This is a genomic window from Mesorhizobium sp. CNPSo 4688 (assembly GCF_057784295.1).
In genome coordinates this window covers 1-57671 of the sequence record NZ_JBWLUY010000016.1, presented here as the reverse complement: position 1 = coordinate 57671, position 57671 = coordinate 1, and the positions used below count along the sequence as shown (strand labels likewise).

At 60.7% G+C, this 57671-nt stretch carries 47 protein-coding genes and 1 pseudogene (1 of these 48 running past the window's edge); 34 read left to right on the top strand and 14 right to left on the bottom strand.

All coding sequences use genetic code 11. From position 1 onward, the window contains the following. From AC04SH_RS26690 to AC04SH_RS26675, 4 genes are all read left to right on the top strand, one after another. Positions 1–461 carry the 3' portion of a PaaI family thioesterase gene (locus AC04SH_RS26690; RefSeq protein ID WP_477237627.1) on the top strand. 1 nt of this gene lie to the left of the window's left edge, so only the last 461 of its 462 coding nucleotides appear in the window; its start codon straddles the left edge of the window (only 2 of its three bases are visible, at positions 1–2); it ends in the stop codon at positions 459–461. Then, positions 461–1126 carry a 5'-methylthioadenosine/S-adenosylhomocysteine nucleosidase gene (locus AC04SH_RS26685; protein WP_488577220.1) on the top strand — a complete coding sequence of 222 codons (666 nt, stop codon included), beginning with the start codon at positions 461–463 and terminating at the stop codon, positions 1124–1126. The genes AC04SH_RS26690 and AC04SH_RS26685 overlap by 1 nt, the downstream gene beginning before the upstream one ends. Before the next feature lie 55 nt (positions 1127–1181). Beyond that, positions 1182–2744 carry a glutamine-hydrolyzing GMP synthase gene (gene guaA, locus AC04SH_RS26680; RefSeq protein WP_488577219.1) on the top strand — a complete coding sequence of 521 codons (1563 nt, stop codon included), beginning with the start codon at positions 1182–1184 and terminating at the stop codon, positions 2742–2744. A 294-nt stretch (positions 2745–3038) separates the two neighbouring features. Then, positions 3039–4295, top strand: coding sequence for a tyrosine-type recombinase/integrase (locus AC04SH_RS26675; RefSeq protein ID WP_488577218.1), 1257 nt, complete (start codon positions 3039–3041; stop codon positions 4293–4295). Positions 4296–4591: 296 nt separating this feature from the next. On the opposite strand, the gene AC04SH_RS26670 is transcribed toward AC04SH_RS26675, so the two are convergent. Then, positions 4592–4861, bottom strand: a complete 270-nt coding sequence (locus tag AC04SH_RS26670; protein WP_477337813.1) for a helix-turn-helix domain-containing protein — start codon at positions 4859–4861, stop codon at positions 4592–4594. A gap of 54 nt (positions 4862–4915) precedes the next feature. Between AC04SH_RS26670 and AC04SH_RS26665 the strand changes: the two genes are divergently transcribed. Then, complete coding sequence (locus AC04SH_RS26665) at positions 4916–5047, top strand: hypothetical protein (protein WP_488577217.1); 132 nt, start codon at positions 4916–4918, stop codon at positions 5045–5047. Positions 5048–5279: 232 nt separating this feature from the next. Here the strand turns inward: AC04SH_RS26665 and AC04SH_RS26660 are convergent, their stop codons facing one another. The 4 genes from AC04SH_RS26660 to AC04SH_RS26645 form a co-directional block, all read right to left on the bottom strand. Beyond that, positions 5280–5561 carry a helix-turn-helix transcriptional regulator gene (locus AC04SH_RS26660; RefSeq protein ID WP_477337809.1) on the bottom strand — a complete coding sequence of 94 codons (282 nt, stop codon included), beginning with the start codon at positions 5559–5561 and terminating at the stop codon, positions 5280–5282. A gap of 799 nt (positions 5562–6360) precedes the next feature. Next, positions 6361–7614 (bottom strand): adenylate/guanylate cyclase domain-containing protein, encoded by a 1254-nt coding sequence (locus tag AC04SH_RS26655; protein ID WP_488577216.1) that lies wholly within the window; start codon positions 7612–7614, stop codon positions 6361–6363. Further along, positions 7611–8000 (bottom strand): response regulator, encoded by a 390-nt coding sequence (locus AC04SH_RS26650; protein WP_488577215.1) that lies wholly within the window; start codon positions 7998–8000, stop codon positions 7611–7613. Before AC04SH_RS26650 ends, AC04SH_RS26655 begins: the two co-directional genes overlap by 4 nt. Further along, a complete protein-coding gene (locus AC04SH_RS26645) occupies positions 7997–13735 on the bottom strand; it encodes a GAF domain-containing protein (protein ID WP_488577214.1) in 5739 nt (1912 codons plus the stop codon). The genes AC04SH_RS26650 and AC04SH_RS26645 overlap by 4 nt, the downstream gene beginning before the upstream one ends. A 515-nt stretch (positions 13736–14250) precedes the next feature. Here AC04SH_RS26645 and AC04SH_RS26640 point away from each other — a divergent pair. From AC04SH_RS26640 to AC04SH_RS26625, 4 genes are all read left to right on the top strand, one after another. After that, complete coding sequence (locus AC04SH_RS26640; protein WP_477337803.1) at positions 14251–18093, top strand: GAF domain-containing protein; 3843 nt, start codon at positions 14251–14253, stop codon at positions 18091–18093. 16 nt (positions 18094–18109) lie between these two features. Then, positions 18110–18505 carry an Hpt domain-containing protein gene (locus AC04SH_RS26635; protein WP_477337801.1) on the top strand — a complete coding sequence of 132 codons (396 nt, stop codon included), beginning with the start codon at positions 18110–18112 and terminating at the stop codon, positions 18503–18505. Next, complete coding sequence (locus AC04SH_RS26630) at positions 18474–20033, top strand: response regulator (protein ID WP_477337799.1); 1560 nt, start codon at positions 18474–18476, stop codon at positions 20031–20033. The genes AC04SH_RS26635 and AC04SH_RS26630 overlap by 32 nt, the downstream gene beginning before the upstream one ends. A 146-nt stretch (positions 20034–20179) precedes the next feature. Further along, positions 20180–21205 (top strand): hydroxyacid dehydrogenase, encoded by a 1026-nt coding sequence (locus AC04SH_RS26625; RefSeq protein WP_488577213.1) that lies wholly within the window; start codon positions 20180–20182, stop codon positions 21203–21205. 104 nt (positions 21206–21309) lie between these two features. Here AC04SH_RS26625 and AC04SH_RS26620 read toward each other — a convergent pair whose 3' ends face one another. The 3 genes from AC04SH_RS26620 to AC04SH_RS26610 form a co-directional block, all read right to left on the bottom strand. Next, positions 21310–22368 carry an alpha-hydroxy acid oxidase gene (locus tag AC04SH_RS26620; RefSeq protein ID WP_488577212.1) on the bottom strand — a complete coding sequence of 353 codons (1059 nt, stop codon included), beginning with the start codon at positions 22366–22368 and terminating at the stop codon, positions 21310–21312. Positions 22369–23072: 704 nt separating this feature from the next. Next, the gene (locus AC04SH_RS26615) at positions 23073–23342 is read right to left on the bottom strand and encodes a hypothetical protein (RefSeq protein ID WP_488577211.1); all 270 of its coding nucleotides are present in this window, start codon (positions 23340–23342) and stop codon (positions 23073–23075) included. A 380-nt stretch (positions 23343–23722) separates the two neighbouring features. Further along, a complete protein-coding gene (locus tag AC04SH_RS26610; RefSeq protein WP_488577210.1) occupies positions 23723–23965 on the bottom strand; it encodes a hypothetical protein in 243 nt (80 codons plus the stop codon). A gap of 265 nt (positions 23966–24230) precedes the next feature. On the opposite strand from AC04SH_RS26610, the gene AC04SH_RS26605 reads away from it, so the two are divergent. The 14 genes from AC04SH_RS26605 to AC04SH_RS26540 all read left to right on the top strand — a co-directional run bounded on the left by AC04SH_RS26605 (position 24231) and on the right by AC04SH_RS26540 (position 36300). Then, positions 24231–25139 (top strand): LysR family transcriptional regulator, encoded by a 909-nt coding sequence (locus AC04SH_RS26605; protein WP_488577209.1) that lies wholly within the window; start codon positions 24231–24233, stop codon positions 25137–25139. A 394-nt stretch (positions 25140–25533) separates the two neighbouring features. Then, entirely contained in the window at positions 25534–26238 is a 705-nt protein-coding gene (locus tag AC04SH_RS26600; protein WP_488577208.1) for a hypothetical protein, read from the top strand. Between the two features lie 104 nt (positions 26239–26342). After that, entirely contained in the window at positions 26343–26552 is a 210-nt protein-coding gene (locus AC04SH_RS26595) for a transcriptional regulator domain-containing protein (RefSeq protein WP_488577207.1), read from the top strand. A gap of 40 nt (positions 26553–26592) precedes the next feature. After that, a complete protein-coding gene (locus AC04SH_RS26590; protein WP_488577206.1) occupies positions 26593–27093 on the top strand; it encodes a DUF2285 domain-containing protein in 501 nt (166 codons plus the stop codon). 504 nt (positions 27094–27597) lie between these two features. Continuing rightward, positions 27598–27924, top strand: coding sequence for a DUF736 domain-containing protein (locus AC04SH_RS26585; protein WP_135906813.1), 327 nt, complete (start codon positions 27598–27600; stop codon positions 27922–27924). A gap of 301 nt (positions 27925–28225) precedes the next feature. Then, positions 28226–28507, top strand: coding sequence for a helix-turn-helix transcriptional regulator (locus tag AC04SH_RS26580; protein ID WP_027042654.1), 282 nt, complete (start codon positions 28226–28228; stop codon positions 28505–28507). An 18-nt stretch (positions 28508–28525) separates the two neighbouring features. Further along, complete coding sequence (locus AC04SH_RS26575; RefSeq protein ID WP_488577205.1) at positions 28526–29581, top strand: replication initiator protein A; 1056 nt, start codon at positions 28526–28528, stop codon at positions 29579–29581. Beyond that, a complete protein-coding gene (locus AC04SH_RS26570; RefSeq protein ID WP_488577262.1) occupies positions 29578–30069 on the top strand; it encodes a DUF2840 domain-containing protein in 492 nt (163 codons plus the stop codon). The genes AC04SH_RS26575 and AC04SH_RS26570 overlap by 4 nt, the downstream gene beginning before the upstream one ends. Then, positions 30066–30611: a S26 family signal peptidase gene (locus AC04SH_RS26565; protein WP_488577204.1), complete on the top strand. Its 546-nt coding sequence runs from the start codon at positions 30066–30068 to the stop codon at positions 30609–30611. The genes AC04SH_RS26570 and AC04SH_RS26565 overlap by 4 nt, the downstream gene beginning before the upstream one ends. A 36-nt stretch (positions 30612–30647) precedes the next feature. Then, the gene (locus AC04SH_RS26560) at positions 30648–30977 is read left to right on the top strand and encodes a DUF736 domain-containing protein (RefSeq protein WP_488577203.1); all 330 of its coding nucleotides are present in this window, start codon (positions 30648–30650) and stop codon (positions 30975–30977) included. Continuing rightward, positions 30974–31846, top strand: a complete 873-nt coding sequence (locus AC04SH_RS26555) for a lytic transglycosylase domain-containing protein (protein ID WP_488577202.1) — start codon at positions 30974–30976, stop codon at positions 31844–31846. Before AC04SH_RS26560 ends, AC04SH_RS26555 begins: the two co-directional genes overlap by 4 nt. Positions 31847–31992: 146 nt before the next feature. Beyond that, a complete protein-coding gene (locus tag AC04SH_RS26550) occupies positions 31993–33732 on the top strand; it encodes a relaxase/mobilization nuclease domain-containing protein (protein WP_488577201.1) in 1740 nt (579 codons plus the stop codon). Positions 33733–33874: 142 nt separating this feature from the next. Continuing rightward, complete coding sequence (locus tag AC04SH_RS26545) at positions 33875–35854, top strand: conjugal transfer protein TraG (RefSeq protein ID WP_488577200.1); 1980 nt, start codon at positions 33875–33877, stop codon at positions 35852–35854. Positions 35855–35859: 5 nt separating this feature from the next. Beyond that, positions 35860–36300 carry a CopG family transcriptional regulator gene (locus AC04SH_RS26540; RefSeq protein ID WP_488577199.1) on the top strand — a complete coding sequence of 147 codons (441 nt, stop codon included), beginning with the start codon at positions 35860–35862 and terminating at the stop codon, positions 36298–36300. A gap of 95 nt (positions 36301–36395) precedes the next feature. Here AC04SH_RS26540 and ehuB read toward each other — a convergent pair whose 3' ends face one another. The 3 genes from ehuB to AC04SH_RS26525 form a co-directional block, all read right to left on the bottom strand. After that, positions 36396–37268: an ectoine/hydroxyectoine ABC transporter substrate-binding protein EhuB gene (gene ehuB / locus AC04SH_RS26535; RefSeq protein ID WP_477345242.1), complete on the bottom strand. Its 873-nt coding sequence runs from the start codon at positions 37266–37268 to the stop codon at positions 36396–36398. A gap of 588 nt (positions 37269–37856) precedes the next feature. After that, positions 37857–39389: a Fic family protein gene (locus AC04SH_RS26530; protein ID WP_488577198.1), complete on the bottom strand. Its 1533-nt coding sequence runs from the start codon at positions 39387–39389 to the stop codon at positions 37857–37859. Positions 39390–39846: 457 nt separating this feature from the next. After that, positions 39847–40314 (bottom strand): Lrp/AsnC family transcriptional regulator, encoded by a 468-nt coding sequence (locus AC04SH_RS26525; protein ID WP_477345238.1) that lies wholly within the window; start codon positions 40312–40314, stop codon positions 39847–39849. 126 nt (positions 40315–40440) lie between these two features. Between AC04SH_RS26525 and AC04SH_RS26520 the strand changes: the two genes are divergently transcribed. From AC04SH_RS26520 to AC04SH_RS26510, 3 genes are all read left to right on the top strand, one after another. Beyond that, positions 40441–42858 carry a transketolase gene (locus tag AC04SH_RS26520; protein ID WP_488577197.1) on the top strand — a complete coding sequence of 806 codons (2418 nt, stop codon included), beginning with the start codon at positions 40441–40443 and terminating at the stop codon, positions 42856–42858. 147 nt (positions 42859–43005) lie between these two features. Then, positions 43006–43884 (top strand): GHMP family kinase ATP-binding protein, encoded by an 879-nt coding sequence (locus tag AC04SH_RS26515; RefSeq protein WP_488577196.1) that lies wholly within the window; start codon positions 43006–43008, stop codon positions 43882–43884. Next, positions 43878–44951: a PLP-dependent cysteine synthase family protein gene (locus AC04SH_RS26510; RefSeq protein WP_488577195.1), complete on the top strand. Its 1074-nt coding sequence runs from the start codon at positions 43878–43880 to the stop codon at positions 44949–44951. Before AC04SH_RS26515 ends, AC04SH_RS26510 begins: the two co-directional genes overlap by 7 nt. On the opposite strand, the gene AC04SH_RS26505 is transcribed toward AC04SH_RS26510, so the two are convergent. After that, complete coding sequence (locus AC04SH_RS26505; RefSeq protein WP_488577261.1) at positions 44946–46208, bottom strand: threonine synthase; 1263 nt, start codon at positions 46206–46208, stop codon at positions 44946–44948. The genes AC04SH_RS26510 and AC04SH_RS26505 overlap by 6 nt on opposite strands. Before the next feature lie 202 nt (positions 46209–46410). On the opposite strand from AC04SH_RS26505, the gene AC04SH_RS26500 reads away from it, so the two are divergent. From AC04SH_RS26500 to AC04SH_RS26485, 4 genes are all read left to right on the top strand, one after another. After that, positions 46411–46677, top strand: coding sequence for a helix-turn-helix domain-containing protein (locus tag AC04SH_RS26500; RefSeq protein ID WP_477345231.1), 267 nt, complete (start codon positions 46411–46413; stop codon positions 46675–46677). A 168-nt stretch (positions 46678–46845) separates the two neighbouring features. Next, a complete protein-coding gene (locus AC04SH_RS26495) occupies positions 46846–47574 on the top strand; it encodes a LuxR family transcriptional regulator (RefSeq protein WP_477345229.1) in 729 nt (242 codons plus the stop codon). Between the two features lie 66 nt (positions 47575–47640). Then, positions 47641–48255, top strand: a complete 615-nt coding sequence (locus AC04SH_RS26490; RefSeq protein WP_477345227.1) for an acyl-homoserine-lactone synthase — start codon at positions 47641–47643, stop codon at positions 48253–48255. 265 nt (positions 48256–48520) lie between these two features. Further along, entirely contained in the window at positions 48521–49342 is an 822-nt protein-coding gene (locus AC04SH_RS26485; protein ID WP_488577194.1) for a recombinase zinc beta ribbon domain-containing protein, read from the top strand. Here the strand turns inward: AC04SH_RS26485 and AC04SH_RS26480 are convergent. After that, entirely contained in the window at positions 49339–49671 is a 333-nt protein-coding gene (locus AC04SH_RS26480) for a hypothetical protein (RefSeq protein ID WP_488577193.1), read from the bottom strand. The two genes, AC04SH_RS26485 and AC04SH_RS26480, sit on opposite strands and share 4 nt — an antisense overlap. 896 nt (positions 49672–50567) lie before the next feature. On the opposite strand from AC04SH_RS26480, the gene AC04SH_RS26475 reads away from it, so the two are divergent. Both AC04SH_RS26475 and AC04SH_RS26470 read left to right on the top strand, forming a co-directional pair. Further along, positions 50568–51938, top strand: a complete 1371-nt coding sequence (locus AC04SH_RS26475) for an HlyD family secretion protein (RefSeq protein WP_488577192.1) — start codon at positions 50568–50570, stop codon at positions 51936–51938. A gap of 24 nt (positions 51939–51962) precedes the next feature. Continuing rightward, positions 51963–53921, top strand: coding sequence for a glycosyltransferase (locus AC04SH_RS26470; RefSeq protein WP_488577191.1), 1959 nt, complete (start codon positions 51963–51965; stop codon positions 53919–53921). Positions 53922–54287: 366 nt separating this feature from the next. On the opposite strand, the gene AC04SH_RS26465 is transcribed toward AC04SH_RS26470, so the two are convergent. Continuing rightward, on the bottom strand, positions 54288–55436 hold the full coding sequence (locus AC04SH_RS26465) for an acyl-CoA dehydrogenase family protein (protein WP_488577190.1): 1149 nt from the start codon (positions 55434–55436) through the stop codon (positions 54288–54290). A gap of 104 nt (positions 55437–55540) precedes the next feature. Here AC04SH_RS26465 and AC04SH_RS26460 point away from each other — a divergent pair, with 104 nt between their 5' ends. Next, complete coding sequence (locus AC04SH_RS26460; protein ID WP_488577189.1) at positions 55541–56452, top strand: LysR substrate-binding domain-containing protein; 912 nt, start codon at positions 55541–55543, stop codon at positions 56450–56452. Positions 56453–57402: 950 nt separating this feature from the next. Then, positions 57403–57671: pseudogene (locus AC04SH_RS26455) on the top strand (amidohydrolase family protein); the annotation flags it as partial.

The window sequence follows — 57671 nt, the reverse complement described above, 5'->3', positions numbered from 1 at the left end:
TGACAGCAGCAAAGATCGTACCGGCTCCCGACTACGAGGATCGCGTCAGGGCGTCCTTCGCGCGCCAGCAGGCCATGGCGACGATCGGCGCCGAGCTGACGCTGGTAACGCCTGGCATCATCGAGATCGAGATGCCCTATTCGGCGGCACTCACCCAGCAGCATGGTTTCCTGCATGCCGGCGTGATTTCGACGGCGTTGGACTCGGCCTGCGGCTATGCTGCGTTTTCGCTGATGCCGGAAAATTCCGGTGTGTTGACCATCGAGTTCAAGGTCAACCTCCTGGCGCCGGGCCGGGGCGAGCGTTTCCTGTTTCGCGGCTCGGTAACCAAACCCGGCCGCACCATCATCGTCGCAGACGGCCAGGCCTATGCCTTTGCCGTCGACGGCGAGGCCAAGCTGATCGCCACCATGACCGGGACGATGATGACGGTGGTCGGGCGTGACGGGATTGCAGGCTGATGGCCAAAATTACGCGCATTGGCGGCAAAAATGTCCTCTTCGTCATGGCCGCGCAGGCCGAGTACGGTCCGCATCTGCAGAAACTGTTCACGCCGCTGATGACGGGCGTCGGCCCGGTCGAGGCAGGCGTGCGCCTCGGCGCCGAACTGTCCTGGCTGAAATCCGAGAAGACGCTGCCCGATCTCGTCGTCTCGCTCGGCTCCGCCGGCAGCCGCACGCTTGAGCAGACGGAAATCTACCAGGCCGTCTCGGTTAGCTATCGCGACATCGACGCCTCGCCCTTAGGGTTCGAGAAGGGCGCAACGCCGTTTCTCGATTTGCCGGCAACCGTGCCGCTGCCGTTTCGGATTCCCGACATCAAGGAGGCCAGCCTGTCGACCGGCGGCGCCATCATCACCGGCGGCGCCTATGACGCAATCGCCGCCGATATGGTCGACATGGAGACCTTCGCTTGCCTGCGCGCCTGCCAACTGTTCGATATCCCGCTGATCGGCCTGCGCGGCATTTCCGACGGCGCGGCTGACCTGCGGCATGTCGGTGGCTGGACTGAATATCTGCATGTCATCGACGAGAAGCTGGCGGATGCTGTCATGCGCCTCGAACAGGCCATCGGGTCCGGCCTGCTGCGCAAGGAACAGCCTGGGGACGAGCCGTCGCCGCTCTGAAAGTCGGGTTACACAACCCATTGCGCCGACTCGTTTCTTTCTCTAAAGGCTCGCCATGACGACAGCCAATCATCCCGATACAGTCCTGATTGTCGATTTCGGCAGCCAGTTTACGCAGCTCATCGCCCGCCGCATCCGCGAGGCTGGCGTGTTTTCCGAGATCGTGCCGTTCCAATCGGCCGAAGCTGCCTTCAAGCGCATAAATCCCAAAGCCGTGATCCTGTCTGGCGGTCCCGCCTCGACATCGGACATAGGCAGCCCGCGCGCGCCGCAGATCGTCTTCGATGCCGGCGTGCCGGTGCTCGGCATCTGTTACGGCCAGATGGCGCTGTGCGTGCAGATGGGCGGCGTTGCCGAAAGCTCAAACCATCGCGAATTCGGCCGCGCCTTCGTCGAGATCGAGAAGGATAGCCCGCTGTTCGAAGGCCTGTGGGCGCCCGGCCAGCGCCACCAGGTGTGGATGAGCCATGGCGACCGCGTCATCTCGCTGCCGAAGGGGTTCGAAGTCTTCGGCAAGTCTGAAGGCTCGCCCTTCGCCATCTTCGGCAATGTCGCGCGCAAGATGTACGGCATCATGTTCCACCCCGAAGTGGTGCACACGCCGGATGGCGCCAGGCTGCTCAGGAACTTCGTCCACAACATTGCCGGCATCGAAGGCGACTGGACCATGCGCGCCTATCGCGAGCATGCCGTCGAGACCATCCGCAAGCAGGTCGGCAAGGGCAAGGTGATCTGCGCGCTGTCGGGCGGCGTGGATTCTTCCGTCGCCGCGCTGTTGATCCATGAGGCGGTCGGCGACCAGCTCACCTGCATCCTCGTCGACCATGGCCTGATGCGCAAGGACGAGGCCGCGGGCGTGGTGGCGATGTTCCGCCAGCACTACAATTTGCCGCTCATTCTGGTCGACGCTTCGGAAAAATTCATCTCGGCGCTGGAAAGCGAGTCCGACCCTGAGAAAAAGCGCAAGACCATCGGCCGGCTCTTCATCGAAGTCTTCGAGGAAGAGGCCAAGAAATTAGGCGGTGCCGATTTCCTAGCGCAGGGCACACTCTATCCCGACGTCATCGAAAGCGTCTCCTTCACCGGCGGCCCGTCGGTGACCATCAAGTCGCACCACAATGTCGGCGGCCTGCCGGCGCGCATGAACATGCAGCTGGTCGAGCCGCTGCGCGAACTGTTCAAGGATGAGGTGAGGGCGCTCGGCAAGGAGCTCGGCCTGCCCGAAAGCTTTATCGGCCGCCATCCGTTCCCGGGCCCTGGCCTCGCCATCCGCTGCCCCGGCGGCATCACCCGCGAAAAGCTCGAAATTCTGCGCGAGGCCGACGCCATCTATCTCGACGAGATCCGCAAGGCCGGCCTCTACGACGCCATCTGGCAGGCTTTCGCCGTGCTTTTGCCGGTGCAGACCGTCGGCGTCATGGGCGACGGCCGCACCTACGAATTCGTCTGCGCGCTGCGCGCCGTCACCTCGGTCGACGGCATGACCGCCGACTTCTACCACTACGACATGGCCTTCCTGAGCGCCGCCGCCACCCGCATCATCAACGAGGTGAAGGGCATCAACCGTGTTGTTTACGACGTGACCTCGAAACCGCCAGGAACGATCGAGTGGGAATGATTCAGGCCCACTCAAACGCCGCCGAACCTACGCCAATCTGCGACGTAACATACTGAAAATAAAGATAAATCCTTTCAGAGACAATCAGCGACAATCGGCACGCAGAGATTGGTTGTGACAGACCGACTGACGGGTCTCGTACATATTGCCCACCCGAAATTTTCTGAGTACCGTCACAGTCAATGAGGCTAGTGACGGTACTTTTTTGCCCCATAAGGCATTGAAGAAAAAAGGAATTTTCTGCCGAGAAGCCTCAAAATTGTACTGACGGTACTTTTTCAGGAGGCAGTAGGCATGCTGACGGATGCCGCCCTTAAGGCGCTGAAACCAAAACAGAAAATCTACAAGATTGCAGACCGTGACGGCATGTACATCCGCGTCATGCCCAATGGCGCGATCTCGTTTCGGCTGGACTACAGGCTGAATGGACGCCGTGAAACGGTCTATCTAGGCAGATACGGCAGAGACGGCATCTCGCTCGCGTTGGCCCGGGAGAAGTGCCTCGACGCGAAGCGCGCTGTTCGCGAGGGACGATCGCCGGCCATCGAGAAGCAGCGAGAGAAGCGCCGCTTGAAAGAGGCCAAGAGTTTTGGCGAGTTCGGGCAGAAGTGGCTCACCGCCGCGCCGATGGCCGACAGTACGCGCGCGATGCGGCGCTCCATCTTCGAGCGAGAGCTGCTTCCGGCCTGGCGCAATCGACTCCTGACGGAGATCACGCCGGACGATCTAAGAGCCCACTGCGGCAGCATCGTCGAACGTGGTGCTCCGGCGACCGCTATCCACGTTAGAGATATCTTAAAGCAGATCTACGGCTTCGCCATCCTGCACGGGGAGAAGGTGTCCAATCCGGCTGATGAAGTCGGGCCGGCGTCGATTGCCACGTTCGTGCCAAAGGATCGCTCGCTCTCGCCCTCGGAAATCCGAGTGATGCTGAAGCAGCTTGAGCACGTCGCCACCCTTCCCACGATCCGCTTGGGAATGCGGCTTTACCTGCTCACGATGGTGCGAAAGAGCGAGCTGCAGGACGCGGTTTGGGACGAGGTCGATTTCGAGAATGCGGTCTGGACGATCCCGAAAGAACGCATGAAGCGATCGAAGGCGCATAACGTCTACCTGTCACGCCAAGTGCTCGACATCATGATTGCCCTGAAGACCTGTGCAGGGAATTCCAGATACCTTCTTCCATCGCGGTACGATGCGGATGCTCCGATGTCGCGTGCTACCTTTAACCGCGTCACCTACGCGGTCGTCGAGCAGGCGAAGTCCGAGGGGCTGCCTCTGGAGCCGTTTACGGTTCATGACCTGCGGCGAACGGGCTCGACGCTGTTGAATGAACTTGGTTTCAACAGCGATTGGATCGAGAAATGCTTGGCACACGAAGACGGGCGCTCGTCGCGTGGTGTCTACAACAAGGCCGAATATGAGGTGCAACGCCGCCACATGATGCAGGAATGGTCGGATATCGTCGATGCCTGGGTCGGTGGCAAGAAACATGTGCCGACACTGATCCCGCCGTCGATGCCGATCTTGGAGCCTGATCCGGCCCTTTAATTCCATACACGGGTTGTACGGCGCATCACGCCTGTTTGGCCCGAGGTTCGCCGAGTCCGTTTTTCCTGCTACGCATTAATATGAAACTTTGTGGCGCCGGTATTATAGCTGGACGATAATATGGTGAGGCGGTTCGGGACTCACTACTGCCAGGCATTAGCAAACCACTTTTGTGATTCCTGTTAACGGTTCCCTGGCTCGCACCAGGACCTTCGGCTGCACTCCGGCGACCCCACATCGTACACGAAAGTCGAACCACGTTTTCCGGATCTGTCCAGGCCGCCGACTGGCTTCTGCTACCTGTCTAAACGCGCAGAATCATCTTCCTCAATGATGTCTTCGAGTGTCCGGCGCTTGTTGTTGAAGGTCGTCAGCCGGAAATCGAGCCCTACAATGTTCATGAGCGTGAGCACGCGTTTGAAACCCATGTCGGATACCCTGCCATTCTCAAGCGCCTCGATCCTCGCCCGGCTGAGCCCGGAAAGTTCGGCGAGCTTTTCCCGGGTCAGCTTGCGCTGCTTCCTTGCATTCTTGATCTCATTGCCAATATCGTTCAGGTCGATCATTTTCGCCTCACAAATTAGCTGTTTCGAGCTTTTGTGAGGAAAATAGCTTATATAATGGCTGTTTTCGAGGCTCTGATAACCGTGACATCAGACGGCATCATGCCGATCATAAGCAGCAAGCGCCGCACGCTCTTTGCCCCTGATCATCATCGCCATCATGCCGCCGGCGCGATTGTGCCGACGTGACCATCAGCGATCTTCGGCGGGGTGGATGGTTATCACAGATGTCCCGATTCTCGGGTTAGCAGCTTCGACGTTCGCGACCGCTCAATCTGGTTTCATGGACGCCCACCTGAAGCCTTCACTAGGGCGTCGGATTTGCCAGTGGACTTTGCGGCTCCATGGCATCCGCCGCCGCGGCAGATATGCCGGAACGGATTGATCATCGACACCAAACCGTGGCGATCATCCCCGGTGCTTACGATATTTGTGCCCGATCTCGCGCTCTGACCGGAGAGGTTTTCCGTAGACGCACATCAGGAGGACTCGCTCGGGGGATCGGAACTGCCCTGCGAGCCTGCAGCCAGGCTTCTACTTCGGCCAGATTCCAAACTACGCACCGAGGGGTGAGAGCGAAGCGTCGAGGAAATTGCCCGCGTTGTTCCATTTCATAGATTGTGGTGTCGGCCAGAGGTACGATTTCGCGCAGCTCCTTGCGGCGGATCGTCCGCTTTGTTGCACTTTTCCCGGGACCAGTCATGGCGCCATTCCTCCTTCGCTAAGCAGACGATTGAAGCAGATGGTCTTCAGGGAAGGAAATGGCGAAAGCCGGCAAGCGTATGCAGGGCGGTCATTTCGTAAATATCGGCCGGTGAGGGTTAGCTGTGGCCCGGATCGACCATATGCGTCATGCGCGGCGGATCGCTTCCTGCTCTGCGGTCACGTTAGCGAGCAAAGTTTCATATGGCGCCCTTCGCCGGGGGCAGTCGGTCCCGCATCCCGCCTCACGGCGGCGCTATGCTGATGCTCCTTCGGCCGCCCTGTTGAACCGGTCTCAGGGCCACGAACCTGCTCCAGCACCGAACTGACTTATTCCCGCTGACGGAGATTTCGGTGCTTCCGCCTTGTACGCCCTTTTTTTCACATTGGTCGGGAGATCAGGGCTCTCCCGACGGAGAGTCAGAGGAGGAGCGGGTTTTTCGCGACGGGTTGAAAGCGGGAGGAGAGGCCTTCGGCGCCAGTCGCGGAGAACCGCAATGTCTGTCCGGACCAATCGAACTCATCCTGTCGCTGACCGGTCAAACCTATACGACGAGATCACCGCCAGATTAGGCGGCACAAGCTGTCCCTCTGTCCCGCTCTCTAGACGGTGGGACACTGCGACAGCCGCGCGTCAATGCTGCGGGCTATAAAGGAGGGACCGGCTCATGCAACCCTGCTGTTTTGTGGATGGCGGCTCTGCGCCTCTTGTCGGCCGTTGAGGGCACCTTTGCCACCTCGTGAAATCAGACATTGCCGGCGACGAGGCTTGACGGTCGCGGTCGCGACTGGCGCAAAGATCAGTCGAGGCTGATCCGTGTTCCCTTGGCGCCGTTGAGCAGCCGCTTGAGATGGAAGCTGGCGAGCTGGTCGTCCGGACATTTGCCGATCTGCGCGGCGAAAGCCGTAAGCGCGTTTGCGTCGCCGGCCTCCAATCTGCCAAAGGCTTCAAGATAGCTGGCCGTCGAAGGATCATCATACTGCTTTGACGACAAAGGCTCGAACGCGCGCAGCGCCTCGGCTCTGCCGCGCAGCATCAGATCGCCGACCGGCCGTCCGCGGAAGCCGTCGACCCTTGCAGCGGCGCTCGCGCTGACGCAGATACGCGTGCCCAGCTGCTTGTTGGCGCTTTCCAGCCGCGCCGCTATATTGATGGTGTCGCCATAGGCCGTGTAGTCGAAGAAGCGGCCTCCGCCGAAATTCCCGACCAGCGCCGGACCTGCATGGACGCCGATGCGGGTCGTTCCGACCGCGACGCCCTTGTCGCGCCAGCTATCGCGGAACGATTGCGACAGCGCGTCGAGCTCGAGCGCGCAGGCAACCGCGCGCGCCGCATGGTCCTGCTGCTCGCCAGGCGCGCCGAATAGCACATGCAGCGCATCGCCGACGATCTTGGCGACGGTGCCTTCATGCGCGAACACGACGTCGGTCATGCCGGCCAAATAGTCGTTGAGGAGCGCGCCTAGCGTGGCAGGGTCGATCGTTTCCACCAGCGTGGTGAAGCTGGTAATGTCGGTGAACAGCGAGGCGACCTCGCGCCACTGCCCGGCTAGCGCCAGCCCGTCGGCGTCGCCGGCCAGCCGCTCGGCCAGATTGGGCGAGAAATAGCGCGACAGCGATGCATGCGCGCGCTCGGCGACTGCTTGCCGCCGATGCGCCTCGTGCAGCACCTCCCGATGCTTCAAGGTCTTGGCGATCGTGGTCTCCAGGTCGGCAAAGTCGATCGGCTTAGTGATGAAGTCGAAGGCGCCGCGGTTCATCGCCGTACGGATGTTGGCCATGTCACCGTAAGCGGAGACGATGACCGTCGAAAGCTGCTGACCCTCGGCCTGCTGCAGCTTCTCCAGCAGCGACAGGCCGTCCATACGGGGCATGTTGATGTCGCACAGCACCATGTCGATGTCGCTGTTGCCGTCGATGACGGAGAGGGCGTCCACACCATCGCTGGCAAACAGGAAAATGACCGCGCCGTCGCGGATCTGACGCCGGAACTTCTGGACGATCAAGACCTCAAGATCGGGCTCGTCGTCGACCACGAGGATGCGCGCCGTCACGCCACCATTCCCAGCCGGGTTTCGATCTGTTGCCTGAGCGCCGAAAAGTCAATCGGCTTGGTCAGCAGCGCTTCGGCACCGTTCTCCAACGCCTTGCGCTTGGTTTCGGCGTCGCCATAGGCGGTGATCATGATGACCGGGACGTCGGGCCTCAGCACCTTGATCTTCGGCAGCAGCTCGAGCCCGCTTATGCCGGGCATGTTGATGTCGGATAGCACCAGAATCAGTGTCACCCCTTCGGCGTGGTCGATCTGCTCCAACGCATCGACCGCCGATTGCGCGAACTCCATGGTGAAGCGGCTGGCTCGGATGTCGCGGCGGAACTGCTGGCGAAATAACGGCTCGACGTCGGGCTCGTCGTCGACGACCAGGATGAGGAGGCTCATGCTTCACCTCCCGATTTTGCGAGCGAGGCCGCAGCGCGCGGCAGCACAATCCGGAACTCGGTGAACTCGCCTGGCTGGCTGTCGACGTCGATCGTGCCGGCATGCTGTTTGACGACGATGTCGTGGCTGAGCGACAGGCCGAGCCCGGTGCCCTCTCCGGCTGGCTTGGTCGTGAAGAATGGATTGAACATCTTCTCCTTCACCTCCGGCGGAATGCCGGTGCCGTTGTCGCGGATCCTGATTTCGACACGGTCTCCGAGACTTATGGTGGTGGCGCAGAGCGTCGGCTCATAGCCCGCGCCATTCGCCGCGGCGCTGCGCTTGGCTGTTGCATAAAAGCCGTTGGAGATGAGGTTGAGAAGCACCCGCGTGATCTCCTGCGGGTAGAGATCGACATCCCCCGCCTGCGGGTCGAAATTCCGCGTCAGCGTGACGTTGAATCCCGGCTTTTCGGCGCGCGCCCCGTGATAGGCAAGGTTCAGGCTCTCCTCCACGATGGCATTGATGTCAATCGGACGATGCTCTCCTGAACCCGCGCGCGAATGCAGCAGCATGTTCCTGACAATGGAATCGGCCCGCTTGCCGTGCTGGACCACCTTGTCGAGATTGCTCTTGAGAATGGCTGTCAGCTCGCCGACCTGTTCGCGCACGGATGCCTCCAAAGGCGCTCCGGCCAGCACACTGTTCAAATCATCGATGAGTTCGCCGGAGAGCGTTGAGAAGTTGTTGACGAAGTTGAGCGGGTTCTTGATCTCGTGGGCGATACCGGCGGTCAACTGGCCGAGTGAGGCGAGCTTCTCCGTTTGCACGAGGCGGTCCTGCGCGGTCCTCAGATCTTCGAGCGAGCGTGACAATTCGCGGGTACGCGCCTGCACCTCGTCGAACAGCCGGACGTTTTCGATCGCTATGCCGGACTGGTCGGCAAACGTCTCGACGAGCTCGATCTGCCTCGGCGTGAAGTCCCGCACCTGTGACCGCGTCAGCGCGAACACGCCGACCGGCGCGCCTTCGCGCAAGATCGGAACGCATAGAATGGTCCGGTAGCCGCCGAGCTTCTGAAGCTGCGTTGCCCCGTAGTCCGGGTCGGCGAGCACGTCCGAAACGTGGACGGCGCGGGCTTCGAGGGCCACCCTTCCGGTGACGCTGTCGCGACCGGCGGCGAAGGGATTGGCTTTGGCGAAAGCCGCGGCTTCAGGCAAATTGCCGTACTCGGCCGACCACCGGTAGAGATCGCCGTCACGCTTGAAGATGACGCTCGTGTCCGCGTCGCACAGCTTGGCCGCTGATTCTGCCAGCGTGTCGAGAACCGGCTGCAGGTCGAATGTGGAACGGCTGATCGCCTTCAGAACATCCGCCGTTGCCGTCTGCAGCTGCAGCGATTCGCTCAATTCCGCCGTGCGGGCCTGTACCTCGTCGAACAAGCGGACATTTTCAATGGCGATCACCGCTTGGTCGGCGAAAGTCTCGACCAGCTCGATCTGCTTTGGCGAGAATGGTCCGGGCGCCTTGCGCATCACCAGAAGCAACCCCATCAGCTCCGTACCGCGCAGGAGCGGAACGCCGAGGATGCAGCGAACGCCGCGCTGCCGCGCCACGTCGGTGAAGGTGAACTCGGGATCGGCTTCGAAATCCGGTACGTGAACGGTTTTCTGTTCCAGCAGAACGCGCCCCGACACCGATCCGCGCCCCGGCTGGCGCATGATCTTGGTATGGGCAGGGGCCGCTTCCGGATCTCGGCTGAAGGTCGTGGTCCACTGAAATCCGTCGTCGACCAGACGATAGAAATCGGCAATGTCCGCGTCGCAGAGATGCGCGGCGGACTCTGCCAGGGTGTCAAGGACGTTCTGCAGGTCGAAGGCCGACCGGCTGATGACCTTGAGCACGTCTGCTGTCGCTGTCTGCTGCTGAAGCGACTCGCTTAGCTCCGCGGTCCGCGCCTTGACCTCATCAAACAGGCGGACATTTTCGATGGCGATTACGGCCTGGTCGGCGAAAGTCTTCAGAAGTTCGACTTGCTTAGCGGCAAGAAAGCCCGTCTCAGCACGCCCGACTGCTATGCAACCGATAGGCAGGCCGTCACGCAGCATCGGCACGGCGACAGCACTGCGCAGGCCCGAAAAAGCCGCCGCGGCGCGATGCGTGAATTCACTATCCAAGGTGAGGTCCGGGATCTGCGCCACGTCAAGATATAGAATTGCCCGTTCGGCAGCGCTGCCGCGAGTAGGTGCCACGGGAAAGGTGTTGCGCACGATCTCAACGCTTTCTTCGGTGATGCCGTGATGCGCGACGAAATGCAGAAGGTCGCCATCAAATCTGTAGACAAAGCAGAACTGCGCTTCGCATAGACGGGCGGCACTTTGCGCGATCATATTAAACACTGGCTGCCCATCGGTGGGCGAGCGGCTGATAACGCTAAGCACATCGCTGGTCGCCGTCTGGTACTCCAGCGCCTCTGTGGCCTCCCGTGTCCGCTGCTGCACCTCCTCGAAAAGGCGAACGTTCTCGATCGCAATTACGGCCTGGTCGGCAAATGTCTGGACAAGTTCGATCTGGCTATTGGTGAAGGGCCCGGGTTCAGGTCGCGTCATTGCGAAGACGCCAATTACCGATCCTTCGCGCATGAGCGGTACACAGAGCACAGCCGAATAACCTCCGAGCCGCGGAGCTTCGGGAAGGCCATGTTCTGTGTCCTTGGTAACATCCGGAACATGGACGACTGCCTTGTCGAGTGCTGTTCGGCCGACCCAGGACTGTCGGCTGATCGGACTTGGATTCGCCTCTTCATACGCGCGATACTCCGGGGTTTGGTCGTAGCCTGCCGCAAGCCGGAAGACATCGCCGTCGCGCATAAAGATGCCAGACGTTTTCGCACCGCAGAGCCTCACAGCAGAATCGATAAGTGTCTGCAGGACGCTCTGCAGGTCGAATGCGGAGCGGCTTATGACCTTGAGCACATCCGCGGTCGCGGTCTGCTGCTGTAATGCTTCGCCAAGCTCGGCGGTGCGGGCCTGCACCTCTTCGAAGAGCCGCACATTGCCGATCGCGATGACGGCCTGGTTGGCGAAAGTTTTGAGAAGGCCAATTTGGCTGTCGCTAAAGGGCCGCGCCTCGATGCGCCGGATCATAAGCGCTCCGATTGCCTTTCCTTCCTGCAACAGCGGAGTGGCGAGAATCGCGCGAAAACCGAGACGTTGAGCCATCATTCGGGCAGTTGCAAACTCCTCTCCAGCGATGGTCAAGTCGTGAACGTGGACCGGCACCCCATCCAATACGGCGCGGCCGGTAACGATGTCGCGCGCGACCGGCAAGCCAGCACTGTCAATCGGAATCGGTCCATGATGCGCTCCCACAGCCAGCCTGTCGGAGCGCAGCAGATAGATCGTTGCGTCATAGGCGTCGCAGAGCCGAGCGGCACTTTCAGCGACGGCGTCCAGCACAGGCTGAATGTCCGTAGGAGACCCGGCGATCACTTGCAATATTGCGCCGGTCGCTGTCTGCTTCTCTAGCGCGTCGGTCAGATCACGGCCACGCGACTCGACCTCTTCGAACAGCCGGACGTTTTCGATGGCTATGACCGCCTGGTCGGCGAAGGTCTTGAGCAGTTCGACCTGCCGATCGGGAAAATCGCCGGCTTCAAGCCGGTCGACCGTGATCACGCCGATCGGAACGCCATCCTTGAGCATCGGCACCGCGACGGTGCTTCGCGATTGCAATAAATCGGCAAGCGCGCCCATCGTATGATCCGGATCGGCCTGATAATCCGGATCGGCCTGTATGTCGGGGATTTGCACTACGGTGCCGCTGCTCACCGCCCGCGCGGCAGCGCTGCCACGTCCTGGTGCCATTGGGAAGCTGCGATCGATCGTCTCGATGGCTTCGGGCGGCACCCCGTAATGGGCCATGAAGTGCAGGAGCGTTCCATCGAACCGGTCGACAAAGCAGAATTGCGCCCCGCAGAGCTTGGCGGCGCTCTGGGCGATCGTGTCGAAGACGGGCTGCGCATCAGTCGGGGATCCGGAGATTGCGCGCAATATCTCGCCGGTGGCCATCTGCTGTTCCAGCGACTCGGCTAGGTCGCGGTTGCGGGACTCGACCTCTTCGAAGAGCCGCACGTTCTCGATCGCGATGACCGCCTGATCCGAAAATGTCTGCACCAGTTCGATTTCGCGCGTACTGAACGGCGAGACCGACGAGCGGGCGAGGACGAAGACGCCGGTCACGGCGCAGTCACGCATCAGCGGAACGCCCAGCAGGGTGCGGAAGCCGCCGAGCCGCTGGCCTTCGATGTTGGTATACTCCGGATCGTCGAGAACGTCGGCAATCTGCTCCACGGACCCGCTTTGGGCAACGCGGGCGGCGATGCTGCCCCGGCCCGGCGTGACCGGGAGGTTGTTCATGTGGTCCTGGAATTCTTGGCTCCATCCGATCTGTACCGTCGGCTGCAACACGTCGCCCTGGCGCAGATAGATGTAGCCCATCCCGGAATGACAGAGGTCGGACGCGGACTTCACAAGCGTATGCAGCACGGAATCGAGATCGAACGCCGAACTGCTGATCGTCTTCAACACTTCGGCCGTCGCCGTCTGCTGTTCCAGCGCTTCAGTCACCTCACGGTTGCGCGCCTTCACCTCGTCGAACAGGCGGACATTCTCGATGGCGATCACGGCCTGGTCGGCGAAGCTCTCGACCAGTTCGACTTGACGCGGCGAAAATAGCCCGATCGTCCGCCGCCCCAAGCCGAATACGCCGATGGTCTCCTGACCCCGCTTCAGCGGAACAGAAAGTACTCCGCGGAAACTGCCCATGACTGCCGCTTCCGGCCTTTCGTATTCCGGGTCTTCAAGCGCGTCCGCCACGTGGATCGTCAATCCCTCCAGTGCGGCGCGGCCCTGGAACGTCCCTCGTCCCACGACATGTGGGTTGGCTCGTTCGTATGCTTGCAGCTCGGCAGCTTGCCCGCCGCCTGCCATGAACCGCAACGTATCGCCAACGCGCAACGTGATTGCGCCCATGTCCGCCCCGGCCAGCCGTATTGCCGAGTCGACCAGCGTCTGCAGTACCGGTTGGAGATCGAAGGCCGACCGGCTGATTGCCTTGAGCACATCGGCAGTCGCGGTCTGCTGCTCCAGCGCCTCGCCGAGATCGTGCGTGCGCGCCTGCACCTCGTCGAACAGGCGCACGTTCTCGATGGCGATGACCGCTTGGTCGGCGAAAATCTTGAGCAGCTTGATCTGCTTCTCGCTGAAAGGCTTGACCTCGATGCGCCCGATGACGAGCGCGCCGATCGCCTCGGTGTCACGCATGAGAGGTGTCGCGAGCACCGTGCGGTGGCCAAGCCTTTCGGCCAGTGTTTGGCTGACAGGAAACTCCGCACCTGCTGCCGCTATGTCGTTGACATGCACAGTCTTGCAGTCGGCGAAGGCGCGACCGCAGACCCAATCGCGTCCGACCGGCATCGGTTCGAAGTCGAAGGCGATGGGGCCGTAGTGTGCTTTGGGGAAAAGTGTCCCGTCTCGCGCTAGGAAAATGCCGGCGTCGTACGTGTCGCAAAAGCGCGCAGCACTCTCCGCCACGACCTGCAGGACGGGTTGGATGTCGGTGGGCGATGCGGCGATCACCCTGAGGATCGCACTCGTCGCATTCTGCTGTTCAAGGAGATTGGCGACCTCCGCGGTGCGTACCTGATTTTCTTCGCGCGCCGCTGTCAACTCGGATCGGAGCGAGCGGATCGTCATCTCTGAGTCGGAGTCTGGCCCTCCCACAGAGGAGCTCCTCTTTTTCTCTGCTCAGTGTCGGCTCTGGCCAGCCCAGCGTCAAGTTTGGTGATCTGCAACGTCCGTTCGTCACGCAGAGCGGTCGCTCCGGTGATGCACCTGAGCGTCGGATTTCGGAGCAATTGCAGACAGGGAATACGTCCGAGATGGGATCGTAGGCCGACTGACCGCTCCCTCGCACCTTGACCTAAAACAAGTCGACCAGCTTCCGTCCCCTTTGCCGGACCGCAATTCGCCTCATCTCGGTCATACCGGGCACCTTGGCCGCTCGCGAAAGCGGACATTTCTCGTGACGACCGTGACTCAGGGATTTGCCGCAGAAGCGGACATCACAGGCCAGTGGCTGCGCAAAGACGCTGCCCAGGTACTGACAATCAACCGCTTGGCATGTAACAGTGCTTGCTAATGTATGATGAGCAGTTGGGGAAGGATGCCGCTCACACTCTTGGCGGAATTTTTTGGGGGAGAAAGCCGACATGCAGAGCTCAGTCGAAATCGACCTTGCTGGTCGACTCGAATCGGCGAACCGGTACATTGCCGAACTAGAAGTCGCCAAAGCATCTGCGGCAACCCAACTCAGCCAACTTTCTGCCGACAACAAGCGTCTGCTCGACCTCACCGAGGACCGCGCAAAGGAACTCGCGATCCTCAACAGCGTCGGCGAGGCAATGGCCAAGACGTTGAACGTCAAGACTGTCACACGCATCGTCGGTGACAAGGTTCGGGAGATATTCGGGGAGGACATCACGGAAATACTGCTGCACGATGAGGCCTCTGATCTCATCACCGTCCCGTATTCATTCTACCGTGAGTACCAGGACGTGGAACCGTTCACTTTGGGCGCAGGACTTACCTCAAAGGTCATCCTCTCTGGAACCCCGCTGGTTATCGATACGTTTGAGCAGTCCCTCAAGTTTGATGTGATCGCACTTACCGAAGCGGAGCGAGCAGAATCGTACATAGGCGTGCCGATCATCGCTGGAGGCAGAACTCTAGGTGTTGTCAGCGTGCAGAGTTACCAAAAGAACGCCTTTAGCGAAGATCACGTGCGTCTCTTGCAAGCCCTCTCTTCGAGCATGGGAGTTGCCATCTCGAATGCCCGCCTTTTCGACGAAACCCAGCGACTGTTGAAAGTATCCGAGGACCGCGCAAAAGAACTCGCGATCCTCAACAGTGTCGGCGAAGCAATGGCCAAGACGTTGAATGTCAAGACCGTCACGCGCATCGTCGGTGACAAGGTGCGCGAGATATTTGGAACAGACGTCACCGAAATCCTGCTGCGTGATGAGAAGTCTGATCTAATCACCGTACCCTATGCGTTTTACAGGGACTATCAGGACCCCGAGCCATTTGCGATGGGCGAAGGTCTGACCTCCAAGGTCATACTCTCAGGCAAGCCATTGGTGTTGGGCACGACTGAGCAACACGTTGCTCTGGGCGCACTTATACCTACAGAAGATGACAGGACCGAATCCTACTTGGGTGTGCCGATCATCGCTGGTGACAGGATTTTGGGTGTCGTCAGCGTTCAGAGCTACGAGAAGAATATCTTCAATGAAGATCATGTGCGTCTGTTGCAGGGGCTGTCATCCAGCATGGGCGTCGCCATCTCCAACGCACATCTGTTCGATGAGACGCAGCGCCTGCTGAAAGTGACAGAGGACCGCGCAAAAGAACTGGCGATTCTCAACAGCGTTGGCGAAGCGATGACGAAGTCGCTTAACCTGGACACTGTTATTCGCTTGGTAGGCGACAAGGTGCGGGAGGCTTTCGGCACCGAAGTCAGTGAAATTTTATTACACGATAGCGAAACCGGCTTGATCCATGTCCCTTATGCATACTTTAGGACCTATAGAGCTATCGATCCATTTCCAATGGGCATGGGAGTAGCTTCGAAAATCATAACAACAGGTGAGCCCTGTGTTTTCGGCACTCTTGAGGAAGGAAAAGAGCTTGGCGCCTACTTTCCACACGAAGAGGATAGGACTGCCTCCTACATAGGCGTGCCGATCAAGTCTGGTGAGGGAACACTGGGTGTTCTCAGTGTGCAGAGCTATCAGAAGCATGCCTTCGACGAAAACCACGTGCGCCTGCTGCAGACGGTGGCCTCCAGCATGGGGGTCGCCATCGCCAACGCCCGCCTATTCAATGAAACCCAGCGTCTGCTCAAGGTGACTGAAGCCCGCGCTGCCGAACTTGCCGCCATTGGAACGGTTAGTCAGGCGCTCATAGCAGAATCGGAACTTGACAGCACGATCCAGTTGATCGGTAACCAGATGCAGGAGATCTTTGATGCCGATATTGTCTACGTCGCACTGCTCGATCCGGAAACCAAGCTAATCCATTTCCCCTATCAGTTTGGCGAGGCCTTCAACACACTAACCCTTGGCGAGGGGCTGACAAGCAAGATCATAGAGACTGGTGAGCCGCTGCTGATCAATCAGGATGTGGCGGAACGTGGAGCGCAGATCGGGGCTACCCCCGTCGGCAAGGATGCGTTGTCCTATCTCGGCGTTCCGATCAAAACTGCGCAAGGAACGCTTGGAGTTATCAGTGTTCAGAGCACTACGCGGGAGGGCATATTTACCGATGACTCGCTTCGTTTGCTTTCCACCATTGCCGCCAATGCCGGTGCGGCCCTCCATAACGCGCAGCTATTTACCGAGCTCAAACAGCTTTCCCTGGCGCTGCAGCAGGCAAAGGAGGCGGCCGAGGCGGCAAATGAGGCGAAGAGTTCTTTTCTGGCGACGATGAGCCACGAAATTCGTACGCCAATGAATGGCGTGATCGGAATGAGCAACTTGTTGCTTGGTACAAAGCTTGACGCTGAACAACGTGAGATTAGCGAGACTATCAGCAACAGCGGCGAAGCCCTGCTAACGATTATCAACGACATACTCGATTTCTCCAAGGTTGAGGCCGGCAAGCTGGAGCTTGATCCAAGTCCCTTCGAACTCCGGGAATGCCTTGAGAGCGCAATTGACCTGGTGGCCTCCAAGACCGCGGAGAAGGGGCTCGACCTAGCGTACTTGGTGGAGCCCGGTACTCCCGACGGGATTGTCGCAGACAGCACAAGACTGCGGCAGATTTTGCTTAATTTCCTCAACAATGCTGTGAAATTCACGGAACGGGGTGAAATTGTACTATCGGTGACGAGAGTTCCGTCCGCAGTTGAAGACATGGGGACACCTCACCGTGGAAGCGAAGAGGGCTTATCCACACTGCAGTTCGCAGTACGCGATACCGGTATCGGAATTCCCGAGAGCCGACTGGATCGCTTGTTCAAGTCTTTCAGCCAGGTCGATGCCTCGACGACGCGGCGCTACGGCGGAACCGGGCTAGGGTTGGCGATCAGCAAACGACTGGCAGAACTGATGGGCGGCGAAGTATGGGTGGAAAGCGTTGAAGGGTCAGGGACGACATTCTTCTTCACGATCCGTGCTGCCGTAGCGCCCGCCCCCAGGCAGGCGCAAATGTCTGTGGCCAAAGTTGAACTCGCACGCAAGCGGTTGCTCATCGTTGACGACAACGCAACCAACCGGCGCATTTTGTCTCTGCAGGCCCAATCCTGGGCTATGGTTCCACACACAACCGAATCGCCCCTTGACGCATTGCGCCGGATTTCGAGTGGCGAAAATTTTGACGCCGTCGTGCTCGACATGAGTATGCCAGAGATGGACGGCATAGAACTGGCCAAACGATTGCGTAGTCTTGGTCAACGGGGTGACCTTCCACTGATATTGCTGAGCTCCCTCGTCCCTCTTGATGAGAAAAGCAAGGCGGCTATCGAGAGCATCAAATTTGCGGCGATGCTTCCTAAGCCGATCAAGCCCTCGCCGCTCCTCAATGCTTTTATGTCAGTCTTTGCCGTGGCTCCAACGCGTTCAGCCAAGCCTGATCAACCCAAGGGACCATCCCTCGACAGCGAAATGGCGGCAAAATTGCCGCTTCGGATCCTGCTGGTTGATGACAACATCACCAATCGGAAGATTGGGTCCAAGGTGCTTGAACGGCTTGGCTACAAGGTAGACTTGGCGGTGGATGGAGAGACGGCGATTTCGTCATTTGCCGAGGGACAACACGATGTCATCCTGATGGATATCGAGATGCCGGACATGGACGGGCTCGAAGCCACGAGGTTGATCCGCGCATCAGGCGCCGGGGATTCGCTGCAGCCTTTCATCGTGGCACTTACCGCCAATGCAATGGCCGGCGACCGCGAGCGCTACCTGGAAGCTGGGATGGATGATTACCTGAGCAAGCCGTTGCGCGTGGAGGAGTTGGTCGCCTCTCTTAAACGCGCCCACCAACATAACTGACAACAAAGGTCTGGTCATGGATGTTGTGCAGGACGCTCTAGACAAGCTCCTTGATCTCATAGGTGGGGATCAAGGCTCTCTTGCAGAACTCATTGAGAGTTTTCTGGAGGAATCCCCGTTGCTGGTCGAGCAGATGCGCCGGGCTGCGGAGTCCGGCGACCGTTCAGGCCTTGGCCGCGCTGCCCATACGCTGAAATCAAGCGCGCGGGACTTCGGCGCCAACCAACTTTCCGCGCTTTGCGCGGCAATGGAACAATCCTGCCGCGACAGTATGCCCGGCGGGGCCGCGACGGAAGTGGAACTCATCGCGGGCGCGTGTGACAGGGCCAGCCGAGATCTAAGCTCGCGCCTTGCCGATTTGAAACGAGGGGGACAACCGAATGAGCATAGAATCGGAGACACAACCACCTAATGCTCGCGCATCTCAGGGTGCGCGCGTGCTCATAGTAGATGACTCAGGCACTGTGCGCCTGAAACTCAGCAAAGCCATTCAAACGCTTGGCCATGAAACAACAGCTGTCGCAAGCGGCAAGCTGGCGCTCGAACAGGTCACCCAGAACTCATTTGACCTGGTACTCCTTGATATAGTCATGCCCGAAATGGATGGGTTCGAGGTGCTCAAGGCGCTCAAGTCCTCGCGAGCCACTCGCGATCTGCCAGTGATCGTCATTTCGGCGCTCGATGAAGAAATGGGCAGCGTGATAAGCGCTATCGAGCTTGGCGCTGAAGACTTTCTGCCAAAGGACTTTGAGCCCGCTCTACTGAAGGCTCGTGTGGACACCTGCATCGAGAAAAAAAGACTCCGCGACGTTGAGACGGAATATCTGCGGCAGGTCACCAAGCTGACCAGGGCGGCCGCCACCTTGGAAACCGGGCGGTTCAATCCTTCGAAACTTGGCATCCGCGATGTGGCAAGCCGTACAGATGGTCTCGGCAAGCTTGCCACCGTGTTCGCGGCAATGGCCCAGAAGGTCTACGAGCGAGAGCGAAAGATGCGGCAGAATATTCGCACGTTTCGTGGGGCTCTATTGCTGCTTGCATGTGGTGGGCTATGGGGCGTCGTCGTGCCACTTTCCAAGATGGCTTCGCTCGTTGAGGCTCATCCGATAGGATTGGCAATCCTCATTGACATTATAGGAGCTGTGTTCTGCATCGGGATCAGTTTGAAGCGACGGACAATGCCGAGCCTCAAGGATCTCACATGGGCGGATCGGAAGTTCATCCTGCGTTTTGCGTTCATTAGCTCGGTGATCAACCAGGTCTTGGTGTATTGGGTGGCAAGCAAGCTTCCAGCTTCGATCGTCTCCATTGTCATCGTGCTTGAGGGATTTGCCGTCTTCTTGTTCGCCGCTTTGATGCGGACCGAAGCTCCGAATTTGAAGCGCTTTTTAGGTCTTGGATTGGGTCTCGTCGGCATCTTCATTATCCTCCTCTACGGAGAGCCCGGAGAAATGGCCACCAGTTGGGTGTGGCTTGTCATTGCTCTTGTAATTCCCGTCACTTACGCGGCCGAGGATGTCTATCTCTCAGAGTCCAAGCCCGCCAACATCGATAACGTCGCCCTGTTCGGGTTGTCGCTCGTCGTCTCGGTTTTGATGCTGATCCCACTTGCCGCTTTTTATCAGGACTTCGTGCCATTTGATCTGTTGACTGGTCGCCTTGGAGTCATCGTCTTGCTGATGGCTGCCGCTGGCAATTTGGCGATGCTGCTTTTCATTCAGTTGATCGCCAGCACCGGTGCTGTCTTCGCAAGCCAGAACGCCTATGCGGGAACAGCAGCCGGCATAGGCTGGAGTATGCTGTTACTTGGAGAGGCGATACCAGTTGTGACCTGGGCCTCGCTGGCCCTGGTCATCGTCGGTCTCCTGATGGTCGAGCCAAAGCAGGAGGCTGAGGAAGAACCCCCGCCCCTTGACGACTCGCTGGAGGCCGCGGCTTGATCTGCTGCCGTCACCCACGGAATGAGAGATCGGCTACCAACCACTGACGCGCCCGACATCAAGGCGACGAGGCGCCCCCTTTCGAAGCGGATTGAAAGCAAAGCCGTTTCACCATGGGCAATTCGAAACCTTTTGAGGAGATCGCCATGAGCGCTCAAGTCTTGCCCAGCGTTCTCGCATTTGAACGCTACGACCCGACTGACGCCTCGCTGGACTGGCTGCGCGAGCGTGGGGTCAACGTCATTTTCGGCAATGCGCTCTGGGAAATGCCGTTCAAGCGCTTCACCGAGGATGAGCTGATTGCCAAGGCACATGGCTGTGTCGCCTTGATGGGGGCAAGCGGCACCCGCATCACCAGGCGCGTGATGAAGGCGCTTCCGGATCTGCGCTACATCTCAAAATATGGCATTGGCGTCGACAGCATCGACATCGACGCCGCCACCGAGCACGGCATTCTGGTTTCGAGTACGCCGAACGATTTTCAGATCTTCACGGTCAGCGAGCACGCGGTCGCCCTGATGCTGGCGGTTGCCAAACAACTTGGCACGTGGACGCCCGAATTCATGCGGCGTGGCGGGTGGCGCGGCCTGACACATGGCGCGACGCTGCGCGGCGCCACCGTCGGCATCCTCGGCCTCGGTCGCATCGGCCGTGGCGTGGCGCAACGGCTGTCGGGCTGGGAGACCCGCATCCTTGCCTACGATCCCTTCCTGGAGGAAGCGCCTCCAGGCATCGAACTCGTCGACTTCTTCACGCTGGTGGAGCAATCCGACTTCCTGACGCTGCACGCAACGCCGAGCCCGGATAACCATCACATCCTAAGCGCCGCCGCGTTCGCGAAGATGAAACCGTCAGCCATCGTCGTCAACACCGGGCGCGGATCGCTGATCGACTACACAGCCCTGCGCGCAGCGCTGGCCAATGGCCAAATCGCGGGTGCGGCGCTCGACGTGTTCGATCAGGAGCCGCCGAAGACCGACGATCCGCTGTTTTCGCTACCCAACGTCTTGTGCACCCCGCATGTCGCGGCCTGGACGGCAGAAGGAACTCAGGCTATCGGCTGGCATGCGGCCAAGAACCTATGGGCCATGATGAGCGGCGAAGGACAAGCCGATATCGTCAACCCGCAAGCCAGGCAGCACAGAAGTGCGGTCTTGCTTGGCGGCGCGTGATTCGAGGAGGCTTCGTGAGTGCCCCAAGCCCTTCTGCCTCGATTGTGGGACCAACAAGGCAATCAATGTGGTTCCTGAACTTTGCCGACGAGGAGGTCCGGGCTTCACCAGATTACCGACCGGTCGATTTCGCCGATGCGCGCCCGGCCGGTTAGCGCCATAGCCATCTCGAAGTCACGGCGAAGCAAGTTGACACAATGGGCTACGCCCGCGGCACCACCCGTTGCGAGGGCGTAGATATATGGGCGGCCAATCATGACTGCGCTTGCCCCCAGGGCGATCGCCTTCAAGACGTCGGTGCCACGCCTAACGCCGCCGTCGAGGATGATGGGAATCCGGCCGGCCACCCGCTCCGCGATGGCGGGGAGGGCGTCGATGGTCGCCGGCAGGGTGTCGAGGTTACGCGAACCATGGTTCGAGACGACGATGGCATCGGCACGGGTTCCGATGGCTTGCTCGGCATCGTCAGGATCAAGAATGCCCTTCAGGACAAGCGGCAGGGTTGTCAACGAACGCAGCCAGGCAATATCCTCCCAGGTCGGCATGGCCCGCTGCTGCGCTGTGCCAACTTTGAGGACGCCGGTGTTCCGGTCCTTGAAGTATGGCGTTTGAAGGCTGTCGGGAATTTTGAAACCTGCGCGGAATTGCCTGCGGCGATCGCCTGGCGTCGGCAGGTCGACCGTTACGCTGATGGCCTTTGCGCCCAGTGCCGCCATCCGCGATACGAGTTCGCCATTGAAAGCGCGGTCGCTTTGCCAATAAAGCAGGAACCAGACAGGAGACTGGCTCACCGCCACGCAATCCTCGATCGCCGCCGTCGCCGTAGTACCCATAGTGAACACTGCTTCCGCCACTCCGGCGCCGCGCGCCGTGGCCACCTCGCCTTCCGGATGCGCCAGTCGCTGATATGCTATTGGGGCCAGAATGATAGGATGCGGCAGCCTTTGCCCGAAGAGTGTGATCCAGGTATCAAGTCTTGTCACATCGCGCAGCACGCGCGGCCTTAACCTGACGCGGTCGAACGCGGCTTCATTGTCACGCTTGGTGATTTCTTCACCAGCACCGGCGGCAATGAACTCGTAAACGGCGTGCGGCAATAGCTCCCGGGCCGCTGGTTCAAGATCCGCCAGGCAGAGAAATCGGGTTTCGATGTCAAGCGGCATGGACCAGTCCGATCAGTATTTCAGAAAAAGTCGGCTATTTGACAGGGAACATTCGTGCAAATCGCCGCTGGCCGCAAGGCGGCGCCGCCGCGCGCAAGGCAGCGAGTTCCGATCAACGCAGATTCCGGGACATCGTGCATATTTGTTGGGCCCTGTTTCTCCTCTCCATAAGACATCGGAATCGCCAAAGGTGCCCGCCAGCGCGACGTGAAATCAGGACTGTTTCGTCAATTTCGCGGCCAACCGCGACTTAGCGGTGCTTCCCGCTCATTCCCGCTGGTCGGGCACTGCTTTACAGACAGTTCGGATTACGACGCAGATCTGGACTCTAGCAGGTGACGCGGGAAGTTCTGCTTCAGCGCCAATGTCTCCCGAAACCGGACTGTCCCCTCCCGGCCCAATTGACGTCATTCCGGATTCGGGCGAAGCCGCTTAGCGCTGGCGCACAGACCTATCATCTTTATTGGTCAGGCAATCATGCGCGTTGTGCCCACATCACGATCCGCTCTCGGTCGGCACGATCGCAGTAAAGGAGCGCCGCAGTACCGGCAAGCTTTCCTGCATCTGCTACCGAAGGAGTTAACCTCGGCGCGGGCTTCTTCGTTACGGCCAGAAGCGGCAGGGGACGCGGCCAAAAATAGGCGAACAAAGAGAAACTTCGAAAACGTTCTGAACTGCTCCAATGAACCGCCTCGGTGTGCGCTCTAGACAGAAGAGACCCTGCCCATGGTCATCCAATCCCATTGGTCGTGGTCAGGATTGATCTCCATGGCGTGTTGGATCAATTCGACTGCCCTTTCATGCCGCCGAGTGAGTTCAAGATTCCCGCCTGATAGTGGATCGCGCGATTGTGACCAGGAAACTTTCTTCGCCAAGTCTTCCACGACCCGCGCCGCGACCTCGACGACCTCGCCCGTGAGGTGTTGGCCCTCGGCGGCGACATAACCCAGGTGAATGCCAATGCCAAGGCGCACGCGCTCTGCCTCGGGAACTTCGAGGTTCCGCCTATCGACCTCGAACTGGATATCGCGCGCACACCGCAACGCCCTTTTCGGTGAATATTCTGGGCGACAAGAGGCCTCTGATCGGCGCGATCCTAGCGTCGGAACTCAGCGGCGTGCCACACTAGAGGTGCTGGTCGCCCTGTTTGAATTCCTTTCTCACGTAGAGCCCCAACTTCTGCTGATTTTCGAAGACCTGCACTGGGCAGACAGCCTCGTTGTAAGCGGTTCAAGACATCATCGGCGCAACGTCCTGCGTCACCGGGACTTTCTTTTGGGCCTCCGCCGTCTGCGACAGGGCAAGCACGGCGAACAGCCCTGACATAACGAATTTCTTGACTGGCTCTGTGGCCTCATGGCTTGAAACCAGACTCGTCCAGCACGGCGACCTGTTTGCCTTCGATATAGAAGCGGATCGCGTGCGTTTCGTTGTCGATGTCTATGCGCGTCGGTTGCGCGGCCAGCCCCGCCGGGACGGTCCTGGCGTATTTCGAAGGAAAATCCCCAGCCGGTGCGTAATGGAAGAGTAACGCGAATGCGATGCATCCGGCGGTAAATACAAAGAAGGTAAGTCTGGAATAGATGGTCGACGTCATCTGGTCGTTCCTTCAGGTTGAAGTTGCATCTACGGTTCGATTGCTCCAGGACTTCCGATCATGGTATCGGCGCTGGCGTGGTCTAGCAGGCAATTGTTTGATCAGTATTTGAAGATCGCAAAAAGATCTTATCGAAGTTGGTTGTGAGCCAAGTCACCGAGATCGGAGCGTTGCGAATTAATTATCCCGCTGACCCGCTGCTGTCTTGTGCTATGTTCTGTTCAGCCTGCTGCAAAAATTGCAGCGGTGATGCCAGAGGCCGCCGATGCGCTACCTGAACTCCGCTCACTATATCAATGTGGTGGCCAAGACCGGTTCGATCCGCGCCGCCGCGGAATTGCTCGCCATAACCTCGACGGCGCTCAACCGGCGTATATTGGCGATGGAGGCCGAACTGGGCGTTGCGATTTTCGAGCGACTGCCTCACGGCGTGCGATTGTCCAGCGCCGGCGAACTTCTAGTGCAGCACATGCGCAACCAGTTATCCGATATGGAGCACGTGAAATCGCAGATTGCAGACCTTGCTGGCGCCCGGCGCGGCCATGTGGCGATCGCCTGCAGCCAGGCGCTATTGCCCTACCATCTGCCGATGCAGATCTCACTCTACCGCAAGGAACATCCGAATGTGACCTTCGGAGTGCACCTGCGCGACCGGGAGGAGGCCGAGCGCGCCTTGGTCGATCACACGGCCGACATCGCCATCGTCTACGAGCCAACCCGGCTGGCTGCTTTCATGACGCTGATGCGGGTGCACCAGCCGGTGCATGCGGTTATGCGGCCCGATCATCCGCTGACTTCTCACGAGACCGTGCGGTTGCGCGCTTGCCTCGACTATCCAATCGCGCTTCCTACATCAAGTTACGGCGTGCGCTACCTGCTCGACATCGGGGCGCAATCGTCATCGCTGCAGCTGGAGCCGGTGATTCAGTCGGACAGCTTCGAATTCCTGCGCAACCACGCCATCTCAGAGGATATCATCACTTTCCATTTCCCAATTGGCCTGTCCCACCAGACGATGACTGGTGACATGATCTCCCGGCCGCTCGACCCGCGCGACGTGCCCGCTGGCATGCTCTATGTCGGCCAACTCAAGGGCCGCACCCTACCGGTGGCCGCTGCCCGTTTCGCCGACCAGCTTTCCGCCTCCCTGGCGCAGCAGTATGACGTGTCGTGATGGCACCTGCCACTCAGCTTGATGCACTTGGATAAGGGTGTCGGGGTTGCTGTCAAGCGTTGCTGGTGTATGCGCACCCGTCAGGTGCGCAGCGACACTGTCCGGGCCTTTGTCGGGCCACGACCTACCTAGGCCCGCGAAGCGCCGGCTGTGCACCATGAAGCTGGTCGGCGTCTTGATGGCGCGATCACGAAGAGCGTATTGTCGCCTTGACGCGGGCGCATGTATTGCTGGCGGAGGCGTGCGATCTGTCTGCAATCGAAGTCGAGCGCGCATTGCTTGATGCGCTGACGTCGCGGTTCCCTACCGATATCCCTGTCTCGAACTTGCGGTCGAAGAGGGTGCGCACACCCTTTTCGACCTGACCAACGCCAAGCTGTGTGGATCTCGGATCATGGCTGATTCCGACAATACCACGACTTTGCCTCCCGTCACGCTTGGACGGCAGACGCAATCTCCATTGACCAAAGAACATCCTAAGCCTTCGGCCGACCCTGCAGTCGAAGACCCGCCGTTGGCCGATCCAGCACTTGTCCTGTCCCTTGCCTGGATTGGCGCGCACGTTGCAATGCTAGCCTCTTCTCTCAGGCAGCAGCAGGCGGAGGAGGGGTTCTTGGAGCGCTGCTCGCTATTGCCTACCGGCGAAGTGATTAGGCGCGGGGAGGGGGCTTGCGCCGACCGCGACTGTCCTGATTTCCTGAAGGAAGAGCAGGATCACGCTGAAAAGGCCGACGCCTTGCTCGCTGAGATTGCCGCGACGCCAGCTCAATCCTTGGCGGGCGTGGTCGCCAAGCTCGCGGTCATCCTTCGGGAGGCGACTGACAACACCGACCTTTGCGAATTTCCGCTCCCGCACATCCGCTCGGCCTTGGCCGATCTGCGGCGCCTCACGCATGAAGCGATAAGCGATCAGCTTCCCGGCTGGCCCGCAGGCAATCAGTCGGTCGGCTCGCTGTTCGAGCAGCCTGCATCATCTTTCGCCGCCTGGCGCGCCTTAGTGCTTGGAGCCAGGGTGATGATGACGCCTATTGCGCCTGGACAAACACGTTCAAGGCCCTGCAAGGGGCTAGCCAGTAGGCATCGCAAAATCTCGACTTGATCGCTCAGAGAGATCTCTCCTCGTCCATTCGTCAATGACGGAATCCAAGGATTTCGCTCAACGCCGCGTCCCCTTATCAAATCCTTGAGAAGGGAAGGATGCGGATGAAGCCGGATACATCGCAGTGGCGTGACCCACAGGCATATGCATTCGTCAAAGGGGCCGCCGCTAATGCGATTGCCTGGGAGTTCCTGCGACGCAATCCCCAGTATCAGCAGGACTTCGCGGCCTCCCGTTCGGCCAAGACGATGCGCGAATTGCACAAGCGCTGGGGTTTACAGTTTCGCCGCCAGGCCCGACCAATCCGCAGTTGAGCAGCCCGTCTATTGGGCTCCTCAGATCGACCCTGGGGTCGTGAACCTTGTCGCGGTTCCGCCGGAACTGCGAGCCCCGGAGGGTAACGCGTTCGACGTCCCAGTGGCCGTGGGCCAGCGTGACGAAGTCGGCCTTCACGAGCGATCTTTGCCGGGCGGCCTGCAACTGGCACTTCTAGGCGACGCGAAGCCGGGCGAACCGCTTGCCGCCATCATCCCGCTCGACGACATGGCGCACGACCGGCTCCAAGCCATCGAGCAGTTCATCCGCTCGATCTATAGACAGCACCGTCCCGACGCCCGCTTGACCGCGGCCCAGCGCCGGCGCCTAGGCCACATGCTGCGATGCCTGGATGGCCGAGACCAGCAGGCATCTCATTTTGAAGTCGCAACCGCGTTGTTCGGTCGGCGGCTGGTCAGCGCCGCCGACTGGCACGACTCGGCTTTTCGCTACCAGACGCATCGCCTCCTGCGCGACGGCCTGAAGATGGTCGAGCGCGGCTATCGCCAATTGCTGCGCGCGCGGAGGCGTCATCTCTGACGAGTGCCACCGGTCGCGTTGTCCACTTACTTGCGCTGTCTCACGAAGCGTGCTGGGGTACCCTAGCAGCGGACGGTCTGATGTCGGCCTCAACCAGGACCTTCGGAGTGTGGGGTCGTGAGCTTGGAACCGGATGGGCAGGGGCTTTGATGCGGGTCAAGCCATTGTAAGCTGACATCTTGGCGAACCAGTCCGCATTGGCTCTGAGCCCACCGATGCCGCCATTGCCTCCCTCCTTCATTTCACAGAGCGCACCAACGACCTCTCGAACGGGTTGATCTGGCCGAAGGACGGCTGAAGCCTCGACCGCCTATGCCGCAATGGCGCGTCGCTCGTTTCTTCCCCTGGGCGTAGCCCATTCCTCGCGAAACCAAGAAACGCGGGCCTGCGCCATCCTCCGCTTTGCTGCGGTCGCAAGCGATGCGGCGGCGGTCGCCTTGGGCCTCACGAAGCCATCGAGGTCGCATGGTGCGGGCTCGGAAACGAAGAAAACGGAGACTGAAAATGGCTACCATCGGCACTTTCAAGAAGACCAATGCGAACGAGTTCACCGGCGAGATCGTCACCCTCAGCGTCCAGGCCAAGGGCGTGCGCATTATCCCCGACACCCGGGCCAGCGGCGAGAACGCTCCAAGCCACCGCGTTGTGGTCGGCAAGGCCGAGATCGGCGCCGCCTGGTCCAAGCGCTCCAATGAGGGCCGCGACTATCTCGGGCTCAAGCTCGACGATCCGAGCTTCACCGCTCCGATCTACGCCAACCTCTTCGCCGACGAGGAAGGCGAGGGCCATAGCCTCATCTGGTCCCGCCCCAACCGCCGCAACGGCGAGTGAAGCAGCAAACGCCTCGCCCGGTACCGGGCGAGGCGTCTTCTGCCGGTGGCGGCGGAAGCTTTCCGCGCCATACGCTGGATTGCCGGCCTTCCTGTCATCAGATGCATTGCTTGATGCGCAATGGCGTGAAGATCGTCGAGCGCGGGTATCGTAATTGCTGCGCGCGCCGGCGCCACTCCCTGAAGGCCTCTTGGCGGTGCGAAATAGCGGCCCGCAATTGCGCACCTGATCATCGTCCCCACGCTCCTCCATCCTGGCCATGGATCGCCGTTCAATCGCGACGGCCGTAAGGAGACATCCCATGAATGCCGACGCCGCGCCATTGCCGCCGCGCTACCTGCGCACTTCGGAAGCTGCGCATTTCCTCAGTCTTTCGGCGCGTACGCTGGAAAAACACCGCACCTACGGCACCGGGCCTGCCTACCGCAAACTCGGCGGCCGCGTCGTCTACGCCGTCGACGACCTCCAGGCCTGGGTCCAGCGCGGCGCCATGACGTCGACATCCGATCCGCATGGCTCGGTGCTGCCCGCCAAGCCTCAAGCCGCCCGCCTGATCGCCTATGCCGGGCGCGAGAGGCGCTGACCCGGCTGATCTCCCCCTATGCCTGGATGCAAACAGCAACCGTCGGAACGCGGACAGCTTGATCTGTTCCACGCGCTGCCCGGTGTTGTCGCGCCACGCGATGCGCAGGACCTCATGGCCTATCCCTTCTTCTCCCTGGCCAAATCCAGGCGCATCGCGCCGATCGACTTTCGCGCTGGCGATGTGGCGATCCGTGTCGAAGCGATGCCCGACCACGGCATGGCGACGATCTGGGATGCCGATATCCTGATCTGGGCCGCGAGCCATCTCGTCAACGCGCGGGATGCTGGATTGCGCACGTCGCGCCTGATGGCTGCGACGCCATACGAAATGCTGACCTTCGTCGGCCGCGGTGTCTCGAAGCGAGACTACCTGCGCCTCAAGGCGGCGCTCGATCGCCTGCAGTCGACAAGCGTCGTCACCTCCATCCGCCAACCCGCCGAGGGCCGGCGCCATCGCTTCTCATGGATCAATGAATGGCAGGAGCGCTTCGATCGGAACGGCCGCCCGCTTGGCGTCGAATTGATTTTGCCGGATTGGTTCTATCGCGCCGTTATGGACGATGCACTCATCCTGACGATTGATCGTGCCTATTTCGGGCTGACCGGCGGGCTGGACCGGTGGCTCTACCGGGTGGTGCGTAAGCATGGCGGACGCCAGCGCGCTGGCTGGCGCTTCGACATCCGGCATCTGCATCAGAAGTCCGGCAGCCTCTCGCCGCTCAAGCGCTTCGCCTTCGAACTGCGTGACATCGTGCGCCGCCAACCTTTGCCGGGATATCTGCTGTTCACGGAAGTCGAAGCCAGCGGCCGTGTGCTGCTGGCCTTCGAACCGACGCCCGCGCCGGTTGACAGGATCGTGCCATCGGGAACCCGCACCATCGTGCCATCGGGAACCGCATCCTCGTGCTTTCGGGAACGGCGATCGGCCTTAAGGGACGGGCCCGCAACGGAAAATCGCGCTCTTAACTTAGAGTCTAACTCTCAATCTAACAGTCTTGCGCGCAAGCCGCGGACTGGCGGTGGCGAGCAGGAGCGTCGGTGCGCTGGCCGGCGCGCGGGAGACGACACATGACGTCGTCTACCCGATCAACGCCGCGCGGTAACCTCACGACGGTCGAGCTGATCTGGATCGAGAAGCGGATTGAACATCGCATGCGCTTCGGACGTCCTGCCGATCAGACGATCATCGACAAGCGGCGCCGCGTCGTCGGATTTGCGCCAGGCAGTGTTTTTGCGTTCGTGCGATGGGCGGCGAATGACTTTGGCACTGTCGTTTCGCGCATCGACATCGTGCGCGCGGTCTTGCCCGCTGAACCTTATCAGACGCTGCCCTACATCCGACCAGGCGGCGAGATCCTGCTCAAGATCGCAGGCTGGGACAAGGTTGAGCGCGTTCTCCAACGGATCGATGCAATCGAGGCGATCGGTCTCGATCCGGCCGAAGCCACACCGGACTATTGGCGTCAGACCCACAACCGTCTCATTGCCGGCGGGACGCCACGTGCCTATTCGCTCGAGCAGCACCGGGCCTTTCTGTTGCGCAAGCGGGTGACCTCATGAGCCGCGCCGCCTGCATAGCCGCAGCGCTTGCGGCCGTCGTCGCGACGGTCGCTCCGGCTGTCGTGGAGATGCCGCCGCTGCTGCTGTGGAATGCATCGGCCAGCGCGCCGCTTGGGCTGTATGCGATCAGGAAAATGGCCGTACCAACGGCCGGCGCGCTCGCTGTCATCGCACCGCCAGACAAGGTCGCCCAGTTCGCTGCCAAGCGTGGCTACCTGCCGCTCGGCGTGCCGATGCTGAAACACATCGAGGGCCTTCCCGGGAGCCAAGTCTGCCGCCTCAGTCGCGTCATCACGGTGAACGGGCTCGCGTTGGGTGCTGCACTGGAGCGCGACCGCAAGGGACGTGCCCTGCCTGACTGGCAGGGCTGCCGCGTCATCGCCGCCGCCGAAATCTTCGTCATGAATCGGAAGGTCGGGGACAGTCTCGACGGCCGCTATTTCGGCCCGTTCCCGGCGAGCTCGATCGTCGGAGCCGCGCTGCCGCTTTGGACCGACGAGAGGGGTGATGGCCACTACACCTGGCTCGCTCCGGCGAACTGAAATTCAGCCCAGCCAACAAGAGGAAAGAGATTATCCATGGCCGAGATCGGCGTCTTCCACAAAACTGAATCTGGTTATTCCGGACGCATTCGAACGCTGCTCGTGGATGCCGAGCTGGTGCTCGTACCGACCAAAATATCTGACGGCAAGGCGCCTGATTTTCGTATCCACATCGGCGACGGCAGCGGCCCCGAGGTCGGCGCGGCCTGGAAGGAAACCGGACAGACGGCTGGAGACTATCTGTCGTGTCGATTGGAGGATCCATTGTTTGGTCGGCGCTTCCGCGCCAGTCTCTTCCTAGCCGACAACGGCTCCTGGTCGCTGCGCTGGATTCGGCCGAAAGCGCGGCCGGAGCGTACTCGATGAGTGGGCCATCGGCGCCGAACTTTGCGCACGAATGCCGGCCCCTCAGTTGGTTGCCTGTTTGGCGTAAAGCACTTTTGCTTATCGGCGGCATGCTGATCTTCTGTCACGCAATGACGGGCGCCTTCGCACAATCCACGCCGGCCCCGCGCAAATCCGCGGACGATCCTTATGCCGCGCCTATTGCCGAGGCGTCACATCGCTTCCGCATTCCTCAGCGCTGGATACGGGCAGTCATGCACCTCGAAAGCGCCCGCGACCCGCGCGCCGTGTCGCGAAAGGGGGCTTTGGGCTTGATGCAGATCATGCCTGGAACCTGGGCCGAGCTGCGCCTTCGCCACCAGCTCGGCCGCGATCCCTATGATCCACACGACAACATCCTTGCCGGCACCGCCTATCTTCGCGAGCTGTATGATCGATACGGTTCACCGGGCTTTCTGGCCGCCTACAATGCGGGGCCAGGGCGTTACGAAGCCTCCTTGAAGGGCCGTCCGCTGCCGGCTGAGACCCGGGCCTATGTTGCGACGCTTCGCCCTTTCTGGGGCGGTGGTGATGCATCCGGCGCGCTCACCGCCGGTCATGCCAGGGCCGTCAGTTGGAAGGTTGCGCCGCTGTTCATCGTGCCGTCCGCGTTCATGGCCGCTTCCGGTGTTCCGTCCGAGGAAGCCCCCTCCGGCGAGGTTTCGTCGCCACCGTTGGTGCGCAGACTTTTCGCGGCCGGTTCGCAGCGCGCCAGCTGTTCACTGGGTCCGACGTCCGGACACCGCAGCGATGACGAAGTCGCCGTCAGGTCGCGCCCTGGCGTCTGTTTTGACGTCGCAGCCAATGAGGCGCGGAGAGCACAGGGCAACAACCGAGGGATGGCAAGATAAAAGGGCGCACATTGCGCGGCGGTCGGTTGGTTGTATTTGCTGGGCTTCTAGCCACTTTCCGCACATTGCAGCGAACAGGCGCAATGTGCTGAAAGCATGCAAATCGTTGTATTTGTTATGTTTATGGCAGTGTGAGGGCGCGTGCCGTGTCCGATGAGGGCGAGTTCCGCGTCCGTCCAGGTCGCATTCGGTCAACACGATCCCAATCGTCGCGGCCCTTCATCGCCCAGGTGCTCGCGGCCGCCCAGAAGGCTGGCGGCGGCGTGTCGCGGGCCGGAGGGATCGGCTCAGGCAAGCGCTCCCAATTTGGACGCGGCAGGGCAGCGAGCGTCCAGGCCAACCGTTTGCTTACCGGCCGCTCCCGCATCGCCATGATCAAGACCCGCGTGGTTCGTCATTCGAAGCGTGGCGCGCCGTTGGCGCTCCACCTCAACTATCTGCGGCGCGAGGGCGTCACACGGGACGACGCGAAAGCCCGCATGTTCGGACCGGAAGTCGACGAAGCGTCGGCCACGGATTTCGTCGCGCGCTGCGAGGACGACCGGCATCATTTCCGCTTCATCGTCTCGCCCGAGGATGCCGTCGAAATGGCCGACCTGAAATCCTTTACCCGTGATCTCATGGGTCGCATGCAGAAGGATCTCGGCACCGCGCTCGACTGGATCGCGGTCGATCATTGGAACACCGACAATCCGCATGTCCACATCATCCTGCGTGGCCGGGCCGACGACGGCCATGATCTGGTGATCTCACGCGACTACATCAGCCGTGGCATGCGCGATCGCGCCAGTGACCTGGTCACGCGGGAGCTCGGCCCCCGGTCCGATCTCGAAATCCGCCGGCATGTCGAGCGTCAGGTCGAGGCCGAGCGGTGGACCGGGCTCGACCGCCAGTTGCTCCGGGACGCACGCGACAACCGTGTCATCGATCTCGCGCCGCATGCCGATCGCCAGCCTGATGAATTCATCGTGCTCAAGGTGGGGCGGCTGCGCAGACTGGAAACTTTCGGCCTTGCCGAGCAGCTCGGTCCTGGCCAATGGGTTGTCAGCGACAGGGCAGAGGCAACGCTGCGTGCGATGGGTGAGCGCGGCGATATAATCAAACGCATGCATCGCGCACTCTCGGTCCGCGCTATCGAACGCGCGAGCGCCAGCTATGTGCTGGCCGCGGAGACCATCGAGGAGCCGGTTATCGGCCGCCTGATCGAGCGCGGGCTGGATGACGAACTCAAGAGCACCGCCTATGCGGTCATCGATGGCGTCGACGGCCGTTGCCATCACGTCCGGTTCGCCGATCTCGAGGCGGCCGGCGACGGCGCGCCAGGCTCGATCGTTGAGCTGCGCAGATTTGAGGACGCTCAGGGGCGCCGACGGGTGGCGCTTGCCGTGCGCTCCGATCTCGATATCGAACGTCAAGTCGATGCGGACGGAGCGACCTGGCTCGACCGGCAGGCGCTCGCCCGTCCCGCGGCGGCTCTCTCCGATGGCGGCTTCGGCGCCGCGGTTCGCCAGGCGCTCGATCGGCGCGCCGAACACCTGGTCGGACTGGGGCTGGCTGAGCGGCAGCCGGGCGGAACAGTCTTTGCACGCAACTTGATCGGCACTCTGCGACAACGGGAACTCGACGCGCTGGGAAGCAGGCTGGCAGCCCAAAGTGGCCGGTCGTTCAACCGCGCCGGCAGCGGCGACTCCGTGTCGGGCACCTACAACCAGCGCTTTGCGCTTGCATCCGGCCGTTTCGCGATGATCGATGACGGCCTCGGCTTCCAGCTCGTGCCCTGGACGCCTTCTTTGGAGCGCCATCTCGGCAATCACGTGTCCGGTGTTGTCCGCGCTGATGGCGGCGCCGATTGGAGTTTCGGCCGCAAGCCCGGTCTCGGCCTGTGACGGCGCTCTCACTTGGCGCCCGGGATCTTGGGCTGCCGATCCCCTGTCTTCCTTGCCGACAGCGCGACGCGACGCGATCGGGCTGAGCCGGCTGTTGAAATTCGCATCAACCTTGCTGACCTCTCGGCACAAGGAGGACCCAATGTCGGGAACCAAAGTCCTTTGGGGGCAGATCGTCATTGTATTCCTGATCGTGCTCTTCACGATCTGGGGATCGACGCAATGGTCGGCGTGGCAGCTGGGTTATCAGGAGCAACTGGGGGCGCCGTGGTTCGTCATCGGCGGCATGCCGGTCTATTATCCGCCTGCCATCTTCTGGTGGTGGTATTTCTATGATGCCTACGCGCCTGGCATCTTTGCGCGCGGCGGCGTGATTGCCGCCTCGGGCGGCTTCATAGCGATCGCCGTGGCGATCGGCATGTCGCTCTGGCGTGCCCGCGAGGCGACGAAGGTCGTGACTTACGGTTCCGCCCGCTGGGCCGATAGGAGCGAGGTGCAGGCAGCAGGGCTGCTCGCCCCGGACGGTGTTGTGCTGGGGCGGTATGGGCCGCACTATCTACGCCATGACGGGCCCGAGCATGTGCTTTGCTTTGCCCCGACGCGTTCGGGCAAGGGTGTCGGCCTTGTCGTCCCCTCGCTGCTGACCTGGCCTGGCTCAGCAATCGTCCATGACATCAAGGGCGAGAACTGGAGCCTCACCGCCGGCTTCCGCGCCCGCCACGGCCGGGTGCTGCTGTTTGATCCGACCAATGCAAAATCGGACGCTTACAACCCTTTGCTCGAGGTTCGCCGTGGTGAATGGGAAGTGCGCGACGTGCAAAACATCGCCGACATTCTTGTCGACCCGGAAGGCTCGCTTGAGCGGCGCAACCATTGGGAAAAGACGAGCCACGCGCTTCTCGTCGGAGCGATCCTTCATGTGCTCTATGCCGGACCGGACAAGACCCTGGCCGGCGTCGCGGCATTCCTCTCCGATCCCAAGCGGCCGATCGAATCGACCTTGGCAGCGATGATGACAACGGCGCATCTGGGGCAGGACGGGCCGCACCCAGTCATCGCCAGCGCGGCCCGCGAGTTGTTGAACAAGTCCGACAACGAACGCTCCGGCGTGCTCTCGACCGCGATGTCCTTCCTTGGGCTCTATCGCGATCCGGTTGTGGCCGAGGTGACCCGCGCCTGTGGCTGGCGCATCGCCGACCTGGTCGCCGACCCTCGTCCGGCGACGCTCTATCTCGTTGTTCCACCCTCCGACATCAGTCGCACCAAGCCGCTGATCCGTCTCATCCTCAACCAGATCGGGCGCCGCCTGACCGAGGATTTGCAGGCGAGGGCGGATCGCCATCGATTGCTTCTGATGCTGGACGAGTTCCCGGCGCTCGGACGGCTCGACTTCTTCGAATCCGCGCTCGCTTTCATGGCCGGCTATGGGCTGAAAAGCTTCCTGATCGCGCAGTCTCTCAATCAGATCGAGAAGGCCTACGGGCCGAACAATTCTATTCTGGACAACTGCCATGTGCGCGTCAGCTTCGCGACCAATGACGAGCGCACCGCCAGACGCGTCTCCGACGCCCTTGGTACGGCAACCGAGCTGAAGGCGATGAAGAACTATGCCGGTCACCGGCTCTCGCCATGGCTCGGTCATCTCATGGTTTCGCGCTCGGAGACGGCGCGGCCATTGCTGACGCCCGGCGAGATCATGCAATTGCCGGCTGGTGACGAGATCGTCATGCTGGCGGGCACGCCGCCGATCCGGGCGAAAAAGGCGCGCTATTTTGAAGACCCGCGGTTGCGAGAGCGCATTCTGCCGCCACCCGCTCCTAGGGCGAGAGCCGAGCCGGAGCCTGACGATTGGACCGTGCTTCCGTTGCCGCTTCCGCCAGCGGGGTTGGCTGCGGCGCCCGTCGTGGTGAAAACCCAGCAGGAATCGACGGACTCCGAATTGCGGCGGCAACCCGAACTCGATCCTTCGGCTGCGCCGGAGCCGCCGCTCGTCAATGAATTCGAGATCGACGCGCGTGACGAGACGGATGATCTCGCTGCAAGCAGCAGTCGGGTGGCTGGCCTCGTGCGGGGCGTGGCGCGTCAGATCGCGCTCGATCCGGACGATGGCATGGAGCTGTGACGACTGTGCCGGCGACAAAGAAAAAGGTGCAGATCTCCGTCTATCTTGATCCTGCGGTGATGGCGGCGCTGCTCGAATATGCTGCCCGGCGCGATCGCTCGCAGTCGCTCATCGCTGAAGCGGCGATCGCCTCTTTTCTCTCTCCGGATGCCGACGTCCAACGCGAGGCGGCGATCTCCAGGCGTCTCGACCGGATCGACCGCCGGGTCGCGCGGCTGGAGCGCGATGTCGGCATCTCGATTGAAACGCTGGCGGTGTTCATTCGCTTCTGGCTCGCGACCACGCCTGCCTTGCCCGAACCGATGGCCCAGGCGGCGCGCGCCAAGGCAGGTGAGCGCTACGAGGCATTCGTCTCTGCTCTTGGCAGGCGCCTGGCAAAGGGACCAACCTTGCGGCAGGAAATCCCCGAAGACGTTGCGCCGTCCAGCGACGCGGAACGGCAATGATCTGAATGGCATGTCGCCGGACAGAGGCGCCGCCCGAGCGCGCGCGGCGCCACCCCGCCCTGTTGATGCCAGACGGCTTCTGTTTCTGACGCCGGTCAGTTGGCGGTTCCGCACAATTGCGACGTCGTCAATCCTGGCGGCACGTTTTCCGTGGGACCAAATCCGTACTTCGCCATGATGGTGGCGATCGTGCCGTTCGACATGACTTTCGCCAGACCCTGATTGTAGAGGTCGCGCAGATCGCCATCGTCTTTTCGGAACGCGATCGCGATGTAGCTGATCGACTTCGCGTCCGTCGTGAACGGGCTGGCGCGCTCCAGATCGGGGCTCCTGTTGCCGGCCAGCAGCCCGATCACCGTCGGGGACGAGAACACCGCGGCGTCTGTGCGGCCGGCGCGCAGTGCCGCGATGTTGGTCTCGATATCCGGGAACTGCAGGATGCGGTCCTCCGGCACGCCCTCGGTGATGGCGTTCTTGATGACATTGCTGCCGCGGCCGCCGCCCATGATCGCGTCGGATTTCTTGGCAAGATCCGCATAGCTGTGGATCGCCTTGGGGTTGCCGGCGAGCACGATCGCCGCGTCGTCCGACCTCAGATCGGGAGCGCCGAACGCGACCTGCTGGCATCGCTCCGGCGTTATCGACAGACCGGATGCGACGGCATCGAAGCGCCCGGCCATCAGGCCCGGGATCAAGGCGCCGAACTCGGTGACCTCGAAGTCGACCTGTTTGAGGCCGAGATCGGCGAAGGCAGCTCTGAGGAGATCCGGATGCCAGCCCAGCAACTCGCCGGTTCCCTCCTTCTTGTAGCCCCATGGCGAGCGATTATGGATGCCGATGACGATGCGTCCTTCCTTCAAGACGCGTTCTTTTGTGGTCTCCGCCGCGGCCGGCAACAGAGATCCAACAAGCGCGGCATAGGCGATGCAGGCCAGGCCAATGGCGGCCGATCGGGTTTGAGATTTCATCGGTGCAGTCCTCCCGTGAGATTGAGTTGTTGCGCGCAGGCATTCCGCCTCAGCCGCGCGACGCTACGTTTGAAGATGGCAGTGCGTCAATATAGATGTACAAAATGTATACGAAATATTGCGATTGCAGCAGGTGAGAGCCTCTTCGTTCGTGCCGACGAGGGGAATACGTTTGCTTCGGGAGTTGCGATTGGGTTGATGGTGGAATTCGCGGGCCTTGATCTACGCGGCCTCGTGCGTATTTCCTCCAAGGTCGCCGTAGCCAACCCTGGAGGCGACGAAACGCCATCCGAAGGGCTCCCGCGCAATTGTGACAAGGCAGCCTCGCTCTTCGGCGCTTGTCAACAAGGTGCTGGCCAACAAGAAACTGCTGCCGACATCGGAGCACAGTCTCTACAGCCTGCGCCACACTTTGGAGGATCGGCTGACGGCAGTTAAGGCGCCTGAGGAAGCAATCGCTCCCTTGATGGGCCGCAAATGTATGCGGCCGAAATACGCGCCGCACCATCCTTGGCGCAGAAGCGCCTGTGTGGCTTCAAGAGTATCAGACTGATGGGAACGTAGGGTTTATCATCTTCTTGTTTGTCATCAGCCAGCTTGCTCTGAGGACCATTTGACCCGTTTCGCCAGGAATTCGGCGAAAGGCTTTACATTCATCCCAACGCTAGCCTGTTCAAGCCCAGCGAGGTATGCCTTCCGGTCCTCCACTCTCACCACTGTCCAAGGATAGCCCCCTGATGCCAGCATGGCATTCATCAGAAAGCGAGCCACGCGTCCGTTTCCGTCAGGATAAGGGTGAACATAGCCGAGAAGCCAGTGCCCCAGAACAGCGCGAACTGCCGGGTCTGCTTCGGCTTCTAGTAGATCGAACAGCGCATCCATGCCGTCGAGTACCGCCTCCATACGCGGCGGTACGTGGGATGACCCCTTGAGATACACAGGATGGTTTCGATAACCGGCAAGCGCGCTCGCTTTCAATATGCCTGCACTCACTGAGGGCGCGAAGAGCTCTCTATACCATTCCCGATGCGCATCCCTTGTCAGTTTACCCGCAGGTGCGCCATCGATAATCGCGGCAACGGCATCCTTGACCTTTTGGAACGCCTGATAGTAGCCGCGGGCGGCCAGCGCATCGCGGTTCTTACGATCTGCTTCATCGATCTCTGGATTCCAGCCGCCATCGCGCACGCGGTCGATCAGTTCTGGCGTAACGCTGTAGCCTTCAATCGACAACGAATGATAGGCATCGCTCTCATAAATATCTTCCACGAATTTCATATAGCTATCCTTGTCGGACGGCAGCCCGGGTGCTTTCGGGAAAATTTCGGCCACCGCATCGCGCTGTGATTCCCAGATGGCGTGGAGCCTTGTCACGATCGGCGGCGCGCCTGACGTGATGGCAGTAACACCGACCTGTCCAGCGAAAGGATCGGACTCTCGAATGTCATAGCGTGCAGCCTTGAACGCGGCGACGATCTCGTCAGAGAAGGCATCGCGCCCTATGCGCCGAAACGCGCCGGCAAGCCGCCCGGCGATAGCCGAATGGCCTCCATCGAGCAAAAGCCCTAGCACGCCTGAGACACTGCGTAATGAAGCCATAGCAACCTGGGCTTCGATTGGGTAACGCTGGAAGAATGCCTCGGGTACACGGACTAGGGCGGCATTGACGGGAAACAGGCGCAAGCCGTTCTTCTCCGTCAGGTTTTCAGGCATATCCTTGATTTTGAGGTCGTATAGCGATGTGCCAAATAGCAGGCCGATTTTATTGTTGCCCCCGTAAGGGCTGCTGATCACCACCTGCGGTGGTATCGCAGTAGCCTCTGCGTGCAGGAGCAATGATTGCTCGGGAGAAAGGTACCACGCCTTCCCGAAACGCTCGTTGCAATACATCGCGCAAAACTCCCAGAAGCTGGCATACCAAGGCGTTGTGTCTTGCTCCGGCGCTTGTGGTCCGGTGGACACCAACCACCCTTTGATCACCTCACGGAGGAATCCGTTTTGGAGTAGGCGCTCACGATGAATCCGGGTGATCTCTTGAGATTTGAAAATGCGGCGCCCTCCTGCCTGCCGGTCTTGCAGGATGGCGAGCGATTCCGCGAGTTTTTCGTGAGGCTTAGCCATGGCCGTGCCCTTGCAAGTTTCTTGTGCCGTTCAAGCACAAGTATATAGAGCTGTGTGATCGCAAGTCAATTATGGTGTGCAAAGACAAGTTTTTGATGATGAATCGTTACAAGTTTTTGACACGAAATAGCCAAGAAAAATCTTCAAAATCAATGCGATGTATGGAGAATCGCTGGCGGCGTCACCATGAAAAACCGGGTTTGTAGGAGGCAGCTAAAGCTTACGTTCCTGTTGGCAGAATGATGGCAACAGGAATTCGCGACATCGAGCTTACCCGCATCGGTTCACATTTGCCTTTCGGAACAAATGTCATATCGACGTGACAGGCCGCCCCATCCCGTAACAGTGAGGTCGCGATTGCCCTAAGGGACTTTCTGTCAAAGAACATGAGCTTGCTTTCGTCGAGGATAATGCGAGTGCCGTACCGACAACTGGCCGTCGCAAAATACCCGGTCGGTTAGATAGGTAACACTTCCGAGCGCTTGACCTGTCCCAGGGCGAAGCTGCTTTCGATCGAGGCAATGTTGTCCAGCCGCGTCAGCTTGTCCTTGATGAACCGCTCATAGGCCTCGAGGTCGCGCACCACGATGCGCATCAGGTAATCCCGCTGGCCGGTCATCAGATAGCAGTCGACCACCTCCGGCCAGCGCAGCACCGCCTGGGAGAAGCGGTCGAGATCATCCTCGCGCTGCCGTTCAAGCTTGATCGACGCAAACGCGCTGATCGGCAGGCCGAGCTTCTTCTGGTCGACGACCACGGTGTAACCCTTGATGACGCCGGCGCTCTCCAGGAGCCTGACGCGCCGGGCGCAAGGTGAAGGCGAAAGTCCGACGGCATCGGCGAGCTCGTTTGTCGTCGCCTTTGCGTTCTTCTGCAGCGCGGCGATGATTTTAAGGTCGATTGCATCGAGCGTCGGATTTGGCACGTTTCCCTCGTCTGGGCGTCACTATTGGCTGGATCAGCCAATATCATTGATAGCCTTGCTTAAGAATAGCCACTTTTGAGAGACCTTGGCCGCTATCGTTAGACCGCGATTTCACGGGAGCCGACGATGACGATCCTTTCCGAGCTTGAACGCAAGGTTCTGTGGCTGACTGTCTGGATGATCAATCATGCCAATCATGTTCGCGGGTCGGAGGACGGCCTCAAGGTCGGCGGCCATCAGGCGTCGTCCGCGTCCGCCTCGACCTTGATGACGGCGCTCTACTTCCAGATCCTCAGGCCTGAAGATCGTGTTGCCGTCAAGCCGCATGCCAGCCCTGTTTTCCATGCCATCCAGTATCTGTTCGGCAGGCAGACGCTTGAGCAGCTGCAGAATTTTCGCGGCTATCGCGGCGCGCAGTCCTACCCGTCTCGAACCAAGGATATCGACGATGTCGATTTCTCGACCGGGTCGGTCGGACTGGGCGTGGCGCAGACCCTGTTCTCCTCCCTGGTCCAGGATTATGTCAGGGCAAAAGGCTGGAATGCCGACCGGCCGGAAGGCCGGATGGTCGCCCTTCTCGGCGACGCTGAGATGGATGAAGGCAATATCTTCGAGGCTCTTCTCGAAGGCTGGAAGCACGGCCTGCGCAACACCTGGTGGGTCGTCGACTACAACAGGCAGAGCCTTGATGCGGTGGTGCGGGAAGGCCTGTGGCAGCGCTTCGAGTCCATCTTTCGCAATTTCGGCTGGGACGTGGTGATCCTGAAACATGGGACATTGCAACAGGCCGCCTTCGAGGAAGAGGGTGGCGAAAAGCTGCGGTCCTGGATCGATGCATGCCCCAATCAGCTCTATTCCGCGCTGACCTTCCAGGGCGGCGCTGCATGGCGCAGGCGCCTTCTGGACGACCTCGGTGATCAGGGACCAGTCACCCGCCTGATCGAGAAGCGCAGCGACCAAGACCTTGCCGCCCTGATGGCAAATCTCGGCGGCCATGATCTGGCGAGCATCATCGATGCCTTCGAGGAAGCGCGCGGGCATGATCGTCCGACCTGCTTCATCGCCTATACGATCAAAGGATTCGGCCTGCCGCTCGCCGGCCACAAAGACAACCATGCAGGATTGATGACGCCGGCGCAAGTCGACACGCTGCGGCAAGGCATGGGCGTCCGCGAGGGGCGTGAATGGGAGATGTTCGAGGGCCTTGCATATGATGAGGCCGCGATCCTGTCCTATCTGGCGTTGTCGCCTTTCGCGCAGCCAGCTACCCGTCGCCACAAATCCCTAGCCGTACCCGTGCCGGCACAGATCACCTGGGGCGCACAGGCCTCCATGTCGACACAGCAGGGTTTCGGCCTTCTGATGCACGAGATCGCCAAGTCGGACAGTGATTTTGCAAAGCGTGTCGTCACCACTTCTCCGGACGTTACTGTCTCGACGAATCTTGGCGCTTGGGTAAACAGGCGGGGTCTGTTCGCGCGCGGCGACCAGGCGGACATTTTTCGTGAAGAGCGCATTCCCTCTACCTTCAACTGGACGTTTTCGCCGTCGGGACAGCATTTCGAACTGGGCATCTCGGAGATGAACCTCTTCACGATGCTGTCTGCGCTGGGCTTGTCGCACTCGCTTCACGGCGAGCGCCTGCTTCCGGTGGGAACGCTCTACGACCCGTTTATCGAGCGTGGCCTCGATGCGCTCAACTATGCTTGCTATCAGGACGCTCGCTTTATCCTGGCGGCAACACCCTCCGGCGTGACGCTGGCGCCCGAGGGCGGAGCACATCAGTCGATCGCCACGCCGCTGATTGGCATGGCGCAGGACGGCCTGGCAACATTCGAGCCGGCCTATGTCGATGAGCTGGCAGTCATCCTGCGTTGGGCATTCGACTACATCCAGCGCTCCGGCGAGGCCGAGCCCGATGACCATAGCTGGCTGCGCGATCAGACTGGAGGTTCGGTCTACCTCAGGCTCTCGACGCGGCTGATCGAGCAGCCGACACGCCAGACCGGGGATCCGCTGGCGCGCGACATCGTCGATGGCGCCTACTGGTTGCGCAAACCCGGCCCGAATGCCGCTGTGGTGATCGCCTATTCGGGAGCTGTCGCGCCGGAGGCGGTCCAGGCATTGGGGCTGATGGCCGGTGACCGGCGCGATGTTGGGCTTCTTGCCGTGACCTCGGCCGATCGGCTGAACGCCGGCTGGTCGGCCGGGGCGCGGGCGCGCCAGTATGGCCATCCGCACGCCAGCAGTCATGTCGAGCGCCTGTTGGCCGGCCTCCCGGCCTCATGCGCCATCGTGACGGTGCTGGACGGGCATCCCGCCACGCTCGCCTGGCTGGGGTCGGTCCATGGCCACCGTACGCGCGCGCTCGGCGTCGAGCATTTCGGCCAGACCGGTACGATCGCGGATCTCTATCGGCATTATGGGATCGATGCGCAAGGTATCATGGCCGCCGTGCAATCGGTGTCGGCCGGCCGGCCGCTGAGGCACCTTGGCCCGCCTGACAATCCCCCAGCATCGCCTCACGGCCGGCTCGCTCGATAGGGGCCGTCAATACCGGAATTCCTTGAGGGCGGCTGCCAATGGTCGGCGCCATCTTCCCGCGTGGCTAAAAGCGCGGGGGAGATGAAAATGGTTGAGGCCGGCGATCTCAGGGGCAGTGAAGCGCTGCGGTCGCCGGTTGGAACGGCGGTGGCGATTGCGCATCACGGCGAACTCATCCAGGGCGTCTTCAAGGATAATGACGGGCGCCTTCATCGCGGGCTCGTGACGCTGCCAATTGCCGGCTTGAGGTCGGAGGCACGCTTTGCCAGCAGCGACGCAGATGCGGTCGTTGTCCACCCCGATCATAAGGTCAAGGCGTCGGCAGCCGCGCGGCTCACGCTCGATTTCTTGAACGTCACCGGCGGCGGCCAGCTGACACTTCAAAGCGCAATTCCGGTGGGGCACGGCTACGGCTCATCGACGGCTGACGTTGTCGCTTCCATTCGTGCTGTCGCCGCAGCCGTTGACGTCCAACTGCGACCGTCAAGCATCGGGCGTCTGGCGGTGGCTGCCGAGCGCGCCAGCGACGCGATCGCGTTCGACGATCACGCAGTGCTTTTCGCGCAACGAGAAGGCACGGTTATCGAGAATTTCGGAGGCTCCCTGCCGCCGCTGCTGTTGGTCGGCTTCAAGGCAAATGGCGGGGTCCCGGTCGACACATTGCAGCTGCCGCCCGCACGCTACGATAGTGCCGAAATCCAGGAATTCGGCGTGCTTAGGGCGCTGGTGGCGCGGGCGGTTCGCCTCCAGGATCCCTATCTTCTTGGACGCGCCGCCTCGGCCAGTGCCCTGATCAGTCAACGGCACTTGCCGAAACAGGGCTTCGGCGAGATCGCCGAAATCGCCCGGCGAGCCGGGGCGTGCGGGGTGCAAGTCGCTCATAGCGGCTCGTTGTTCGGCCTGATTTTCGACCTTTTCGCATCGAATCTGAAGCGACGGGCGGCCCTGGTCGCGCAGCAGATAAGACGTGCCGGCTTCAAGGATGTCGAGGTCCATCTGGTCAATGCGGAGGGCTGGACATGGTGACCCTCGACGTGGACTATTTCAGGGACCTTGAGACCCCGCGCCTTGCGCGCCTGGCGCCAAATCTCGTGGCCGCGGCGTTTCCGCTGATGAAGCTGATGCCGGCTCGCTACATTCTGGATCGAGCAGCGTCGGATGGCGAACTGAAGGCCGGCTCCCACATTGTCGAGACGACGTCGGGCACGTTCGGCATGGCGGTCGCGCTGCTGGCGGCGGCGCGTGACTATCGACTTACGCTCGTCACCGCTTCAACGCTGATCGATGCCAAATACAAAGCCCGTCTGGAGCGCATCGGCGCCACGGTCATCGCCCTTGACGATCCGCGCGGCGACGGCAATCAGCCTGGCCGGCTGGAGCGCCTCCAGGAAATCCTGGCCAACGAGCCGGACGGCTTCTGGACCCGCCAATATGACAGTCCGGGCAACTGGCTTGCCTATGCGCGGCTGGCCGAACTTTTCATCCGGGCAATGGGCAAGGTTGACTGCCTCGTCGGCTGCGTCGGTACGGGCGGCTCGCTATGCGGCACCGCGTCCTTTTTGCGAACGGTCTTTCCGCATCTGACAGTGTTTGCCGTCGATACCCATCGCAGCATCCTGTTCGGACAGCCCGTCGGCAAACGCATGCTGCGGGGCCTGGGCAACAGCGTGCTTCCTAAAAATGTCAGGCATGAGCTTGTCGACGAGATCCATTGGGTTGGCGCCTATCCGGCTTACATGACCGCGCATCGTTTGCTGCGCGAGCACGGCCTCTTCATGGGACCGACCAGCGGCGCCGCCGCGTTGGTGGCGCAATGGGTTGCAACGACCCTTCCGTATGCGCAAGTGGCGGTCATCATGCCTGACGAAGGCCATCGCCATGCCGAGACTGTCTACAATGACGAATGGCTCAGCGCGCTGCCTGGCTGGCCCTGCAAGGAACTGTCTGAACCAAGGACTCTGACCACCATCGCACCGGCCGCAGAAACGCAATGGACGCGCTTTCTTTGGCTGCGTCGCAGTCTCGACGATGTGCTGAAAACGCGCGAAGCAAGCGAAGTGCCACCGGTTGCCGGTGCGGCGGAAAATTTATGAAACGAGATCCAGCCCGTTTTTGTCGAGCCAGCGCCAGGCATCGTCCGTCGTCTGGAAGACCTGATCGTGTTCGTTCGATCCCGCGGACCGATCGAGGTCCTTGAGACCGCTGGCTGTCACGACGGCCACGACACGGTCCGTGGCTGCGATGACACCTTGGGCCTTCAATGTCGATATCGCCATCAGTGGCGTGACCGACGCCAGTTCGGCAAAGATCCCTTCGTCCCGCCCAAGGCGCTCCTGCATCGCGATCAGGCCGTGATTGCTGACGGGGACGGCGTGCCCGCCGGATTCGCGCAAGGCCTTCAGCGCCTGAAAGGTGCTGCGCGGCGTGCCGATCGATACGGCAAGGCTGTCGAACAGCATTTTGCGTTCACTCAACGCATCGGCGCCGCTGGCCAGAGCGTCCGCCAGCGACCCATGCACCTCCGCTGCGACGAGACGAGGCAGGCGCGTGATCGACCCTTGCGCAAACAGCTCGCAAAAGCCGGCCCACACACCGGACAACGCATCTCCATAGCAGACCGGCAGGACGCACCAGTCTGGCGCCGTGCCATCTGATTGCTCGACGATCTCATAGGCGATCGTCTTATAGCCTTCGATGCCGAGTGGATGGCTGCCGACGACCGGACCGTGATAGGGCGATGCGATGAACCAGTCGTAACGGGCCGCTGCCTGTTCAAGCAGCGACCATCGGTCCATTTTGCTGACCAAGGGCAGGACCGTCGCGCCATATTTGCGGATCTGCGCCAGCATCGCGCCGGCCGATCCCGCAAAAGTGGTGACGAAGCATTTCAACCCCGCGCGGGCAGCGTAGGCCGCCAGCGAAGCGCCGGCGTTTCCCGATGAGGCGGTGGCGACAATTCTCGCGCCGCGCGCGCGCGCCACGCTGACCGCGATGGTCGAGAAGCGGTCCTTGTGCGACCAGGTCGGGTTCCGGCCTTCGTCCTTGATTGCAAGATCCGGCACGCCGAGAAACGCACCGATGCGCGGCGCGGCCAGCAATGGTGTCAGCCCCTCGCCGAGGCTCACCGCCTCCGCTTCTGTACAAGGCAGCATATGCGCAAAACGCCACAGCGAGCGCGAACTGGTGGCGCCGGCCAAGAGGGGAGACCGCGGGGCCGCATAGACCGGGCGAAGATTTGCCGGCGCGGTGTCTTGGCACCGCGCGCATCCTTTGGAGTCGATTGTGACATCGGCGGGGTAGGAAGCGCCGCATCGGATGCAGACGAGTTCCAGGACCTGGCTTGTGTCCATACCGGGACGGCTAACCTCGCCTGAGGAATGCGCGGACACGTCGTGCGCGAGGTCGCGAAACGGCCGGCTCGTCATGGCTATTCCTTGTCCGGGAAACGATGAATTCGCTTGTTGGTTCAAACAGCCAACAGCACGGCTGTCAATGCGGAATGTGCACTATAGTGTGTCGCACCATAGTGCGCGTCGTAGCATCCCTTGTTCGATGAAACTTCGCGGCGTTTTTGGCCTGAACGTGCAGCGGCTTCGCAGAGAAAGAAAACTCTCGCAGGAGCAGTTGTCTTTCGTTTCGGGCCGCACGCGCGCCTATATCAGCAGCGTCGAGGCCGGGCGGCGCAACGCCACGCTGGATACAGTCGAGATTTTAGCCAAGGCGTTGAATGTCGAGCCACAAGAGTTGGTTTCAGCAAGCGCGGCAAATAAGCGAGCTATTCGGGTTACGAAACCGGCCGCTTCAAAGTCGACCGATTGAAGCCACACTTCCACAATGCATTGCTGACCAGATTTTCACTTATCTCTTCGTTGTGACACGTGATTGACTCCTTCAGTGTACATTCGATGCGTGTCCTATTGAAGATTGTGTCTAGACAGCCATAGGTTGTTCCGCGGGGTAGGGCCTGACTGTGGTTGAGGTCTGCCAATGGAGAACGAAACTGTTGTCGACCTTTTTGCGGCGATCACAAGGATCGATACTGCGCGGTCGGCCGATGCAATCCTTCAGGAGTTCCGCTTCGCCATGGAGCGCTATGGATTGCGAAATTTTCTGATCACCGGACTGCCTGTGCCGCACGGTACGGACTGGCAGCGTGAAATTCTTGCCGATGGCTGGTCTCCTGAATGGCATCGTCGCTACGTCACCGAGGAATATTTTTTGTACGATCCTTGTGTCGCCCAGTGTCGGCACTCGCCCCAGCCTTTCCGCTGGGGCGAGCTGCCGACCGCAAGGCTGGTTCCACGCGCGAAGCTCGTCATGCACGAGGCGGCCGAGTTCGGGATGAAAGAAGGCATCTGCGTCCCAATTCATCTTCCATTGGCCGGGCCAGGCGTCGTCACGATGGCAAGTGACCAGATCGAAGTTCCGGCAAGCGCCATGCCCCTTATCGAGACGCTTTGCGCGCATACCTTTCGAAGCCTCTCAGGGCTGGGAACACCGGGCGATGGCGATGAGCCCACGCCCTTGACGGCGCGTGAACGCGAACTCCTGGAGTGGAGCGCGCAAGGCAAATCCACCGATGACATCGCTTGTATCCTCGGTGTTACCAGGAACACGGTTGAAAGCCATCAGCGCAACATTCGAGCAAAGCTCGACGCGATCAATGTCGCGCACGCCATCGTCAAGGCGCTGCGACGGCAGGAAATCCAGATTTAGCAATACCTGAATACCGTCATACGTACGGCAAGTCCGTTTTCCTACGACCCTCCGCCTGGAGGCGTCATGGTTCGTATACATCTGGTCACTTGGGATAACAGGAAGCACTACAGGAAAGTACTGGAGCGCTACTTTCGGATACGGTACGAGATTTACGTCAAGCAGAGGCGTTGGCGCGCCGTCGCACGGCCCATCAACATCGAGATCGACGCCTTCGACAACGAGCATACGCTTTATGTTCTGGCGCTTGACACCAACGGCAAGATCATAGGCGGTTCCCGTCTCGTGCCGACGCTGGAGCCGCATCTCATGAGCGAGGTCTTCCCGGGTCTCGCCCGCGGCAGGCCTCCCAGAGCAGCTGAAATCTTCGAATGGACGCGTTTCTTCGTCGTTCCATCGCTTCGCACGCAAGGCGCCCCGTCGCCGATCGCTGGCTTGGTTCTTTGCGGTCTGCTCGAGACCGCGCAAAGCTTGGGGATTCGACAGATCAGCGTGGTGTGCGAGACATTCTGGCCAAAACGGCTGCGCGCGCTTGGCTGGACGCTGATCGAGCTCGGTGAAGTTCTCGAACATCCCGACGGCGACATCATCGCGCTGCTGATCGATGTCACGCCAGAGGCTGTTGAACAGACGCGCCGCGCCTACGGCATCGGCGGCGTCCTACTTGCCGACAAGATCTAGACTAGCCCATCGCCAGCTGAAGTTCGCCAGCCGGAGACCGCCAATTGATCGCGAATTGTAGAACTATTCGACGACCATTTTGGGCCGGAGAACGAACCCGCTGCGCGGGATGGGCGCGTGTGGTGAGGTAGAGATCACGAGCCGGACGTCGCGCTCGCATTGAGGGTGGTTCGGCAGCGGCAGAGCATCACGGGCTTCTTCAACAAGGAGCCTGACCATGCCCTATCCTGTTCTCGATGCACCGATCAGCCCCCTGCGTCAGCGGTTGATCGACGACATGACCCTGCGCCGGTTCAGCCAGGTGGCGATCGCCACGCGCAAGGCCCGCGCGAGAAAGCTGCACACCATGAGGCGGCCGGTCTCCCTGCTTTCCGGCCTGCTCACCTGCGGCGGCTGCGGCGGGCGCTATGGCCTGTTCACACGCGACCGTTACGCCTGCCTCAACCACCAGCGCCGCGGCATCTGCGACAATGGCCGCACCATCACCCGCGAGAAGATCGAGCAGCGCGTCCTCGCAGGCCTAAAAGAAAGGCTCGTCTCGGCCGATGCCGTGGGCGAGGCAATCAGAGCCTATGCCCAGGAGACCAATCGCCTTAACCAGGAGCGTCGCGCGCAAGGCGAACAGGACCGCAAGGCGCTCGACAAGATCGAGCGCGCCATCGCCGGCATTATAACCGCGATCGAGGATGGCCTGTACCAACCTTCGATGAAAGCGAGAATGGAAGACCTGGAGAGGCAGAAGGCAGAGATCACCGCGCGTCGGGCAGTGGCGCCCACAGACGTGCCCGACCTGCATCCCAACATAGCCACTCTTTATAAGAAGAGGGTCGAACAGTTTACGCAATCGCTAGCCGACCACGAGGACGGACGCCAGGCCGCCGAGGCGTTGCGCTCATTGATAGGCGAGATCGTCCTCACGCCCGGCGTCAAGCGCGGCGAGGTCCATGCCGAGCTACGCGGCGAGTTGTTCGGCATCCTGGAATTCGCCAAACCCGACCAAAATCAAAAGTCCGACGATGTTATGACAAAAGGGGTTGCGGGTCCCCGCAACCAATTCTATCATAAATCAATTACCGTCCCGGTCTAACCGGGGCGGTTTTTTGCGTTTTGAAGACCACGCAATCGCTGCCGTTGTTCGCCTTCGCGTTTTCTTCCTGGTGCGCACGCCGTGCGTCCAGACGCCTGCTCAGCAGGAAGGCGAGTTGTTATCTTCGCGTGTAAATGTGCAGCATCATCGAAGAGCACCCCAACAAATGACGCGACAACGCTTACCGCTAATCTCCTCTGCTCTACAGGATCGGAAGGATAATTCCACAATCCGCCCTTCCAGGGCTTGAATACGCTGAAAACGGCGATCCCAAATCCGATCGCGAACGCAATAATGAGGAAGATGTTGTCATGAATGTAGCCCAGCACTTCTGTGCCCTTTCAAATTCCCGCTTATCGGAAAGCTTCCACCATTTCTACAGATTACAGGAAACAAGGCGGATGCACGATGACTGTAGGTCAAATCGGCCTCAACTCCGCAGGCGCCGCCGTCGCGCTCCCCTTGCGCTTGGCCGAATCGCCACGGGCGGCGCCACTGGTACCGGGCAAGACCGTCACCCTGCAGCGCCGAGCGACGTGCCGGCGGCCATCCTCGAGCAGCTCTGCCCCCGTCAGTGGTATCGAGCCGAGCTGCAGACGGTCGGCAGCCAGCGCGTCGCCGAACCCAGTAGGTTGCATAGTGGTTTGAGATGGTAGAGGGACACGAACCCGAAACTAACCTTCTCTGAAATCAGGGTAATCAAGGTCCGCTTTTGGAACAGTCGAAGACCACGCTCGGGACGACCGCTTTGCGCCGCATGTCGGTCATTCCAACGATCCCGTCCGTGCGCCAAAAGCGGACAGCTTGCGTCGAGGGGATTGGACGCTGGAGCAAGGTCGCTATTGCAAGGGTGACCCACGCGCACCGGAAAGGCCTCCCCTGCTGGTTAGGTTGCGGAATTCCGACATATCTGTCAGCGCTCCGCCACCCGATTCTTGCGCAGCCGCCCGCTAGCTCGAATCCGCCGGTGTCGACTTCATCCCCGAGAACGGCGCCGCCAGCCGAATGAGATACCTCGAGTTGCGCTCGTTAGGGCGGCGGCCAACGGCGCAAATACCTCGCTGGCAGACAATGGCAAATATGCAAGAAAAATGAATCAATTTCCGTGTAAAAATTCATCAATCATAAGTTAAATTAGGATATTTCTGAAATATGCCTTGAGTAATGAGCTCGGCAAATACGTTCTCCGATCAACCAGATAGGGGCCACTTCGGTGGCGAGGCCAATGAACGCTCTTGCGCGCGCCGACAAATCGGCATCTGACCAGCTCACTGGTCCAGATGCGAAGCCCGTTCAGCTTGAAAGCAAAACCCTGGCGACTCCCGCGGGCGCGGTTGAGCTACAGTCTCTGCTGGGCAAGCACTTCCGCGACAACGGCGACGACGCTGTCGCAGTACGCGCGGCGGCCCTGCCGGCGGCATCGAACTGGACGTCTCGCCTTGTCAAAAGCGCCGTCGGCCTGGCGTTGGTGGTAGCGGCCGGATGGATGCCGGCGCAGCGGCTCTTCCAGATTTCGAGCGTGGAGGCTGTCGTAAACGCCCGTCTCGTCACCGTGCGAGCGCCAATCGACGGAATTGTCCGACTCGATACCCGACATACGGGTCTTGGTGAGACGATAGATCTCGGCGACCCGCTGGTGACAGTCACGAACCCCCGTGCGGACCGTAGCCGCCTGGAGGCCGCAGGCGACGAGCTCAGCAACGCCCAACAGGAACGTCAAGCTCTCTCCTTGAAACTGCTGAACCTCAAAGGCATTCGCGAGAGCCTGCGCACACAACTTGCAGCGTTTCATTCGAACCGTCTTCTCCAGCTTGATGCTCAGAACACTGAAGCCGATGCGGGCATTCAGGCATCAGTCGCCGAGTTGGCCAGAGCGGACGCGATCCGCTCCAGGCAGGCAACGCTTTCACAATCGGGGTCGGTCGCACAATCACGAATAGACGATGCCGAGCGTGACTCAAGGGTTGCTGTGGCCGCGGTTGCGGCGGCGCGCGCCCGTCGCGCGGTCCTAGTGGTCGAACGCGATGCCCTCAATGCAGGAACCTACCTTGGCGACGCCTACAACGACCAGCCGCGCTCGGCGCAACGCCTCGACGAGGTGGAACAGGCCATCGCGGGCCTCGACGCCGATATGGTTCGGCTCGCCACGCGCATGAACCGTGCGGAAGATGCAATTAGCGACGAGGAGCAAAGCCTCGCTATGAACGTCCAAGCTCGGCTCATGGCTCCGGTCGATGGCACAGTCTGGGAGGTTCTTACCGCTCCGGGGGAGCAGGTAACGGCAGGTCAACCACTGTTCAGCCTTTTGAATTGCTCGGATGCGATCGTCACGGCGACCGTCAGCGAAGCCGTGTACAACACCCTGAGCGTCGGCATGCCAGCGACATTCACCTATAGGCAAGGCGGCGCGGCATTGGCTGGCAAGGTCGTGCAGCTCAGCGGCGTTGCATCTGCTTCGTCGCACTTCGCGATCATGCCATCCGCCTTGACCAAGGAATCCTACCGGGTGGCAATATCGGTCAGTAAGCTGGCCTCCGACGGTTCATGTCCTGTCGGGCGCACGGGTCGTGTCGTGTTCGAGCCAGCGGCGAGCTGACGGTACGATGGCGGTAGGCCACCCATGAACCCGATGATCTCTGTCTTAGCCGAAGGGCTGACACCGGCTCTTATCGCACTTGGCGGACTTCTGTTACTGCTGCCCTTGATCGATCGCGAGTCGCAATGGCGGGCCGTGCCGATCGTCATCGTGATAGTGCTGACGCTGCGCTATCTGATGTGGCGCGCAACCATGACGATCCCGTCGGCGAGTGAACCCGCCGACTTCGTCGCCGGTTGGCTGTTCTTCGCTCTCGAATGTGCTGCCGCAATCGGATCGATCCTCTCATATATCACGCTGACACGCATCAAGGACCGCTCACCGGAAGCCGACGCCAACACCGAATGGTTGCTTTCACGCGAGAAGGCGCCGTTGATTGACGTGTTCATCTGCACCTACAACGAGGAGCGCGATATCCTCGAACGCACCATGCTCGGCGCCATCGGCATATCCTATCCCAATTTTCGCGTCTGGGTTCTCGATGACGGACGGCGCGCGTGGCTTGCCGAACTCGCGACAGAGCTGAAGTGCAACTATCTGAGCAGGCCGGACCATGCGAACGCGAAAGCGGGAAACATCAACCACGCGCTGCGGCACGTTTGTGGGCTCGACACTCCGCCGGATTTCGTCTCCATCCTGGACGCCGATTTCGTTCCGACATCGGCGTTCCTCTCGCGTGCGCTCACGCTGTTTCGAGATGAGGATGTCGGCATCGTTCAGACACCACAGCATTTCATCAATCCGGATCCGATTCAGGCCAATCTGCAGGCCTCCGATGCCTGGCCGGACGAGCAGCGCTACTTCTTCGACGTCCTGATGCCGGCGAAGGACGCATGGGGAACCGCATTCTGTTGCGGCACCTCCTCGGTGATACGCATGCAGGCTTTGGCCGAGGTAGGAGGCTTTGCCACCGAGTCGGTCACCGAGGACTATCTGTTGACCTTGCGGCTAAAGCGCCATGGGTATCGTACGGTCTATCTCAACGAGCGCCTTTCGCTCGGACTGGCTCCTGAGGGAATCAAGGAATACATCACCCAGCGCAGCCGCTGGTGTCTCGGCTTCATGCAGATCATCCGCGGCGCAGATGGGCCGTTCAAGCTCGGCAACGGCTTACATTTCCTCGATCGCATGAGCCTCATCGAGAGCCTGCTTCACTGGACGGCCTCCTATCTGTTTCGGATTGCCGGCCTGGTGATCCCGATCCTCTACCTGCTCTTCGACGTCCAGGCCGTGAATGTTGGAACGGCTGACGGCATTGCGCACTTCGTTCCCTACTATCTTGCCCAGGTCGGCGTGATGGCATGGCTGTCTGGACAACGGGTGCTTCCGGTGATGTCCGACGTGTCACAGCTCCTTGCCGCGCGCGAGATCCTGACGGCAGCCGCGATCGGGCTCTTCCGTCCGAAGGGGCAAAGATTCAAGATCACGGCCAAGGGAGGAGATCGAAGCGAGACGGTGATCCAATGGCGGATGCTAATCCCATTCAGTGTGCTGCTCTGCCTGACCATCCTCGGTATTCTTGTTTCCTTCGGCGGCGACGGACCACTGCAGGATTCCAGCGTCGTTGCACTCTATTGGTGCTGGTACAATATGCTCATCCTTATCTCCACCATTGCCGTCTGCATCGAGCGACCGCGACTGCGGCGCAACGAGCGGCTTCGCAGTGCACTGCCCGTTATCGTGACGATCGGTGCCCGGTCTCATGTGTATCAGACTGCGGACATTTCGCTGGGTGGAATGCGGCTGGTGGGCATGGTGCACGCACCGATTGGTACGGAAGTAGGGGTTCAGATTGGTGGTGCTCGGCTCAATGGACGCATCGTCAGGAGCTCTGGCCACGATTTCGCGGTCGAGGTCGAACGCAGCATCGGTGCTCGCGCCGCAATGGTCCGGCAAGTCTATTCGGGAGGCTTCGTATCGAGCGTGGGCCGTGTGCGACCGCGTCAGGTCGCCGGCAAGGTACTGGCGCGACTTTTCAGGTGAGACGCGCTTGCGGCATTTAGCTCTCGCTATTTTGGATGTTGCTCGACGCTGATGATCGGCCTAGGCCTCCCGAAGCGTGATAGGAGCGGCTGCTTACTCGCTTTCGCCTTTCGAAAGCCGCCGGTCCGCTTCCGGCCCCCTTGACGTCATTCCCGATCAGACTTCGGACGAAGCAGCTCGGCGCTTATCGGCATTTCTCGGTACGATGGCGACGCCGTTTAATCAGCCACAATGTGACGGACGGTGGGCTGGATCAGCCAGTGGGAAAAGATGATCACGGACCCGACGCCGAAGATCGGCCGACCCCGGCAGCCCTACAGCGGACCAACGCGGCGGGATCACGTCGGGACCAGCGCGCGCTGATCGTTAGAAGCTTGCGCCGCTGATATCGCCGCCAACAGCGTAGCGGCCACCGATCACAAACTGCTCGGCACTCATGGCGATGTGCTTGGCCGCCGCGCGAACGTCGCGTTCGCGCCTCTCGAAGGGCTGGGACTCGGCAAGAGCCCGGGCTCCGATCAGATCGTTCACCCGCAGTACGACGCTCACGGCGACTTCAGCGGCGTGAGAACAGGCAAGCCGGTAGTTGATCCGGTCCGCAACTAGATCAGAGCCCTCGCTTTCGACGGACGCGCACAAGGCCGACATGGCTGACCGCATGTAGGCGCCAGCCGCCCTACACTGCGAAAGGCAGCGCCCGATCTCTGAGTGAGCCAGTTCGCGTTCTGCGACGGGTACCGCCGTTCCCTGACGACGGTGACCGGAGCTTAACGAGATGAGCGCGTCGATTGCGCCCTTCGCGATTCCAAGCGGCACCGTGGCAACAGTCCAGACAAAGGCGGAAATGCCCGGAAGGCGATAGACGACACCGGCGTGGGTAGGATTTGGCTGAAAGTCGCAAACGAATTCGGCTGGCAGGAACGCGTTGTCTGCCTCGAAATCCCAGCTTCCGGTGCCTCTCATCCCTGACACATACCAATTGTCGGTCAGATTGACGGACTCACGGGGCAAGAACGCCAGAACGATCCGCCCGCTGCCTTCGTTCACTTCACAAAGCGGGGCAAAGGTCGTGGCGTGTGGCGCGCCGCTGGCAAAAGGCCACCGGCCTGTGATGCGGTATCCACCCTCCGCAGGGACCGCCTTGCCAATCGCACCTGTACTTGAGGCGACGAAGGCCGACGGTCTCCCGAAAACCTTCTGTGCGGCGTCCAACGGCAAGTATCCGCCAGCACGCGAAATGCCGCCTCCGTTTCCGATGAGCCAGCCGATTGTTCCGTCGACTGCTGCGGCATGCTCGACCACGGTCATAAAGTCGAGGGGCGAAAGCTCGCATCCGCCTAGTTGATCTGGCAGCAGAAGGCGGAAGAACCCCGCTCCGCTCAAGGCATTAAAAACCTCATCCGACAGGCTTCGATCCGCGTCAAAGCGCCCAGATTGCTCTGCCAGCAAAGGGCGGATCTGCTCGAACCTTTCGATCATGGTTGCAGCGGTAGATGCCGATTGTCCGTCCAGCATGATGATCTCCTTCCAGAATGCCGGAATGGTCGGACTCGATGGGATGCGGGGCAACAGCAAAAAATTCGAGGCAAGGTGAGTACAATTCATCTAGAATTCGACGCATGCACCGCCTTCCGCCCCTTCGAGAGCTTCAGGCCTTCGAATCCGCGGCCCGCCTTCTGAGCTTCAGGAAGGCGGCCGAGGAACTGTCCGTCACACCCACAGCCGTCAGCCACCAGATACGGCTACTGGAGCGCTATTGCGGCCAGCCCCTTTTTCAGCGCCAGCCGAGGCCGTTGCAGCTCACCACTGCGGGCGCACAGCTTCTGCCGGTTGTCCGGGACGCTTTTCTGTCGATCTCGGACGAGCTTGCCCGCCTTACCCCTGGCAGCCCGATCGGCCATCTTCGGGTCACGACAACCAGCGCCTTCGCGGCGCGCTGGTTGGTGCCGCGCCTGGAAAGCTGGCGAGCGGAAGCGCCGGGATCGACGCTCGACCTTCTGGGAACGGATACGGTACTGAACCTTCGCACGGGCGAAGTTGACGTTGCGATCCGTTATGCGCGGCGATCCCCGACAGACGGAGTCGTGGTGGAGCTGCTTCGCGATACCTTCCACGTCGTTGCGGCTCCGTCGATTCTTCAGGGAGGCGTCCGCATGATCGAGCCTCAGGCAATCCTCGATCTGCCACGTGTAGAGGTCGGCTGGCCCCTGACCGACGTAGATGCGCCCACTTGGCGTCACTGGGAGAATGCGGCCCGAGCGGCAGGCCACCGCATCAGCGGCATCGTCCGGCCACCGCAACTGAAATTCCACGAAGAGCACCATGGGATCGAAGCGATCGTAGCCGGACAGGGTTTAGGGCTGTGTAGTGACGTGCTTGTTGCACGGGAACTTCGCGATGGCCGTCTTCTGCGTGTCAGCGATATCGTTCTACCCGGCTACGGCTTCTACTTTGTTTATCGGGTCGGGCACCCTAGGCGCGGCGCATTGGAAGTCCTGCTTCGCTGGATGCAGCGACAAGCCTCCGCGTGAAGCCGATTGTCAAACAATGCGCGTGCGCCGGCTCCCATGACCTCAATTGACTTCGCGCCGACCCCTGTGGACGTATTGGTCGGACGCGACATCGACGAGGAGTGTCCTTCCATCGGCCCAGCAGGCGAAGTCGTACGTAAAGCTGGTGAGGAAGCGAAGCGATGATACCCGGAAATGTAGCCGGCCTGAGAGCCGTCCTTGCCGATTTCGTCCGCCCCGAGGGGGTAATGATGAAGTCGAGTTCCTGGGTTGTAACGGCGCGAAATCCCAACATCGCGTAGTGCAGCCGGGCGCCTTCGCACGGACACGGACGGCTCGCTCTGTCGGCATTTTGCGGGCTGCGAGATAACCCGAGCGCAGTATTGGAGACGTCCACTTCGAAGAATCCCGGAACGATGACTGCAGATGCGGTCGAGGTTTGGAATGATTTCTCAGGAACGAGATACCTATGGGCTGCCGGAGTGATCGCCAAGGGTACCCGTAACGTTTCTGTGCCTATGCGCCGGCAAGGCGGAAGCGTCGCCGAGAGACGCAAGTCAGCTAGCCGCGTTCGAATGCCAGAATCTGCCTGACCGGAATCGGCCCCGAACGCGACGTCCGAGTAGTGGCTTGGTAGTTGGCGCAACGTGCTGAGCCGAACGGCAACTTCTCATCCGTCTCGCATTGGCGGTCAGCCAATAGGGAGTACCCGGATCTGAGGCAGCGAAGAGCCGGTTCCTGCGCTGGCGATTCCGTTTTCCTCACTCCGTTCCGATCTGTATCGCAAGAGCAGAACCGCAGTCACCTGAGGCGCTGGATCGCCTTGTCAATACGAAGCGAGTTGGCCTCGGCGCTAGGCAACCGCTTGAACCGCGCTGCATAAAGGCAGATAGTCACGCCAGGCGTTATCTTTCTGCTATGACCGCCAGCAAGTCCTAGGACAACGACAGATCGGTGTGCGGAGCAGTCTCATGCACGTTATCGATTCTCACTTGCACTTTCAGGACCGCGTCCGCTATCCGCTGTCGTTCCCGCCGGCGGTAGGAGATAGGCTCGATCGCGACTTCACACCCGAAGACCTCGGTCCATCACTGGTTGAGTGCGGCATAGACAAGACCATCCTCGTCCAGTTGCACAACGATATCGACGAGACCGAAGACTATCTCGACATCGGCAATAATGTCGACTTCATCGTTGGCGTCGTAGGCTGGGTGCCACTCGCCGATCCCAAACAATGCGC

Coding starts and splice junctions, on each gene's coding strand:
- AC04SH_RS26685 (WP_488577220.1), top strand. CDS start 461: ATGGCCAAAATTACGCGCATTGGCGGCAAAAATGTCCTCTTCGTCATG.
- guaA (WP_488577219.1), top strand. CDS start 1,182: ATGACGACAGCCAATCATCCCGATACAGTCCTGATTGTCGATTTCGGC.
- AC04SH_RS26675 (WP_488577218.1), top strand. CDS start 3,039: ATGCTGACGGATGCCGCCCTTAAGGCGCTGAAACCAAAACAGAAAATC.
- AC04SH_RS26670 (WP_477337813.1), bottom strand. CDS start 4,861: ATGATCGACCTGAACGATATTGGCAATGAGATCAAGAATGCAAGGAAG.
- AC04SH_RS26665 (WP_488577217.1), top strand. CDS start 4,916: ATGGCTGTTTTCGAGGCTCTGATAACCGTGACATCAGACGGCATCATG.
- AC04SH_RS26660 (WP_477337809.1), bottom strand. CDS start 5,561: ATGACTGGTCCCGGGAAAAGTGCAACAAAGCGGACGATCCGCCGCAAG.
- AC04SH_RS26650 (WP_488577215.1), bottom strand. CDS start 8,000: ATGAGCCTCCTCATCCTGGTCGTCGACGACGAGCCCGACGTCGAGCCG.
- AC04SH_RS26645 (WP_488577214.1), bottom strand. CDS start 13,735: ATGACGATCCGCTCGCTCCGATCCGAGTTGACAGCGGCGCGCGAAGAA.
- AC04SH_RS26640 (WP_477337803.1), top strand. CDS start 14,251: ATGCAGAGCTCAGTCGAAATCGACCTTGCTGGTCGACTCGAATCGGCG.
- AC04SH_RS26635 (WP_477337801.1), top strand. CDS start 18,110: ATGGATGTTGTGCAGGACGCTCTAGACAAGCTCCTTGATCTCATAGGT.
- AC04SH_RS26630 (WP_477337799.1), top strand. CDS start 18,474: ATGAGCATAGAATCGGAGACACAACCACCTAATGCTCGCGCATCTCAG.
- AC04SH_RS26625 (WP_488577213.1), top strand. CDS start 20,180: ATGAGCGCTCAAGTCTTGCCCAGCGTTCTCGCATTTGAACGCTACGAC.
- AC04SH_RS26620 (WP_488577212.1), bottom strand. CDS start 22,368: ATGCCGCTTGACATCGAAACCCGATTTCTCTGCCTGGCGGATCTTGAA.
- AC04SH_RS26610 (WP_488577210.1), bottom strand. CDS start 23,965: ATGACGTCGACCATCTATTCCAGACTTACCTTCTTTGTATTTACCGCC.
- AC04SH_RS26605 (WP_488577209.1), top strand. CDS start 24,231: ATGCGCTACCTGAACTCCGCTCACTATATCAATGTGGTGGCCAAGACC.
- AC04SH_RS26600 (WP_488577208.1), top strand. CDS start 25,534: ATGGCTGATTCCGACAATACCACGACTTTGCCTCCCGTCACGCTTGGA.
- AC04SH_RS26595 (WP_488577207.1), top strand. CDS start 26,343: ATGAAGCCGGATACATCGCAGTGGCGTGACCCACAGGCATATGCATTC.
- AC04SH_RS26585 (WP_135906813.1), top strand. CDS start 27,598: ATGGCTACCATCGGCACTTTCAAGAAGACCAATGCGAACGAGTTCACC.
- AC04SH_RS26580 (WP_027042654.1), top strand. CDS start 28,226: ATGAATGCCGACGCCGCGCCATTGCCGCCGCGCTACCTGCGCACTTCG.
- AC04SH_RS26575 (WP_488577205.1), top strand. CDS start 28,526: ATGCCTGGATGCAAACAGCAACCGTCGGAACGCGGACAGCTTGATCTG.
- AC04SH_RS26570 (WP_488577262.1), top strand. CDS start 29,578: ATGACGTCGTCTACCCGATCAACGCCGCGCGGTAACCTCACGACGGTC.
- AC04SH_RS26565 (WP_488577204.1), top strand. CDS start 30,066: ATGAGCCGCGCCGCCTGCATAGCCGCAGCGCTTGCGGCCGTCGTCGCG.
- AC04SH_RS26560 (WP_488577203.1), top strand. CDS start 30,648: ATGGCCGAGATCGGCGTCTTCCACAAAACTGAATCTGGTTATTCCGGA.
- AC04SH_RS26555 (WP_488577202.1), top strand. CDS start 30,974: ATGAGTGGGCCATCGGCGCCGAACTTTGCGCACGAATGCCGGCCCCTC.
- AC04SH_RS26545 (WP_488577200.1), top strand. CDS start 33,875: ATGTCGGGAACCAAAGTCCTTTGGGGGCAGATCGTCATTGTATTCCTG.
- ehuB (WP_477345242.1), bottom strand. CDS start 37,268: ATGAAATCTCAAACCCGATCGGCCGCCATTGGCCTGGCCTGCATCGCC.
- AC04SH_RS26530 (WP_488577198.1), bottom strand. CDS start 39,389: ATGGCTAAGCCTCACGAAAAACTCGCGGAATCGCTCGCCATCCTGCAA.
- AC04SH_RS26520 (WP_488577197.1), top strand. CDS start 40,441: ATGACGATCCTTTCCGAGCTTGAACGCAAGGTTCTGTGGCTGACTGTC.
- AC04SH_RS26510 (WP_488577195.1), top strand. CDS start 43,878: ATGGTGACCCTCGACGTGGACTATTTCAGGGACCTTGAGACCCCGCGC.
- AC04SH_RS26505 (WP_488577261.1), bottom strand. CDS start 46,208: ATGGACACAAGCCAGGTCCTGGAACTCGTCTGCATCCGATGCGGCGCT.
- AC04SH_RS26500 (WP_477345231.1), top strand. CDS start 46,411: ATGAAACTTCGCGGCGTTTTTGGCCTGAACGTGCAGCGGCTTCGCAGA.
- AC04SH_RS26495 (WP_477345229.1), top strand. CDS start 46,846: ATGGAGAACGAAACTGTTGTCGACCTTTTTGCGGCGATCACAAGGATC.
- AC04SH_RS26490 (WP_477345227.1), top strand. CDS start 47,641: ATGGTTCGTATACATCTGGTCACTTGGGATAACAGGAAGCACTACAGG.
- AC04SH_RS26475 (WP_488577192.1), top strand. CDS start 50,568: ATGAACGCTCTTGCGCGCGCCGACAAATCGGCATCTGACCAGCTCACT.
- AC04SH_RS26470 (WP_488577191.1), top strand. CDS start 51,963: ATGAACCCGATGATCTCTGTCTTAGCCGAAGGGCTGACACCGGCTCTT.
- AC04SH_RS26465 (WP_488577190.1), bottom strand. CDS start 55,436: ATGCTGGACGGACAATCGGCATCTACCGCTGCAACCATGATCGAAAGG.
- AC04SH_RS26460 (WP_488577189.1), top strand. CDS start 55,541: ATGCACCGCCTTCCGCCCCTTCGAGAGCTTCAGGCCTTCGAATCCGCG.